We start from the raw sequence: 52,374 nt of genomic DNA on the forward strand, positions 1-52,374 counted from the left end.
ACCGGATTCCCTCCATTTACAGAAAAGGGAATAGTATTCTTCGTTGCTTACGTTTTTCATCCTGCAACATTATACAGTCAGGAGGCCTTTAGCAATATGGGGTTGATCGGATGGATACACTTAAACTTCGGTACAATAGTAGTAGGACAGACGAAGACCATCCTCGCAGACAATACTGTTGAAGTATCATCTGGTTCAAAAATTGGAACTACTAACCGGGGTAGATTTAGTTTGGAAGCCCAAGTTGGATCTAATGTGACTCTTACATTCGTTTTACCAGAGAACCTAACCACAACCGAAGGAGCTCTACTCCCTATTGAATTTGATTGGGCAGGTGCATCTGAAGGGCCTATTGCTTATGAAGATGGTGATGGTGCTCTTTATAAAATTATTCCTGGTACTTCTTATCAAATTCTTGGTTTTAACTCTGGTTCCGAAATGCCCACATCTAATGTTTTAGTAGGGGGTCGAGTAAATGCGACTGGCGTTACACCCGGTACTTATTCAGGGACTATTACATTGAGCGCTATTTACAACTAAAACCAATTTAAAAAGTACCGATGGAAGAAATTCGTTCTGTCGGTATTTTTTGGATTTAGCTACTTCAATTTATTTTCCGCTCATGTGTGGACTTTTGTGCCAATCATGAATCTCCGGGATGGATTGATTGAAAAAACAGAGAAAGTAAAAAAAACAGTTTTATAATTAATTCAAACAAATCAAACCATGAAAAAAACAGTTAAAATTTTAATCGCTGCGGTATTCGCATTAGGCTTTGTATCCTTGGCCAAGGCACAATCTGCCTCGATTTCTGCCAATGCCACTGTGATCAGTGAGCTCTCAGTTACTAAAGGTAAAGACCTTAACTTCGGTACCATAGTGGTGGGACAGACCAAGTCTATCGATGCGTATGACAATATTTCTGTATCCGATGGACCTGAGCTTGGGAGCGCTACTGCAGGTACATTCACTGTAAATGCTCAAAAAGGCTCCAATGTGAAAGTCTCTTTCATTTTGCCAACTAATCTAACAAGCTCAACAAGTAATTTACTTCCTATTTCTTTTAATTATGGTGATACACAAGTTGCTGCTGTGATGGATGATGAAGGTAATTATACAGAATTTTATCCTACGTCTGATTTTCAAATCAATGGTTTTAATCAGAGCGTCGTTGACCCATTAGCCTCTTCCGTTAAATTTTATATCGGAGGTCAGGTAGATGCTACCGGTGTTACTGCTGGCACATATACAGGGACTATTACGCTAAGTGCTACATACAACTAAAACCAATTCAAAAGTACCGATGGAAGAAATTCGTTCTGTCGGTATTTTTTAGGTTTAGCTACTTCAATTTATTTTCCGCTCATGGGTGGACTTTTGTGCCAATCATGAATCTCCGGGATGGACTGATTGAAAAAACAGAGAAAGCAAAAAAAATAGTTTTATAATTAATTCAAACAAATCAAACCATGAAAAAAACAGTTAAAATTCTAATCGCTGCGGTATTCGCAGTAGCCTTCGGATCCTTGGCCAACGCACAATCTGCCTCTATTTCTGCCAATGCCACCGTGATCAGTGAGATTTCAGTGACGACTCAGGCAAACCTTGAATTTGGTACCGTAGTGGTAGGACAGACTAAATCTATCGATGGGCTGGGCTCCATTGATGTATCCTCGGGGCCTACGCTTGGCAGTTCACAACTTGGTAGGTTTTTAATAGAGGCCCAGAAAGGCTCAAATGTGCAGCTTACATTCGCTTTGCCAACCAACTTGAGTACTACCGGAGGAGCCTTACTCCCTATTTCTTTTGGTCCCGGTGTGTCAGCTAAGTCTGCAATTGTGGAGCTTAGACCAGGATATCAAACCGAATTTACTCCTAGTGTTCCTTATCAAATCAGTGGTTTTTTAAATTCTGCTGAGCCAACGGATAGATATATTCAGGTTAGTATAGGCGGTAAGGTAGATGCTACTTCCGCTACTGCTGGTTCTTATACTGGGATTATCACGTTGAGCGCTATTTACAACTAAAACCAAATCGAGAAATAGCGATGGAAAAGTTTATTTCATTGCTACTTTTTTATGTTTATCAACCTTGAAATCGAGCATGACTCAGAACGTCACACACTGGGATGATTAAGTGCTGCGAGATTCCTCCCGATGGTTATCGGGATGACAGTTAAAAAACAAATTATAATCACATGAAATCGAGCATGACTAAAAAGTCACACACTGGGATGATTAAATGCTGCGAGATTCCATATGGCCATTAAGAAGAAATTATAATCATATGAAAATTATACTCTTGTCTTTCGCACTTGCTTTAATAGGTTGGTCCGCCTCAGCTCAGGTATCCCTGGCACCCACGACCGTATTTGCTGATGCCAATGGATTCGGTACCATGTACGTCTCCAATGGATCAGAAAAGGCGCAAGAAGTCAACATCAGTTTTCTATTTGGCTATCCTGGCAATGACCCGGAGGGAAATATGGTAATGGTGTATGATGATTCTCTCCGAGCAGCGCAATCCGGATTGGGAGATCGAATTCGTACCTTTCCGAGGTCTTTTATTCTTGCACCAGGAGAGCAGCAGACGGTACGCTTCCAGATCCGTCCAGATCGAAGCAAGCCTGCAGGTACTTATTTTACCCGTGTTAAGGTCTTTTCTAGCGAACAGACCGCAGCAGTGGAAGATCAATCTACTGAAGGTATCAGTGCCCAAGTTAGCTTTAAGTTGGAACAGATTATTTCGGCTTTTTACCAGTACGGAGAGACGAGCACTGGGTTGAATTTCAGTAAGTTGGAGGCTGGCAAAAAAGAGAATTCCATTGTAATTTACTCGGAATTTGCCGTTCTGGGCAATTCCCCTTACTTGGGAAGTCTTCAGGCGATCGTACGCTCAGCAGATGGAAAAGAGGTTGGTAGACAAGAGCAAACTCTGGCATTATACTACGGTGGAATAAGAACCTATAGTATACCCATTCCGGAAGATTTAGCATCAGGCACTTATGAGGTAGAACTCACTTTCCAAACATCGAGAGCTGATATTTCGACTTCCGATTTGGTTATTGCCGAGCCGATCATTAAAAAGCTGACTTTTAGTTTTTGATCTTTTGTTCTTTCAAAATACAATACCAAAATAGTTAAACGAGGAGGGCCAAGTGCATCTATCGAAGGTCCGTGCTTTGCGGTTTATCTCTGTTCTAGTTCCCTTACTTTTGTTTTTGGCTATACCTCATCGCGGCTACAGTCAGCGGCAGCCGGATGAGGAGGCTTTTCTGACATTTTCTCATCCCTCAATCGGGCAGTATTACGTTGGTGTACTGTTTTTTGGGGATGTCGCTTACCTTCCACTTGGAGAGATCCTCAGCTTGACGGAGATCCCATCCGCACCATCTACAAATATGTTTGGGCTGCAGGGATTCTACCCGAGTCCAAAGGAAACATGGAAAATAGATCCCGTGGCTGGAATGATCACACTTCAGGATAAGTCAGAGATACTCCCAGCGGATGACTACTACTTGGGAGAGCAGGAGCTGTATCTCCATCCAAGCTATTTCATCAAAATTTTTGGGTTGGATTTTTTGGTAAATGCTTCCAATTTATCGATGACGATGAAGTCTGCCTATGCACTGCCCATCGAAGAAAAAAAGAAACGGGAAATTCTTCGAAAACAAATCCGATCCAAGGGAGGTGGGCGGGAAGAGGTGGTCATGCGCTACCCATCGGAGCGGAAAATGCTGGGTGTGGGGGTTTTGGATTATAATCTAAACGTTGATAACTCTTCTGCAAGAACCAGTCTGGCGCTTCAAATGAGAGCTGGAGCAGAGATTTTAGGGGGTGACTTTCAAGTCAATCTAAACAGTACCAAGAATGCTGAAAATCTGAGCACAAGTTTATCAGGGATGAGATGGCGGTATGTGTTACCAGGGGGATTAACCCCTGAAAAAAATGTCTTGCTTAGCAGTATTACCTTAGGTCAGATCAGCACCTCAAGCCAGACTTCCAGTGCCTCACTGACGGGTTTTGCGATCAGTAATAACCCATTAATCCCCCGTCGGGAATTGGACGTATTTGTAGTGGATGGCTATACTGAAAAGGATTCAGAGGTAGAACTGCTGATCGGCGGCCAATTGGTGGATTTCATACGTGCTGATGAAGTGGGCTATTACCGCTTCAATGCACCTGTGACCTATGGCACCGTCCGACTTACCCTGAGAATCTACACTCCTCAAGGCGAAATCCTCATCCAGGAGCGACAGCTACAGATTCCATTTTCCTTTCTTCCAAAAGGATTCGTGTCGTATAATATTCAAGGCGGAAGCCTGATGAATGCCCCTGATAGCCTGGCTTCAGATCTGTTAGGTCATGTTGGTTTATCCGTGGGTGTAAGTAATGCAATCACGGTCCGAGCTGGCATAGACTATAGGGATTATTTAGAATCCGATAAGACGGCAACCTCTTTTGGTATGTCCACAAGACTTTTTCAGCAGTACTTATTGGATGTGGATTACTTACCCTCACAATACTACCGAGTCACTGCAAGTGTGTTCTATGCAAATAATATTACTATCAGCGCCAAGACAACAGATTATTTTGACCAGCCAGAGGAATCAGGTAGAGATACTAGGCCCCTTCGAGATGCTAATTTGAATATTTTTGTCCCCTTCAAGTTGTTTGGAAAGTTTTCGGGAATCCGCCTTGGAGGAGAAAATTTATGGTTGCCAAACAGCTATAAAGGTAATTTGCAGGCGGATTACAATGCCCAATTCGGCCGAGTGGCAGCTAGGTTCAATTATCGTGCGCAGTTGTTGGGTTCACAGGGCACAGATAATTTAGCCCCAGAGTTTGCCCCAGGGACACTGACCAGTTCCGTGACTTATTCCCTTCCCAGAAGTCCGAGTTTGCCAGTTTTTATAAAGGGGATGTTTTTGCGTGCGCAGGCGGGGTACAATACCGAAACTTCTCAGCTGTCCACGATCAATGTTCAGATTTCGCAGACACTTTTAAAGAAAGGGAGATTCTCTCTCACGTATGATCGAAATATATTAAATAAGAGTGGCGCGATCCAGGTAGGATTTTTATATGATTTTAATTTTATACGTTCTGCTTCTCAGTTCTCTGGACGTAAAGGAGATTACTCTTTGAGTCAAAGCTTAAGTGGTTCGTTGGCCATGGATAACCAGTCAGGCAAATTATTGCCATCAAATAGAGATCAGGTGACTCGATCGGGGGTTTCGGTTCGGATGTTTGTAGATCAGAACGAAAATGGTGCCTTTGATGAGGGCGAAGAAGTCATCCCTGCTAAGTCAGTTCGTCTGGACAAGTCTGCTAATATGCTTTTGGGATCAGATGGGATTCTGAGGATTACCCAACTTCAGAGCTATTGGACCTATAGACTGGAAGTGGACATAAATTCTCTTCCAGATCCTACTTTGTCCCCCAAGGAGAAAGTATTTGGATTTATGGCAGATCCCAATCGGTTTAAATCCATCGATATTCCACTCTACCGAACAGGGATGATAGAAGGAAGCATTTTAAGGGAAACCCCCGAGGGGATACAAGGAGTAGGAGGATTACGAATTAGCTTGCAGCGGATCGGAGATGCAGAACCTCTGGAGACGATTCGAACATTCTCTGATGGAGGCTATTATGCTTTTGGGTTGTTACCGGGGAAATATATCCTTGAAGTAGATCCAACGCAACTGGAGTTTATGAAGGTAAGTGCAACACCCGCCAAGTTGGAGTTTGAAATAGAAGCCCTTGCAGAAGGAGATTATTTAGAAAAGTTAGATTTTATGTTAAAACCTAAGGAGTGAGAAACTCTGTAAGGCTTCAGGACTATGATGGTTTTTTAATGAGAAAAATCGGGAGAGTTGAGTTGGTTGAAAATGGTAAACTTACACCATGGAATGGCAAAAAAAGTGAACTTATAAAGCATACAGCTTTTGCTTCAAGTCTGCCTATACCTGAATACAATTCTCATGTAACTTTTTTAAAAGGAGAAAAACCCTTTTTTATGTCTGCCTGACATCAAAATTCCTCTTGAAGAGCCGTTGAAGCAATTCCCAGTTTCCTAGGGTATTGACAAGACTCCTAAGTTTTGGCTGGATGATAAAAACTCGTAATAATCAATTTCAATTGTAACGGCTCCTACTTTAGGGGATAAGGCAAAACTACTTTTCCCGATTGGCTTTGGGTAAGGGCTGCTAAATTATATTCTGCTGAGTACTTTAAATGGCTTTTAAAACCAGTATAGTTATTCAATTATTTTTGGGTGATTGTTAATCAGTTTTATTCGTTTACTGTCTATTGAATTAAAACCTCCTGACTACGTTCATATATTAGTTCCACTCCATAATTTTTAGAGGTTAGATATATCCTAATATAGACGCAACCTTGAGAATTATCAGATTTAAGCTCCATCCATTAAAAAGGCATTCACATCTTCAAAATCTTTGTAAAAGCATCTTTGATCAGAAACATTTATTTGATTGTTCCATATTTTAGCTGATTCTGAGACATTTATTTTCAAGTTAGTGATTATCATTGCTATTTTATTTTTGCTCCTCCTTAAGCGCACCAAATCCCAAGCTGTAGACAATCTTTTTTCACGACAATAACGAAATAGTTTAGCAACTTTAATAAAATCGCTGGTACACTTCTCACCAGCAGAATCATTATCCAAATAGAGGTCAACAGATTTTCCTTCTGTTAGAATATCCAACATTAAGCGGAATGAGAGATTAGCGGTACTGTTCAAAATAATGGCTTTGAAATCCGTGGCTCCGGAAAGCTTCAGGTAACTGAGAAAGTCAAACCAGCCCTCAAAAATCTTTGTTTTTCCTGGTTTCCCCAGAACCTGGATTGATATGCCTCCTCCCAAAATATTTCCTTTGAAAATGGAAGATCTAAGCACCCATCCGCCAGACTTGTTGGGAAAACCAACAGCGAAGTATCGCTTGCCTCTATTTCGCCAATGCACCTCCTTGGCAAACTGGGAGATTTCATCCGGTTCTAAGCCCCTTTTCCGAATATAATTTACCAAAGCATCATGGGAGATTTCTAACACTTTTTCAACCACGATCCTTGGGGTGATCTCTGATTTTTGCCTCGGAATAAAACTTCTTACCGGAAGCGAACCAGAAAGCCGCTTTACAGATTGGAAAAATGTCCTGTTCTCAAATACCTGTACCGCCTCTAGTATATCCCCTCCCTTTCCGGCAGCATGATCATACCAAACATTGGTCTTATCGTCAACAGCGATCGAACCCGTACGCTGATCCAGAAACCCAAAGAAATGTTCTTTTCCCTGGACTCCTTCATATTTAAGATACCCAGAACCAACCAGATTTTGGAAATATTCTAAAATCGAATAATCCTTCTTGATTCGCTCTGCTTGTTCTTTTATTTTTGAATAGTTCAAAATATTTACGTTTTTATATATATACATCTATACATAAATCAATAATTATTTTCCTTTAAAGGTCCTTTTGACTTTTTCTCTTTTGCTGTAGTTTTTCCGGAGGACATCAAAAAGGAAAAGAAGGGGGTAAGAGGATTTTGAATTCGTACGATTCGCACGCCTCGTACCCCTCGTACTGTTCGAATAGTTCGAGGTAGCTTATTCGTCTACCTCAATTTGCTTCAACCACTTTCGAACTGCTCCTTCGGAAACGCCAAGCTCTTGAGCTATTTTCACATTGGATTGACCTTCCTTTTTTAACTCAAATGCTTTAGTTTTCATTTGAGACCTATCCGCTGGATTCAATTGTTTCAAATGGTCCGACTCTTTCCCGCATTCCAAGAATTTAAAGGAGCTGAAGTTTGTCTCCTTCCCAATTCTGCAGACCAGCACGTTCTCGGATGGAAATTGAAAAGCCCCATACCGCACTTTGATCTGCTTCAGATATTTGACAGAAGGATCTTTTTGGCTTTCTCCCACAGCAAAACAAGAATCGATTAAGTTGATGAAGCTTTTGCTTCCCTGGATATCATTTCTACTAATCGGAGCGAACAGATTCCGTTTAGGGGTATGGGCAATTAATAGGATTGACCATCCATACATTTTCTTCAGATTGTTCAGCCTGATCAAAAACGGTGTGGTATTTCTGGCTTTTTCATTATCAGAAATGACACAGGACAAATTGTCGATAACCAAAATTTTTGCTCCTGATTTAGACGTTTGACTTTCAATCTCTTTAAATAAAAAGGTCTCGTATTCTTCGATGGATTCGTCGAACCCAAAGGGATTGATTTCTGCTCTCAAAAAAAGCTCACTGAATTCAAAATGATCAAATAAAACATCCTTGCCCTTGTCATATTGAGCGTATCTCATTTCAAATTGCTTTGCTGTCAATTCCAGGTCAAAATAGATCACCTTGGAAGCTTTGAGCTCCATTTCCAATCCAAGGGTTGGAATTCCTTTGGATACACTATCAATGATTTGAACAGCCAATAGAGACTTTCCCTGGTTGGTATCCGCGAAGAGAATACAAAGCTCTTCTTCATACCAAAATGGTCCAAATATCTTCTTCGGAATTGGTTTACTTTGGGCTTCATTGATCCATTCATTAGCTGATTTGATGATTAAAAAATCACCGGAATGAGGATCATTGGACTTTATATATTGATTTGTTGAGGTCATATTTCTGCATGTAAGAGTTTGATTAAGAATGCAGAAACAGTATCTTTAAGTCGTCAAACAGGATACTGAATCCACAAAACAATTGAGCGAATTCGAAAGGATTCGCTTTATTTTTTTCTGGGGTTCCGCTGACGGCCAGCATTGAGGACTTCCGATTTCTTAAAATAGACGCTGCTGTTTATCATGTGTTCCTTTAAGAATCCCTCCTTTCTCCAATTATTAATTGTGGTACGGGATCTACCGAGAAGCTTCATCACTTCGGGGATTTTGATGAATTCATCCTCCGGTGTTGATGGGTTGGAAACCTTGGATAATCTGTTGATGATAGCTTCTGCTATTTCATTGATGAGTTGCCCTTTGTCGATGGGACTTAAGATTACATTGTTCATGATCGGTTGAATTTTTGTTCTGGCCGAATCTGCTAAAAAATGGGTTTGGATAGTTAGTGGGATACTATCCAAAAAAGTAATTGGGGTTACAAATTTGATCTTTCTTGGATAAAATCGTCAATTGAGACCGCTTTTTCCCTTAGTCCTGCGTTGTTGAAAATCTCTTTCACTTTAAACAGTTGTTCTTTTCGCTTCGGACTTAGGTTACTAGAATCAGCAATCTCTGGTGAGATTTTTGAAAAATAATCGCGGATCCCCCTGTCTGTTCCACCCACAACATTTGATACCACCTTATCAAATGCTCCACTTTTAATACTGTGATCGTTATGGAGCAGCCTTTGCTTAAGGTCGTTGAGAACTCCCAATTCTCCAAGCATCAATTCAATGGCGAGAAGCGAAACCGTTTTATCATATTCTGCTACTTCAATTTGCTCTTCCTGGTAATCATTACCTTTCCTTAAATTGGAATAAAACGTCTCTGCACCCTCGAAGTCATTGAGCTCTAGATCTAGGAACACCTTGTGATTTTCCGGTTTCTGGATTGGATCTATAAAATTGAAAAATCGCTTTGTCTCACGTAAATTTTTTCTGGCTTTCCCTCCTATAACAATGAAAGTCATAAGTGATCCTGCCAAGACAAAAATCCCAAATGCATATTTCAAAACGGATGGGTGAACCATGATGATGAAAAAGACAGCTGCAAAAAGTGTAAGAGCTATGAGATATCCTAGGCTCTGCAGCAGGTATCCCTTTCTTTTATGGAAGGCGGAGAAATCGGCAAAAAACATTTTATTCTGATCAAAAATCTGCCAACCTAATCTGTAGGCTAAAATTCTATCCTCTTCAGAGAGTTCATCAAAATACCAGAATGATTCTTTTGCTTTGTATTGACCAAGTGAAAGGTTTGCGCCAAATTGCTTCATACTTAGATTGGTTTAGTCCCACGCCAGGCTCATCGCATCTCTTTTTCTGTCTTCATCTACCTCAACGTATCGTTTAAAACTTTTATAGTCTGAGTGTCCGGTAATCTTCATTACCACTTCAGCTGGAATTCCTTTACCCAGGGATAGTGTAACAAATGTTTTTCTACCGGTATGTGCACTTATGAGATCATGTTTAGGATAAATTTTGGAATCCCTAACCGCTCCCCTATACCTCACAATCTCGACTGGATCTTTAATTTCTGCTAATTCGCATAGTTCTTTGACGTATTTATTAAACTTCTGGTTTGAGATCATTGGCAGCGGCAAGATTCTTTCCTCATACTTTTCCAATATTTCTCGGGATATCCGTGTAAGTGGAACTACAGACGGCTCTTTAGTTTTTGTGATGGTAAGCCTAATTTCATTTTGCTTGATATGTTCTCTCTTAAGCTGAAGTAAATCTGAAAACCTGTAACCAGTAACGCAGCTAAAAAGAAAAATATCTTTCACTTGACTTAATCTTGGATTTGAACTCACATCAAATGCATACAATAAATCAAATTCCTTTTGGGTAAGTGCGATTACTTCAAGTCTGTCTTTTTTAACGGAATATTCCTTATACCCCTCATGGATCTTTATACCTCTTCTTCTTGCATATCCCAGAAAGGTCTTAAGAGTGCTAATCTGCTTTGCTATAGAGATGTTATTTAAAGATTTAACAGAACCCGTAGTTGGGTGTACTTCCTTCCATTCAACCAGAAAATTTTGAAACTTCAACATAAACGAATAGTCCATATTTTCGAAGCGTAAATTAGTCCTCGATTTTTCCTGAAAGTTTTTGAGATGTTTTTTCAAGGATTTATAGACTACCAAACTACCCTTAACCCTAGTTAATCCATTTTCTTCGATGTATTGATCAATGAAATCATAAACCAACTCAGTTGGCTCAGATTTTTTTATTCTAGGTTGTTTGGATTCCTTTATTTTGGACATCAACATTTCCAGATCATAAGGCTGGTTTTTTGCCCGGAATGCTTCTTCGATTTGCCTGACTTTATTTCTGATCTCGATCAATTCATCTTGATGTTGGAGGAGATTGCTTTTTGTAGGTATGGCGGAACCAAATTTCTTTTCCAGCTGTGTTTTTTGTTTTGCTGTCATATCCACGATTTCTTGCTTTTCAGCAGACCACAGATCAGGTATTAATCTTATTCCAGTTGAAATCAGTTTCCTTTGTCCTCCCAAGTGAACGACCATCATCAAGGGTTGCTCACCTTTCTTATTTTCCAAATCGTGTCTTAATAAAAATCTTATAGTAGCTTCCATCATTGATTCAAGTAGATGAGAAAGATACTAAATGAAATTATCAGTAGCGAATTCAGTAGCGAAAAAGTCATGCAAAAGTGGTCAAACCTTGACAAAAACAACTTATCGACATGAACAAAAGGCTTAAATTGATCGAATAGAGATGTTTTTGGTCAATCATGTAAAAAAGGTTCGAATCCCCCACTCTCTGCAAAACAGGCCTCCAAAGCCTTCAAAGGACGTTTTTCTTCGGAAGACGTCCTTTTTTTTGAGCTCCTCAGATCAACATTTTTTAGAAGTGCATTTTTCGAACTCTTTTGAGCATTCTTATTTATACTTGAGAAATCCCATAAACTATGAAGGTCATCGGGTATTTTTTCAAAAAAATTGGCTACTCAAGATTTCTATTCAGAAAACTTTTTTCTCCCCAAACTTACATAAGTAATTGATTTATAATTTTTTAAATTAAATAAAGCTTGGATTTATTTTTATTTTTTTAAAAATGTTTCAAGATTTTAAAATCTTGAATTGATCTACAGACAATTTTATTTATGTTTGCACTCCCTTAAGGGGAAAAGATACCGTTCGGGGTGTAGCGTAGCCCGGTATCGCGCCTCGTTTGGGACGAGGAGGTCGTAGGTTCGAATCCTGCCACCCCGACTTTAAAACTCTTAGATTAATTTCTAAGAGTTTTTTTATTTTAAACCTAAAAGAGGTCGTAGGTTCTCCCGATGGTGATCGGGACTGCCACCCCGACTTAAAACTCTTAGATTAATTTCTAAGAGTTTTTTTATTTCAAAACCATCAGAACTAGAATATCCTACCAACCTATTCCACTTCCAATCTTATATTTTAACAATCCTAAAACTGGATTTCAACCAAAGTTTATTTTTCAGGTTTCCATCCATCAAAAAGCCAAGAATCATCAATTTTATCATCATCTAGATCTAATACCTTTTCCCAAAAAACAAGTGATAATCCAGATTCTTTAGAAAAATAGATTTCCATATCGCGAACCTCTTCATATTTTGGAAAGTCCCAACGTCTTCCCTCCCACTCCCCCAACAAAAACTCATCTTCTTCTTCAGCTCGCAGATAAAGGGATCTTTTATTGTCAGCTCCCATTATTTCAGTTAAGCCGTTGATTAAGACCTCAAGTCTACTCCATTGAGAAATATCAAATTCCGGAGCTTTAAAACCGAAATTCTTTTGTGAGCAAAATGCGGATCTGATGACTTCAACTTCGGTGAAAATTCCAGCTACAGGGTTATCAAATTCCTTGATGTAAAAAAATGTTGGAATATTGCTTTTGCTCGCTATGATCTTATCAGGCAAATATTCTGAGGAAGGAAATTCACTAAAAGAAAACGCCAAAAACTTCTCAATACGATCTTTATAATTCATAGTCCGGAAAATTTAAATTAAGAATTAGTTGAATTTAAGCATTCTTAAATATGAAACTGAAATCTTACTCCATTTTTCCAACCATCTTTAACCAGATTGAAGACCCTATGCCTTTGTTTTTTTGAGTTTGAACTTAGGGCAGTTGAGCCGTTTGTATGATTGTATTAAGTTTTCTGCCTTATTTTTCTTTTCTTTCCAGCTAAATCGATTCAAGACATTTGAATTATCTCTTACCTAAGTAAGGAAATTAAACCAACATGAAAGAAATAATTGAGGCGATCAACGCCGTAATTTGGAGTGATGCATTGATTTTTTTATGCCTGGCAGCAGGTGTTTATTTTTCTATAGCCACTCGATTTTTGCAAGTAACATATCTGAAGGAAATGGTCACCCTTCTTTTCAAAGGAGAATCTTCTGAGAAAGGGGTTTCTTCTTTTCAGGCTTTTGCAATAGCGATTTCCGGAAGAGTAGGAACAGGTAATATTGCCGGGGTAGCTACAGCCATCGCGATGGGAGGTCCTGGCGCTATTTTCTGGATGTGGGTAATCGCTTTTTTAGGAGCATCATCTGCATTTGTCGAAGCCACTTTAGGACAGATTTATAAGGAAGTAAACAATGGCCAATATCGAGGTGGTCCAGCTTATTACATAGAAAAAGGTCTTGGAGTGAAGTGGTATGCAATTGTATTTGCATTCGCTACGATTCTAGCAACAGCCCTATTTATGCCTGGTGTACAAAGCAACAGCATTGCCCTGAGCGCAGAAAATGCCTTTGGAATACCGGTAATCTATACTGCAACCATCATTACTGGCCTGCTCGCATTGATCATTTTGGGTGGAGTAAAGCGAATCAGCAAAGTGGCCGAAGTGGTGATCCCAATTATGGCAGCAGCATATATTTCTATGGCAGTGATCATTATTGCCATGAATATCGCAGAAGTCCCATCAATTTTTGCTTTAATTATCAAATCCGCATTCAATTTAGAGGCTGCATTTAGCGGAGTATTCGGAATGGCTATTGCATGGGGCGTCAAGAGAGGGATTTATTCCAATGAGGCAGGTCAGGGAACGGCCCCACATGCTGCTGCAGCGGCTGAGGTTTCTCATCCGGTTAAGCAAGGTTTAGTGCAATCTTTCTCTGTTTACATTGACACACTATTTGTTTGTACCGCAACAGCTTTGATGATCCTCTTTACTGGACAATACAATGTGTTAAATCCAGAAGGAGGGTTTATCGTAGAGAACTTACCTGGAGTTGCATTTGGACCAGAATACACCCAATATGCCGTAGCAACACAATTCCCCGCTTTGGGAAAAGGGTTTATCGCGATCTCCCTACTCTTTTTTGCCTTCACCACCATTATGGCCTACTACTATATCGCTGAGACCAACTTGAGTTACCTCACCAGACATATGTCTTCCAAATGGAGTTTACCGGCGCTAAGAATTTTAATTCTAGGAGCTACTTTTTATGGTTCAATAAAAACTGCTGAAGTTGCTTGGATGATGGGAGATATTGGTGTCGGCTTGATGGCTTGGCTCAATGTCATCGCAATACTATTGCTTCGGAAACCTGCTTTTAAAGCCCTTGCAGATTATAAAAAACAGCGAAAAGCTGGGAAGGATCCTGTATTTAAATCAAAAGAAGTTGGAATCGAAAACGCTGACTTTTGGAAATAAAGAAAAAGAGCAACTTAAGAGTTGCTCTTTTTCTTTGCAATTTTTCTCCTAAAAGCCTTCCAATAATTCTCATTCTTCTCCGAGATAGGGACATCATCACCAAGCAAATATGCAAAGGCTGACATGTCTGAGGACTTCTCTAGACTAATCTTCAAAACACCAACTAAGGGGATAAATAAAATCATTCCAGATATTCCCCATAGCCACCCTCCCATCAATATTGCAAGCAAAACTGCTAAAGCATTAACCTTTACCTGAGAGCCAACTACCAAGGGAGTAATAATATTATTTTCCAGCAATTGAATGCCCCACAAGACTCCAATTGAGATGATCGGATACGTAATTGAGTCAGTGGTTAGGAAAATATAAAGCACCGCAAAAAACGAACTGATAAATACTCCGACATAGGGTATCAAATTCATAATGGCTATGAACGCAGCAAATAAAATAAAGTATTCCACTCCGATAAGAAAGAAAAACAAACCTGAGAGTATAGACACGATAAATGTGACTTTAAGCATACCAGAAAGATAGTTTTGAATCACCCTCCCAGAATCAGTGGCCCAAGTCAAGACGGCATCATTGCTATCTGCGTAAAGTTTAAGAATAAATTCTGCGAAAAAGTCTTTGTAGTAAATCAACAAAAAAGTGTAGAGCGGAATTATTCCAGCTAAAGTCAAGGATTTCCCTGTTTGAAAAATAGTAGTATTGATGTTTTCAATATCCAAAAGATTGGATAAGCTTAAACTCTCAAGATCAATTGCATCTGTCCCAATCAGTTGGTTTAGTTCTGTAATTGAGATTTTAAGCTTTTCTTCTAAGGTATTTTGAATTTGTGGAATTTCATCTAAAAGTCCTATAACCTGATTAACTAAAAGGTAGAAGATCCCAACGGCGACCATCGTGACTAACAAAATGCTGATTGCAATTGCTATACCTCTCGGAATCCGTTTTACCTCAAACCAATTGGCAATCGGGTTAAGCGCAAAAGCAAAGAAAGATCCCCAAACCAATGGCACAATTAGAAAGGCTCCTTCCTTCAAGAGGATTGCTCCAAAAACGATTGTGATCAAGAAATAGGCTATTTTTTGAATTCGTGAACTTTCCATGAATTTTGATTAAAATGAAAACTCCTCCCAGCTAAGTCCATCTGACTGGAAGATACGCCATATGCTCTCAAAAACCCATAATTATGTCTATTTTAGAGTTTAATAATAACCCAAACACATCCCTGGAAATAAGCTAATTGCAAGAAATTGAGCCTGTTTCAGCTCCGTATGGTTTCCAGCCAATTAAAAATATCCCAAAACCTCATTACAATAATTCATGCGAAAATTACTTCTACTACTCTTTTTTATCCCTTCTCTAAACTTTGCCCAGGCAAAAGTAGATACCATTCAAGTCTATAGTCCCTCTATGAAGAAAAGCCTGAAAGTAGCGGTGACTTTTCCAACTAGCTATCAACAGGGTGAAAAGCGATATCCAACATTATATTTATTGCATGGTGGAACAGGATCTTTTTCAGATTGGCTGACCAAAGTGACCGAGCCCGGATTAGTCAATCGAATGGCAGAAGAATACGACATGATTATTGTCAATCCTGGAGTAGGTCCGACAAGCTATTATTTCGATAGCCCCCTACTCGATTCTGTACAATACGAAACCTACATTACCGCTGAATTAATCCCGGAAATTGACAAAAAATACAGAACATTGGATCAGAAGGAATCGAGGGCGATCACTGGTTTGTCCATGGGAGGTCATGGGGCGATCACCCTTAGCGCAAAGCATCCGGAGTTATTCGCTGTAGCGGGAAGCATGAGTGGAGTGATGAATATAGACACCAGAATGTGGGAAGTCGGCGATGCATTAAAAAACATGAGAACCGAAAACCAAAAACAAATGCTTGGGGACATTGATTATGAATTCCCTTTTTCCACTTATACAGCGGTAGGGCTTGTCGATCAAATAAAGGCCAACGGCATTCCATTGATCATCGATTGTGGAACAGAGGACTTTTTAATTTCCACCAATCGTCAAATGCATCAGCTTTTGCTGGCAAACAAAACGCCACATGAATACACTGAGCGACCAGGGGCACATACTTGGCAGTATTGGACTGACGCACTACCTGTCCACATGCATTTCATCAACAAGCATCTCAAACGATAAAAGAACCCAAAAAATTTTCTTCACCTTTTGATCTTAAATTTGCTTTTTGCAGAATAATTAATCCTAGCTATGTCCCAATTCGATTCCATTAGGCCTTTTTATGAGACAGAGGCAAATGCTGCCATTCGTCAGATCATAGATGATCCTATGCTAGAAGCTATTATGGGTTTTACATTTCCAGATGACCATTCTAAAAACTGGAAAAATTTAATGCTTCACACGCACTCTCTAAGAGACTTCCAGGTTAATTTCATTTACCCAGGTGTAAAAAAAGTACTGGAGAAAAGTTCAAATGGTTTGAGTACTGGGGGTTTTGAGCAACTTGAGCCAAACACAGCTTATTTATTTATCTCCAATCACCGCGATATCATCTTAGACACTTCGCTACTCAACGCTTGCCTTTATGAACATGGTTTGGTGCTTACTACTTCTGCAATCGGAGACAACTTAATACAAAAGCCTTTTTTGCACATCTTATCCCGATTGAATCGGAATTTCGCCATAAAAAGAGGGCTACAAGGACGTGCATTACTTGAAAGCTCACAGTTGGCTTCAGCTTTTATCCGAAAAAGTTTGCTCAATGAAAATCGTTCGGTATGGACTGCACAACGAGAAGGCCGAACCAAAGACGGAAATGATGCCACGCATAAAGGAGTTTTAAAAATGCTCACATTGGCTGAAGAAGGAAAAGATCAATTTTCCTTTTTTGAAAAGGTAAAAGTGGTTCCGATTTCCATATCCTATGAATATGATCCTACGGATGTATTGAAAATGCCCGAGCTCTTGGCAAAATCCAAGGATGAAAAGTATGTGAAAAGTGAAAATGAAGATTTCCAGAACCTCCTAAGAGGCCTCATCGGAACTAAAAAAAGAATCCACCTTCAAGTAAATGGGATAATAACTGAAGAAATTAAAGAAATTTCCAAATCCGGATTAGGTTCTGGAGAAAAGCTTAGTCAACTGGCAAATGTAATTGATCAGAAAATTTGGGCAGGATATAAACTTTGGCCTAGCAACTACATTGCTCACGACTTACTCTATGGGGATGAAGAATTTAAGAATGAATATACCATTGAGGAAAAAGAGGCTTTTGAAAAGCGGCTTCGTGAAAAAGTAGATGTGCAGAATGATTTCCTGGTAAAAAGCTTTCTCTCCATGTATGCAAATCCTGTAAACAATCAGATTAAGGCACTTTCTTTATACAAAGTATGAAACAAGGACTCTATCTAATCGTATTTTTTTTAATCCCGATTTTTGTGTTTTCTCAAGAGAAAACTCCTATTGGGAAAATCGCGACGCCATACGGTGAGATTTTTATTCAACTGGATGACCGGACCCCAAACCATAAACAAAGTTTTATTGAATTGGCGGAAGCAGGATATTGGGATTCCCTGACTTTTAATAGAGTAATTCCTGATTTTGTGGCGCAAGGCGGCTGCCCGGATACGGAGGAAGGATTCAATGATCCTGAATACCTTTTAGCCCCTGAGTTTGTACCTGAATTAAAGCATATTTATGGGGCAGTGGGAGCAGGAAGAGACGGGAATCCAGATAAATTATCCGCCAGATGTCAGTTTTACATTGTGCAAAATCCAGCCGGTATCCCCAGATTAGATGGAGATTACACGATTTTTGGCCAAGTGATTAAAGGAATGGATATCGTCGAGCGAATCGTACGTGTGAAACGAGATAGCAAGGATGAACCCTTAAAACCAATCACGTTAGCGGTTTCGGTTGTATATCTATCAGAAGCTGAAGTCGCTTTACTGAAAAATTAAAACTATGAGCAAACCTATTAAAATCCTAATAGTAGGCTGTGGAAATATGGGCGCATCTCATGCGACTGCCTATCATCACATGCCTGAATTTGAAATCTGCGGATTAGTCTCAAGAGGAGAAAGCAAGGTCAAACTCAACCAATCACTGAATTCAAATTACCCGCTTTTTGAGGATTTTGAAACAGCCTTGAGGGAATCTAAACCTGACGCGGTTTGTATTTCAACCTATCCAGACACCCACGAAGAGTTTGCCGTAAAAGCACTTGATGCCGGCTGTCATATTTTCATCGAAAAGCCACTGGCTGATACGATTATAGGTTGTGAGAGAATCATTTCCAAGGCTAAAGAAACAGAAAAAAAAGTAGTCGTGGGTTACATCTTGCGTCATCATCCATCATGGATTCGATTCATCGAGGAAGCTCAAAAAATGGGGAAACCATTGGTGATGCGAATGAATCTAAATCAGCAAAGCCATGGCTACATGTGGGATGTTCATCGAAATTTAATGAAAAGTCTCAGCCCCATCGTAGACTGCGGAGTTCACTACATTGATGTAATGTGCCAAATGACTAGATCAAAGCCAATTTCTGTTTCGGCAATTGGAGCAAGACTTTCTCCGGACATTGCTGCTGACAACTACAATTATGGCCAGCTGCAGATTCGATTTGAAGATGGATCAGTAGGCTGGTACGAAGCTGCCTGGGGTCCAATGGTCTCAGAAACTGCATTCTTTGTCAAGGATGTCTTTGGCCCAAAAGGTTCAGTATCAATTACTGCAAAAGACGCTGCATCATCAGGTAAATCAGATCATGTGGACAGTCATACCAAAACTGAATCCATCCGGGTACACCATGCCGATATAGATTCTAAAAATGAGTTTACTAAAGCTGATGAGTGGATTGATATGAAGGACGAACCTGGACATCAAGAACTCTGTGATCGTGAACAAGCTTATTTTCTGAAAGCCATTCTGGAAGATATAGACTTAAGCAATCATTTAGATGATGCTATCAACAGCTTAAAGATCGCTTTCGCCTGTGATGAATCTGTAAAAACCGGTGAAATCGTTAAGCTCTAGACTTATCCCATTCTCTTTTGCTAACTTGAAAGAGTTCGGTATATTTCTTTTTTACCCAAGCTATGAAAAACAAAACAGTAGTAATCACAGGTGGTGCAAGCGGAATTGGCTTGGCAATGGTCAATAAATTCGCCACAGAGAAGTGGAAAGTATTTTTTATAGACAACAATCAAGCTGAGGGGGGAAAAGTAGAGAAAGAGTTAAAAGAAAAAGGCTACTCAGTCACATTCCTAAACTGTAATATTACCCAAGCAGAATCTGTCAAATCTACATTTGAGGCCATACCCGGTAAAATTGATACCCTCATTAACAATGCTGGAATATCTCATATCGGAAAAGTTGAAAACACAACAGAGGCCGATTTTGAGCGACTTTTTCAAGTTAATGTCAAAGGCTCTTTCCTTTGCATACAGGCGGCATTACCGAAGCTAAAACAAGACGGCGGTGGTTCCATTCTCAATATGGCTTCGGTTGCGGCCACGATTGGAATTCCTGATCGCTTCGCATACAGTATGACCAAAGGTGCAATGCTCACGATGACGCTGAGTATCGCCAGAGATTATGTAGTAGATGGCATACGCTGCAACTGTCTATCTCCCGGTAGAGTACACACTCCATTTGTAGATGGATTTATTGCTAAGACCTATCCCGGGCAGGAAAAGGAAATGTTTGACAAATTAGCGGCCACTCAACCAATCGGAAGAATGGGCTCACCAGAAGAAATCGCCGAACTAGCCTATTTCATCAGCTCAGATACCGGAGGATTTATTACCGGGAGCAATTATAATATTGATGGAGGATTTATGGGATTGAAAATGTGAGGTGGGGATTGGAAAATTGAAAGATTAGGATCACATTAAATAATTGTCAGATTAATAAACTTGACCCAAGATTATTGGCCCTAAATCTTGATACTAATGTATTGTTACTTGATACTTAAAAACTAACCTATGAAACTAATACGATTTGGCGAAGCCGGAAAAGAAAAAGCAGGGATTCAAGATGCTGAAGGAATAAATCTGGACTGTTCCAGTTTTGGAGAAGATTGGAATGAAGCTTTTTTCTCTTCGGGTGGATTAAAAAGATTGGAAGAATGGCTTTCAAAAAATCGAAATCCCTTAGCTGAAATTCCTGCCAATGCTCGAATTGGATCTCCAGTAGCAAGACCTTCTAAAATCATCTGCGTAGGTCTGAATTATAGAAAGCATGCAGAGGAAGCAGGAATGGCGGTACCCGAAGTTCCCATCATTTTTATGAAAGCTACTTCATCTCTTTCCGGACCATTTGACCCAATTCTTATCCCAAAGAATTCAGTTCAAACGGACTGGGAGGTAGAACTCGCAATCGTAATCGGGAAGCGTGCCAAATATGTCTCTGTGGAAAATGCGATGGATTATGTAGCTGGCTACTGCCTCCACAATGATGTGAGCGAGCGAGACTTTCAACTTCGTCATGGTGGACAGTGGGTTAAAGGGAAAAGTGCAGATAACTTTGCTCCTCTAGGCCCAGTGTTAGTAACAAAAGATGAAATCGAAGATCCTCATAACCTCCGTCTTTGGTTGAAACTGAATGGGAAGATCCTTCAGGATAGTAACACCTCAGATTTGATCTTTGATCTGCCAACAATTGTCTCTCATATAAGCCAATACATGACGCTACTTCCGGGAGATGTTATTTCCACAGGTACGCCTGCAGGTGTAGGAATGGGATTAAAACCTGAGCCAAAGTATCTACAGCCAGGGGATATTGTAGAATTGGGCATCGATGGGCTTGGCTCCTCTCGGCAAGTAGTGATGAATGACCCTGAAGCATGAGGATAGATTCACATCAGCATTTCTGGAAATATGATCCAAAGCGACAGCCTTGGATAGATGAAGAAATGAAAGTGATTCGAAAAAATTTTCTTCCTGATGATCTCTGGCCAGTTTTGGAACAGGTTAAGATTGATGGTTGCATAGCAGTGCAAGCAGACGAAAGCATTCGGGAAACAGCATTTCTATGTGATCTGGCCTTAGAATATGAGTTTATCAAAGCAGTGGTCGGCTGGGTAGATCTTGGTGCAGATAAGCTCGATCAAGAATTAGATCAGTTCGCAAACCAAACCAAACTCAAAGGCTACCGAGAAGTACTCCAATCGAAAAATGTAGACTATATGCTCCGACCGGAGTTTATCAGAGGAATCAGCAAAATTGGAAAGCGAGGCTACACGTATGATATTTTGATTTTTGCAAATCAATTGGAGGCAACTTATCATTTTATCAAAAAAGCTCCTGAACAACCCTTTGTGATCGATCACTTAGCAAAACCTAACATAAAACTGGGTATCTGGCGGGAATGGAAAAAAGAGCTGAGTCTCTTAGCTGAGCGGGATTACATCTATTGTAAACTCTCAGGAATGATCACAGAAGCAAATTGGAAATCTTGGAAAAAAGAGGAGCTAAAAGTCTATCTTGATACCGCACTTGAACTCTTTGGACCGAAGCGTTTGATGTTTGGTAGTGACTGGCCTGTTTGCCTTGTTGCTGGGCAATATGAGCAGGTATTGGAGATTATAGAGCAGTTTATTCAACCCCTTTCTCAAAGTGAGAAAGCGCAAATCATGGGTGAAACGGCCATAGAATTTTATGGAATAAAGGCTTAACTTATAACTCGATCTAGACCGAATCTGCATGAATTTGAATCTCAAAGACAAAGTTTTTTTAATCAGCGGAGGAGCAAAAGGAATTGGAGGAGCTGTAGCAAGTGAACTTTTAGCCGAAGGCGCAATTCCAGTAATCATAGATCCGGATGAAAAAGCAGGATCCCAGCTACTGAAAGATGGACCTGGCCTTCAAATCCCAACATTACTTTCTTCGGAAAAAGACGCTGAAGACGCTGTTAAACAAGCATTTCAGACTTTTGGTAGAATCGATGGAATCGTAAATAATGCTGGAGTCAATGATGGTGTCGGCCTGGAAAAAGGAAACCCTAAAGCATTTATAGATTCAGTAGCAAAAAATCTAAATCACTATTATGATTTAGCACATTTTGCTTTACCTCACCTTAGAGCAAGTAAAGGAAGTATTGTCAATATAAGTAGCAAAACAGCATTGACTGGACAAGGGAATACTTCTGGTTATACTGCGGCTAAAGGTGCAATTCTTTCCCTCACCCGGGAATGGGCAGTCGAGCTTCTCCCCTATCAGATTCGGGTAAATGCTGTGATTCCTGCTGAAGTGCTAACTCCAATGTATGAAAGTTGGATTCAAAAATTTGAAGACCCTGCTGCAAAATTGGAATCAATCAACTCTAAAATCCCACTGGGAAACCGAATGACCAAACCTGAAGAAATTGCAGCTATGGTGATATTCTTACTCTCTGACAAAGCCATGCACATCACTGGTCAGTATCTCCATGTAGATGGTGGCTATACCCATCTTGACCGCGCCCTATGAGCAAAAAGCCAGCATTAGTCCCAAAGGAATTACTCCTTCCGTTTATTCTGATCACTTCCTTATTTGCACTCTGGGGCTTCGCCAATGACATCACCAATCCCATGGTCGCAGCCTTCAAACGGGTTTTGGAATTGAATAATACCCAAGCCTCATTTGTCCAACTTGCCTTCTATGGTGGATATTTTACAATGGCTTTGCCTGCTGCATTTTTCATTAAAAAGTATTCCTACAAAACAGGGATTCTACTTGGATTAGGCCTCTATTTCTTAGGAGCAATGCTTTTCTACCCTGCGGCAGCTTGGGAAAGCTATGGTTTCTTCTTGGCTTCCCTATATATCTTGACCTTTGGCTTAGCCTTTTTGGAGACGACTGCCAATCCCTACATCCTATCCATGGGGCCAGAATCTACAGCAACCCAACGCTTGAATTTGGCTCAAGCCTTCAACCCAATGGGCGCTCTTGCAGGACTTTTTGTAGCAAAAGAATTTATCCTCAATTCACTTCAGTCTAATAATACCGATGCAGATGGAAAAATCATCTTTGAGTCTTTGGATGAATCTGCAAAAGCAGTCATTCGAACCGCAGACCTAATGGTCATCCGAGATCCATATGTGATTCTTGGATTAGTGGTTTTGGGTATTTTGCTAGTGATAGCGATGGCTAAAATGCCTGAAAACAAAGATTCAAATTCCAAAGTAGACTTCAGGAATACGATGCGGCGACTTTTGAAGAATCGGAATTTTGTGGAGGGAACTCTTGCACAGATGTTTTATGTCGGTGCACAGATTATGGTTTGGACCTACATCTACCAATATGCCGAAGTACTCGGAATCAGTAATGCTGAGGCAGTTAATTTTGGCTATGCCGCTTTACTGGTATTTCTGGCAGGCCGATGGATTTGTACACTTCTACTTCGTTTTATTCAGCCAAGTAAACTGCTCAGTATTTTCTCTATTCTAGCGATTATTTTCACTGCAGGAGCGATATTCTTACCGGGAATGGTTGGCCTTTACAGCCTTGTCGCGATCTCTTTTGCAATGTCACTCATGTTTCCTACCATCTATGGGATAGCACTTGAAGGCCTGGGAGAAGACTCAAAATTTGCTGCTGCATATCTCGTCATGGCAATTGTGGGTGGAGCAATCATGCCGACTCTTCAAGGAATTTTGCTCGACCTAGGTGGATCGAATTACGACGATATGCTAATTCTCGGCGTACCGGAGGTGAATTTTTCATTTATATTGCCTTTAGCCTGTTTTGTGATGGTTCTTTTATTCAGCATCCGAGCAAAAACTTTAGCCTCAACCTAATTCAAAATCCCATGAAATCACTATTTATTCTTTTGGTACTAGCAATGATCTTTCCTTCCATTCAAGCACAACAAGTTACTTTACCTTTATGGGAAGGAACTCCTCCACTTCAAAAGGCTATGGACCTCAAAGAGGAAGTGGTCTCAGAAGGAATCGTCAGAATTGGGAATGTTCAAATCCCAACTATTGAAGTTTATCTCCCTGCAAAGCAAATTGCTACTGGACAAGCTGTAGTTATTTTCCCGGGAGGAGGCTATAGCATTTTGGCCTATGATTGGGAAGGGACAGACTTTGCAAAATGGCTCAATTCGCAAGGAATCGCAGGAATCGTAGTAAAATACCGACTTCCAAAATCCGCTTCACTCACTGATCCAAAGGAAGTGCCCCTGATGGATGCGCAGCGCGCTATTCGTATGGTTCGCCAAAATGCTCCATCATGGAATATTGATCCTACTAAAGTCGGGATTATGGGTTTCTCGGCGGGCGGACATTTGGCTTCTACACTTAGCACGCAATACGATCATGTGGTAGATCGTCCAATGGATTCCATTGATCAACTTTCTGCAAGACCTGATTTTTCAATTTTAGTATACCCAGTGATCACTTTTGTGAATCCAGCCATCCATTCAGGATCTATGAAAGCACTTTTGGGAGAAAATCAGTCTGAAGAACTAAAGAAACGATTCTCTGCAGAGTTGAATGTAACAGCCGAAACTCCACCCACTTTTTTGGTACATGCGGGAGATGATACCGCCGTGCCTGTAGAGAATTCCTTGCTTTATTATGCTGCACTTAGGGAAAAAGCCGTTCCTGCCTCACTGCATGTTTATCCAAAAGGTGGACATGGATTTGCTTTCGGGTTAGGCAAAGGACCGGTTGAAAATTGGAGAGGAGTCTTATTGGACTGGATGAAAAACTTGTAGAAACCCCGAACTAAACTTTGGATTGACTATGGCAATTAAAGTAATCGCCTTCGATGCAGATGATACCCTTTGGGTGAATGAACCTTTTTTCCGCGAAGCAGAAGAAAAATTCGCTGAACTGCTTGAGGATTTTATGCCTCGCCACAGTTCACTCAAAGAACTTTATCGAACCGAAATCGAAAACCTCCACATGTACGGTTACGGGATCAAGGGTTTTATGCTCTCTATGATTGAGACGGCGATGCGGATTTCTGATCAAAAGATTTCTATGGAAATGGTAGAGAAAATCCTCCAAATTGGCAGAGAAATGCTGGAAAAACCGGTGGATTTGATACCGGGTGTAGCAGAAGTTTTGAAAGAATTAAATGGTGATTATCGAATCGTACTCGCTACGAAAGGTGATCTACTGGATCAAGAGCGAAAGTTGAAAAAGTCAGGATTGGAACGACACTTCCATCATATTGAGATCATGAGTGACAAGAAAGAATCTGACTTCAAAAAACTAATTAAGCATTTAGACATAAAAGCTGATGAATTCATGATGCTGGGAAATAGCCTCAAATCTGATATTTTACCTGTTTTGGATCTTGGGGGCTTTGCAATCCACATTCCATTTCACATTACTTGGGAACATGAAACCATAGCGCATGAGGTTTCGCATAAACAATTTTTCCAAGTAGCACATATCTCCGAAGTGGTGAGAATCATTCGAGAATTGGAAAATTAAAATTCATTCTAATATACCTAGACCCCAATTCCAAGATCCATTCTAATGAATATCCCAACAGCTTATCAAAAGGTTCCCGGTATACTTATGGCAGTAGCTTCGGCTATTTTCTGGGGTATTTCAGGTACTTGCGCACAATTTCTCTTCGAGGAAAAAAATCTTGACCCAGGTTGGCTGGTCTGTTGGAGATTATTACTGGGAGGTATCTTATTATTGATGTTTTCCCTTTCCCAAAAGAAGAGAGACACTTTTCAAGTTTGGAAAAAACCAACCGATGCCTTTCAAGTCATTCTTTTTGGAATTCTTGGAATGGTCGCTGTACAGTTTACCTATTTCTACAGCATTTCACTATCCAATGCTGCTACTGCGACGATCTTACAATATTTGGGACCTTTGATTGTAGTTGCATTTTATGCGGTCAAAAACCGAAGATGGCCAATACTAGCCGAATATGCCGCGCTTGTTTTGGCTTTAAGCGGAACCTTTCTTTTGGTTACCCATGGGAGTTTTGACACCTTGGTGATCAGTGATGAAGCGCTTCTTTGGGGAATACTTTCAGCAGTTGCTTTGGCATTTTACACCATACATCCGGTGGGATTATTACGAAAATTCTCTCCAGCAACGGTCACTGGCTGGGGAATGCTATTGGGCGGAATAGTTATGGTGCCAATAATGAGACCTTGGGAAATTCAAGGTGTTTGGGATTTGGAAACACTTTTCGCTTTTGGATACATTATCCTTTTTGGTAGTGTGTTAGCGTTTTACTTCTTCCTTACTTCGGTCACGATTATTGGCGCAACCTATGCAAGTTTGCTTTGTAGCGTGGAACCCTTAGCTGCAGCAGGCACTGCAGTGGTTTGGCTAGGGGTTTATTTTGGGGGAATGGATTGGATAGGGACACTTTTTATCTTGCTAACGGTCATATTATTAACCCTAAAGACTAAGGAAAAAAAGGAGGAAGTAATACAGCAATCAACCAGTCTCCCTTAAATGATCCATAGCTAGAAATAAACAGCTTGATCTTCTTCTGATAAAATGGAGTAGTTGAACTTTTAGAATTGTTTTCTGAAAGCTCAGATGAAATTAAATTCTCGATTGATAGGTGAAAAGCTGGTAATATCTGCCTTGCAAAGCAATCAATTCATCATGCCTACCTCGTTCTACTATTTCCCCTTGCTCTACGACCAAAATCTGATCTGCCTGACGAATTGTACTCAATCGGTGAGCAATAACAAATGTTGTCCGGCCTTTCATTAATTCTTTCAAACTCGCTTGAATCAAAGTCTCAGATTCCGTATCCAAGTTGGAAGTAGCCTCGTCTAAAATCAAAATCTTTGGATCGGCTAATATTGCTCTAGCAATGGCAATTCTTTGGCGCTGTCCACCTGATAGCTTTACGCCACGCTCTCCAATCAGCGTATCCAACCCTAATTCAAAGCGATCTGTGAATTCTTGCACATGGGCAGCCTGAACTGCTTCAAGAAGCTTAGCTTCAGAAGCATCAGGTCTTGGGAAAAGAATGTTTTCCCGAATAGTCCCTTCAAAAAGAAAATCATCTTGAAGCACGACACCAAGTCTGGAACGGAATGATTCCAAGGTAATAGTCTGAAGATCGTTTCCATCCAAGGTGATTTTTCCTGAATCAGGATTTAGAAAAGTAGCAGCTAAACCAGCAATAGTTGTTTTCCCCGAGCCTGATGTTCCCACTAAAGCAGTCACTGAACCCGCAGGAGCAGAAAAGCTCACTCCTTTGATCACGTCTTTTTCTTCTTCGTAGGCAAAAGCTACGTTTTCAAAGACGATGTCACCACGGAAATCTTTGATTTCTAAAGTTCGCTTTCGATCATCAGCCTCCAGTGGTGTGTTCATGATTTCCTCTGTTCGATCCAATCCGGCAAAAGCCTCTGTAAGTTGGCTACCAATATTGGACATCTGCACTATCGGGGCAATCATGAATCCTAAGTAGAGCGTAAAGGCTAGGAAGTCTCCGAAGGTCATTTCCCCTTCCATAATCATATAACCACCCATTCCCATGATTCCCGCAGAAGCCAAGCCTAACAATAAGGCTCCAGCTGAGGTGACAAAACTAGTAGCAGTAAGACTGGCTTTTACATTTTGAAACAATTCATCTACTCCTTTGGCGAAAGTATTGATTTCTTGTTCTTCGGCATTGAATCCTTTGATCACTCGGATTCCTCCGAGCGTTTCTGTAAGTCTTCCGGTAACTTGTGCATTTATTTTCCCGCGTTCTCGAAATATGGGGCGGATTTTTCCAAAGGCTTTCAACGAGACCAAACCAAAGACGACCACTGGTAAAAGCACATAAAGTGTCATCATCGGGCTGATACTGATCAACAGAAAAAGTGAAATAAATGCTGTAAGAATTCCACCAATCATTTGTGCGAAACCAGTTCCCACTAAATTCCGAACTCCTTCTACATCCGTCATGATTCTAGAAACGAGTTCACCGGTTTTGGTATTATCAAAAAAGCGAATCGGAAGTTTGATGATATGGGCCTGAACTTGCGATCTGAGTTTAGAGATAAGATTCTGAGCTTCTACACTTAGAATCTGAGTGAGTGCATAGGAAGTAGTGGATTGGACCACAATAGCTCCAACGACCCCAGCAATCAGCCACTTGAGCATTGTTAAATCATTGCTAGGGATGACATCATCGATAAGAATCTTAGAAGCTCCTGGCAAAACCAGACTAGCTAGTCTACTAATAATAATCAGAAAGAGTCCTAAAAATAAATGCTTTCGGCGAGGCCAGATTATGGTCTTAAATACCGAGCTCATTGTGACTCTTTTTTCTTTCGGGGTGGGGATTGATTTTTTCATATAACTTGATGGCAACACAAAAAGCTACTGGATAAGTTCTTTGAATAAAAAAAGCCCGGACTAAACCGGGCTTTAGGAATTGGTATTAGAATTTAAAACCAAATAATTTAATTGGTTTTAGGCAATACATTTGAGATTAAAGAAACTTTCTCGATTGGCTCAGAGGCATTGGAATAAATCCGGACCACCGAATTCTGTTTGCCCATTTTACCAGCTGAATTGAAGGAAACTTTGATTTCAGCAGATTTTCCTGGCGCGATTGGCTCTTTTGGCCAAACAGGAACAGTACATCCACAAGTTGCTGCTACATTCGAAATAATCAATGGAGTGGTACCTGAATTTGTCAGTTCGAAGGTATGAGAAACTTTATCTCCCTGAACGATGTCTCCAAAATCAATGGATTTTTCTTTGAAAGTGATGGCCGCTCCGGATGTTGCTTCCTGAGCGCTTGCATTAAAAGCAAACACTAAGGCAAGAAGTGTAAATAAAATTCCTACTTTTTTCATGGTTATGTTTATTTGATTCAGAAGTTCAATTTTGGACTATTAAAGAAACGATAATTGTTCTTTATAGATTCAAATTTAGAAAAAATGGTGCCAATAATGTTTATTTAAGCCAATATCTACACAAATCCCTAATCAGATTCTTGGTCATTTTTCGCCTTGAAAAAAAATGATTGATCAAAGTTCACAAGGTAAAGTTCTTCCGTTGCTCTCGTGATCGCCGTGTAAAGCCATCTTGTAAAATCCCGATCTATTTGCTCCTCGGGTAAGTATCCCTGATCTACAAATACAGCTTTCCATTGCCCTCCTTGAGCTTTGTGACAAGTTAATGCATAGGCAAATTTGATTTGTAATGCATTCAAAAATGGGTCTTTTTTGATCAGTTCCATTCGTTCTGCCTTACTGGCTACATCTGCGTAATCCTCCGAAACTTGGCGGTAAAGTTCTCGGTATTGATCTCTAGTCAAAGATGGGCTCGGTGAATGAAGTGTATCTAGAATAACTTTCGCCTCAAAATGAGGCTCATCCGGATAATCCAGGAGTCTTAACTCTAGCGTTGCGAACCGAAACCCATAAAATTCCTCGAAATTTCGAATTTTCATCACTTCTGCCATATCTCCATTTGCAAGAAAATTCACTCGATCCGACTTAGCCATGTAGGTGTAATTGTTTTTGACAATCATGAGCAAATCGCCCGAGCTGATCTCATCCTCAAAGAAATGGATTACCCTTCGGATGTACTGATTGTATTGGACAGCATTTTTATTTGACCGAGTCACAATTGTGGTATTCTCAGTTCCATATTTATCATAGGCATATCGCAAACCATCTTCCAGCCTCTCTCCGGTCATCTTAAATGTATCTTTGAATGCTTTCGTAGAGATTTTTATTTCTGGCTTTTCCTGTTTCAATTGTTCTCGGAGAGCAGTGGCATTAAATAAAATACCAGATTCCAATTTCTGGCGCATTACCTCTGTCAGTTCGATCTGATCTGCTTCCAAGCGGAAATGCCTTAAAAGATATCCTGCTTCCAAAGCTGGACTGTAATCGCTACCTACGGGTGGAAGCTGTGCGGTGTCGCCAACTAAGATGAGTCGGTTTCTTTCGCCATAGAAAACAAACTGGATCAAATCTCCCAATAGATTTCCTGACATTCCTCCATCATCAGCTAGCATGGATGATTCATCTATGATAAAGATGGTGTCTTTGTAATAATTCTTCTGAAGAATAAAACCTCCTGAAAGGCTCCCGTCCTCCCCTTTGGGCTTATAAATGATTTTGTGGATAGTATAAGCCGCTTTCCCGCTGTAATTGCTCATGACCTTCGCTGCTCTTCCTGTGGGCGCCAACAGCAATGAGCGCATTCCCAATCGGGGGAGAGTTTTGACCAAAGCTGAAATCACAGAGGTTTTTCCTGTACCTGCGTATCCACGAAGTACAAAAGTTGCCTTACTTTCGGGAGGCAAACTGAGAAAGCGATCCATTTTTAAAAAAAATGCGGCTTGACCCGAAGTTGGAGCAAAGGGAAAATTTGAAGAAAGTAATATGGAAGGCTTGAGAGAAGGCTCCTTATCTTTGGACATAGGACGAAAGTAAATGGCAAACGATAAAATCAGCAAAGAAATCGAATCTAAATTCGGAAATCATTTACGAATGAGGGTAAACGGTATTTTGATCGAGGATAATAAAATATTGATGATCAAGCATAAAATGGGAAATGGCAGGATTCTCTGGTCAGTTCCTGGTGGAGGGATGAATTTCGGACAATCTGCAAGAGAAAATTTGATTAGAGAGTTTTCTGAAGAAACAGGTCTCTCCATAGAAATCGATGAATATCTCTTTGTTCATGAGTACTTAAAGGTACCTCTTCATGGTATGGAACATTTTTTTTCTGTCAAAGCAAAGTCTGGCGATTTAAAACTTGGGACAGATCCAGAGCTGCTTCCTGACCAACAAATCATTGAGGAGATGCGCTGGATGACCTTCGAAGACATCCAATCATTGCCCAAAGAGACCCTTCATCAAATCTTTTGGAGAATTAATTCTCTTCAGGACCTAGTATTGTTGCGAGGATATTTTAATTTTGAAAATAATTCTCTAAAATAGCACGTTTTAAAAACCTTCAACCATACCCAGATTTTAAAATTTAAGCAAAATGAATTTATCAAAAGTACTATCACTAGTTTTCTTCGTAGTAGCAATTGGTCTAGGATACCTTCTTTGGAAGGGTGTAGATGATGTAGTGGAAGAGGAGAAAAAAATTGCTCTGATTGAAGCTGCAATTATCGAAAAGCTTCAAATGCTAAGAGATGCAGAGTTAGCTTATCAGGCTGCCAATGGTGCTTATGCTAACAATTGGAATGACCTTAAGAAATTTATTGAAGAAGGGAAAATCTGGATCGTTCAGCGAACTGAAACAACCAAGCTTCTTGAATACGGTAAAGAAGAAATCACTGTAGAATTTGACACTCTTGGTTCTGTGAATGTGATTGATTCTTTGTTCAATGACAGAAAGTATCCTGATTTCAATCTGGAGGCATTAGCTGTTGTTCCTGGTTCAGGAGGAAAAATGTTTGAATTCTTTGCAGACAAAGTTGAGAGAAATCAGTACGATGTAAACGTATTTGAAATCAGAGACCCTGCGCCGATCAATCCAGAAAGAAGATTAAACAACAATGAAAAAGCTCTTAAAGTAGGTTCTAGAACAGACGCTTCTACAGAAGGTAACTGGAAATAACACCAGATTTTGGAAACCGACCTTAAAGTATTTAAAAGTGATAGATTTGATATTCAAGAAGTATCGGGTCTATCACTTTTTTTGTATCCTCATTCCATCCATATTTTTGCCAAAGATGCAAATGGGTCCAATAGCTGTATCCATTCGTACAACTTTTTTTCGGAGGGTGATTTAGACAAACTGATTCGTTCGGATCAATTTTTGAAAATTGATCTTCCGATCAACGTTTATATTCATCAGTCCTATTTTGTATTGGTACCAGGTGTGCTTTTTCAGCCTGAAAATGAAGCTGTTTATCTTGAATTTGCAGGTAAACCCAAAGGCAATCTATCTTATTTTAATTCTGCTTTAGATAGCAATAATCTACAAATCATCTCGGCAATTCCAGAAAAAGTCAAAAGATCACTTGATGCTAGGTTTTCAGAAATAAATTTATTTCACGGATCGGTTTCGATTCTTTCTTATCTATTTAAAGAACGATTCAACCTCATCGGTCAAGAAATTTTAATCTATTCTTTCGAGGGTCATATGTATGCTACAGCTTTTACAGACCAAGAGTTGGCAGTATTCAATATGTTTGAAATAGATTCCAAGGATGATATTTTAAAATATATTCTGATTCTTATCGAACAATTAAAATATGATCGAATTCACGTGAGAGTCACAATTCTAGGTTTCGATTCAGCATTAAAGATTACAGAACATTGGGGAAAAATCTATTTTCAAAACTTTAGAATTATAAGTCCGACATCCAATCAAAACTATACTCAAGGCTTCAAGAATTTAAAGTCGCTCAATCTCTTTGAAGTAAACTGGCAATTTTCCTGAAACATGAAAAAGATAGCAATATTTCCTGGCTCATTTGACCCCTATACCCTTGGGCACCACGATATTGTAATCAGGAGTTTGAGTCTTTTTGACGAGGTAATTATCGGAATAGGTTATAATTCTACTAAGAAAAATCGGTATTTCGACATCCAAATGATGGTGGAGCAAATTGAGCAGGTATATCAGGATACTGATCGAGTAAAAGTGGTCATATACAATGAATTAACTTCTACCCTTGCAAAAAAATATGGCGCCCAATTTCTGCTCAGAGGACTTAGAAACACCACTGATTTTGAATATGAAAATACCATCAGCCAGATGAACCGCTATTTAAATGAAGAATTAGAAACAGTATTTCTTATAACTTCTCCTAAGTATGCAGCTATTAGTTCTACGATTATCCGAGAAGTTCACCGCTTTGGAGGAGAAGTCAATGAATTTTTGCCCTATAAGCTCTGAGTCTTGAGGTGAGTTTTTAAAAAGTTCTTAAACAGGAACCGCATGGAAGGGTAAGAATTGACCAATGCTATTTTTGCATCGCCCTCATAAAACCATCTAATATCCTCGATTCCCTCTTCTGCTTGAGGCGTCATCTTTTCATCACTGATACAGTCCATCTGAAACCAATATGTTTTTTTGAGAATACTTTTGCGATCCTGAGTATAAGTATGCCAAGTTGTGATGATGGGTTTACCTGCTTTCACCTTTATTGCACACTCTTCTTCTACCTCACGCAATGCACATTGTATTGGAGTTTCTCCTTTATCAAATTTTCCTTTTGGGAAATCCCATTTACCTAAACGATAGATTAACAAGATTTTATCCTTCTTGGTAACAACACCTCCTGCAGCTTTGATCGTCAAGAAACGACTTTTTATAAATTTCTTTAAACCAGATTTATCTTTGGTAACCAAGGTAATAGAATCAAGTTTTTTTAATTTTCGTGTTCGCAATGTGTAAAGTAAACCAATAATCAAATCATGTGAAGGTTCATGAATTAACACATCGTCTTCCCAAAAAATCTCTGAAGGAGGGCTATCTGAAGGGAAATACTCGGATTCAAAGTTCTTCGAAGAGTCTAATTCTTCGTAGCTTATTAGATCCAATGGTTTGTCATTGACGAAGATTCTCATTTTTGAATCGTTATTGCTTGAGTAAGTTCAAAAATGCATAAATTTTCACGTTGCAACAACCTTCACCAAACTTAATATCTTATTTTTGAGTCATGGAAATTTTAGATCAAAATGTAGCCGCAGAAATAGCTGACAAGCTATTAGAAATTCAAGCCATTCAGCTTCAACCTTCTAAGCCTTTTACTTGGGCTTCTGGTTGGAAATCTCCAATTTATTGTGACAATCGCCTCGCCCTATCATTTCCAAAGGTCCGAACTATGATCAAGGAACAATTGGTACGAAGTATCCAACATTACTTTCCCTCTGTAGAAGCTATCGCTGGAGTAGCAACTGCAGGAATCCCACAGGGTGCACTTTTGGCAAACGATCTGGATTTACCATTTATCTACGTTAGGTCTAAAGCCAAAGGTCATGGTATGGAAAATATGATCGAAGGTAAAGTTGTTCCAGGGCAAAAGGTAGTGGTTGTAGAAGATTTGGTCTCGACAGGTGGAAGCTCTTTAAAAGCTACACAGGACCTAAAAGATGCAGGGTTTGAGGTTTTAGGAATGGTTGCAATATTTACTTATGGTTTTGATATAGCCGCTAAGAACTTTGAGGATGCCGGTGTAAGATTAATCTGTTTGAGTCACTACGAAGCTTTGCTTCCAAGAGCAGTACATCGTAAGTACATTCAGGATGACACACTCAAATCACTATCAGAATGGAGAAAGGATCCTGCCAGATGGAATCCATAAAAAAAAGAGCGCTTATATAAAAGCGCTCTTTTTTTATTTCTCAAACAGTCCAATTGACCCTCCTACCCAATCTTTATCCTTATTGAATTTGACGCCGATCATTTCCCCTTTACTGAGTCTGACAAGGTTGCATACAAAGGTCGGTTTGATGTCTTCTTCAGGCCAAAGTGCTAAAATCCGAACTTCCACTTTTACATTCCCGTCGGGCGAATGGATAACAGGTTCATAATGAACCTTCTTTTGAAGAATATAGAGATCTTTTTGAGTAACTTTTGCAATATCCTCTGGAGTAACATTAAAAACCACACCGGAACCTGAGAATGAAAAAAGAGGCTTCAGAACGTAATTTTCGAGATCATCAGGAATTTGCTCCAGCTCACTTAGCAGTATCGTCTCAATAAAATATTTTCCTTCAAGATATGGGAGAATGTATTTAGAAATTCTTGTGTACCAGTTTGGATGACCAGCCCATTCCACTTCGAGTTCATCCTGAAAACTGAATTGGAGTTTAAGATCCTTTCTTAAGTTCAATTCGTCAAAAATAACCCGGTTATATATTCGCTTCACTTGAATTTTTTCACCTTTTTCATCTAAATAAAAAAGTTTCTTTTCTTCCTTTATCAGTTCAGTCACACAGACTAAAGGGATACCTAAATCTTTTCTACAGTAGTAAAAATCGATTTTCGTATTCTGCTTTTCGGGTTCAATTTCCAAAAGGATCACTTCAGAAGGATGGTGTCCCATAAGAATTACTTTTCTAAGCAGATCAAGGTAGTTTTCTTCAGTTATTCCTTCAAAAAAGGGCGTCATATCCTCCAAAAAAGGATAATGCGCTTTTAATTTTTTGAAAAGATTTTCCTGAAAATTGAAAATAGATGGAAACCCTTGAACCTCGATAAGTTTAGGAATGAGTTCACCATTTTCAGAACAAATCCCAAAATCGATTGCCAAAAATTGGGTATGTCCATCCTCATCGGGAACGTTGGTATTCAAATCAATAGCCCGCTGGGTTATTGATTTAAAGTCCTTCCTTCTAATAAAATCAACAACTTGATGGCTAGCCTCAATTAATTGATCTCTAAGCTCGGAAGGAATAAAAAAAGGGGTTTCTGCGATTCTAAAAGTGGGCAAATAATCAAAATCAGATGCGATATCCTTTAGAAGGGATTGATACCTTTCATTGGTAAACTCACTGTTGAATTTATCTCTTCTTGCGCTGATCATACTAGATTCAAAAGTTGAGACTTTTTGACCCTCTGGATAGAATTTTCCAGAAAATTAGGTATCAGGGTTTCATTGGTTTTGAAAATCTTATCCTCATCAACCAAGTGCTCTATCATCGCTCTAAATTTTGCTTTTCCCTTGGAAGCAATAATTTTCTCCTTTACCTCAGTCTTTTTCAAATGATTTAAAAAACTTATTGGGTCTGCCTCTGGATGAAATTGAGTACCTACCATCTCATCTGAAAATCGAATAGCCATAATCGCCCGCTCGTATTGAACATGGTCTCGGATTTTCTCGAGAGCTAAGATTTTTGCACCAAGCACCTTAAACTTTTTATGGTCAGGTTGAACCACTTGATAATCTCTGGAATCTACCGCCCAGAAAGGATTATCTAGATTTTGAAGCATACGGTCTTGCTTTCCTTCAGCTGTTTTGTGAACAGACATTACTCCGAAAGATGTGGATTTCCGCTTGGTCAATTGCCCTAAACCAAAATGCTTGCAGGCCATTTGAAAAGAATGACAGATTAAAAGGATGTACTTTTTATGATTATGGTTTTGATTCCAAATCCAAATTTGATCTAAAAAATCAAAATACTTCAAATCCCAATTCCCATCACCTTCCAAAGGATTGCCTGGACCTCCAGTCGAAATATAAATATCAAAATCTTGAACATCAGGAAGTTCTGACTTCCCTCTTACATCAAATACTTTATAATTAAGTTGACTTTCAAATCTACCGATAATATCCTTTATACAGCGCATACCTTGATTCGGCTCGCCATCATACATATCTAATATCGCCAGATTTAATTTCTTCTTTCCCACTTCGCTTGTTGGTTTATTTTTGTACAAAAGTAATATCTGGGATTATATCCCCTGAGTAAACTTTGAAGTAATTAAGTCTACCACTTTTGTCAAATCTCCAGTTTCTTCAAAAACAGCCAGCTGTTGATCAGCACCGGTCCCATTTTTCAAAATTTGATGGACATAGTCGATTTCGTTTCTACTTCCCAACTCATCCACCACATCATCAATGAAATCAAGAAGTTCGAAGATTAACTCAGGAGTAGGCACTTCTATTTTTTTTCCAAAGTCAATCAATTTTCCTTCAATGCCATTACGGGCAGCTCTAAACTTATTTTCTCGAATCAAGGCAATTCGATAGATATTAAAACTAGTATTACTCATCAGCAACTTGTAGAGTTTAGCCACAACTGCCTGAATGATAGCTACGATACAAATAGTCTCATCAACCGTAAGGCACATATCACAAATACGAAATTCGATCGTACTGAAGAACGGGTGAATTCTTAAGTCCCACCAGATTTTTTTTGGATTATCGATGCAATTGGTCTTAACCAAGGTCTCCAAATAATTATCATAAGACTGGACTGAATCGAAATATTCAGGTAAGCCTGTTCTAGGAAATTTCGCAAAGATTTTGGCCCTAAATGCTTTAAAGCCAGTATTTCTACCTTCCCAAAAGGGTGAATTGGTCGTCAACGCATAAATATGAGGAAGAAAATAGCAAGCCTGGTTCATCAACTGAAGGGCAGTATCTCTATTATCTATTCCCACGTGGACATGCAGACCAAAAATCAGGTTTGACCTCGCAATGTCTTTCAATTCGTCAACAATATTATGATAACGAGGGTCATCAGTAATCTCCTGGTCTTGCCATCTCGAGAATGGATGTGTGCTTGCAGCTCCTACCAAAAGACCCTGGTTACCGGCCAATTCTGAGATCTTATTTCTCAGAAAAGACACTTCTTTCCGCGCTTCTGCAACATTTTGGCAAATATTAGTCCCTACTTCAACGACAGATTGATGCATTTCTGCCTTGACTTGCTCATGCAAGGAAATCTTTCCACCTTCCACGATCTTTGACATGTGAGATCTAAGATCTCTGGTAACAGGATCAATAATTTGATACTCTTCCTCCACTCCAAGGGTAAATTGCGGAAGTTTCTTCAAAAGTGCAGTCATGGTTTCTTAAGGGATAAGATTAGAATCTTTTGGAATCAGCGATTGAGTCACGCATGAAGGTTCCCCAAGTTAAATTCGTTTTTCCGGGTTTCTGAGCCTTGGCGTAGCTTATTGCCATTTTTGCCGCTTCTTCTACTACCCAATCAAAATTTTCCTGTCCTACAGAATTCACATCTGCATCTGGTGCTGGATTTCCAAAATCAATAGCGTAAGGAATTCCATCTTTCACCGCAAATTCAACGGTATTGAAATCATATCCTAATCCCTTGCATAGACGAATGGTATAATCTTTAATAGTGGCAAGAAGCTTTTTAGAGGAAGGTGGACGATCTACCACATAGCGAAGGTGATGTGGATTTCGAGGTTCATAAGGCATAATTTTGACAGCCTTGCCTCCTAAACAATACACTCTAAAATACTCCTCAAAAACAATTTCTTCCTGCAGTAACATCACCAACTGCCCAGTTTGGGGATGAGTCTTAAAAAACTCTTCTTTGTCTTCCAGTCGATAAACATTCTTCCAGCCTCCACCTGCATAAGGCTTCATGTAGGCTGGAAAACCTACATATTCAAAAATCCCTTCCCAATCCAAAGGAGCCTTTAAATTTCTAAATGATTTAGAAGTCGTATCATCGGGGTGTTTTGCAGAAGGCAAAATCACAGTTTTTGGAAGGGGAACCCCAAGTTGATCAGCTAACGCATTATTAAAAAATTTATCATCTGCACTCCACCAAAATGGATTATTGATAACTGCAGTACCAGTCAATGCGGCATTTTTTAAATACGCTCTGTAGAACGGTACATCTTGAGAGATCCGATCGATAATTACAGCATATTCAGAAAGTTTATTCTGGATAACCTTATCTATCTGTACAGCTTCGGCAATTATTCCCTTTTCAGCCTTTTGATTAACTCTATCTATAAATGCTTGGGGAAATGTATCCTCCATGCCGAAAAGTATTCCAATTTTTTTCATAACAAACTGATATTTTAAGAATTAATTAAATTTTATTCTACTCAAATAGTGGGGAAACATTTCTTTCCAAACCGGCCAATCATGATTTTGATTTTGCCGTACATCCAGCCAATGTCTCACTCCTTTCGATTTGAGAGTTTCGTGTAATTTTAAGTTCGCATCGAAACAGATATCCCAGTTGGAAGTTCCCAAAACGATATCCATTTTCCAAAGCTCCTGATCATTTAATCCAGGAAGATATTCCAAAGGACTGTTGTAATAAATATCATCATGCTGATAGCCGTCCATAAAATCACGAATATCAAATGCTCCTGACATACTGAAGCAATGGCTTACATAACCTGGATGTCTAAAAGCAAAATTCACGGCATGATACCCTCCAAAACTACATCCTGCCACTACCACTTTTGCAACTGAGGTATTCAGTCGAATTCGCTCTACAATCTCATGACAAATCATTTTATCATATGCGACATGGTTCTGAATTCGCTGATGAGGATGAATATTTTTGTTGTAAAAACTATCCGCATCGTTACTTTCAGGACAATATATCTGGATTAAACCCTGCTCAATATACCATCTGGCTGATTCAATTAATCCCATATCACGGTTCTCATGAAAAGAGCCCTTTGAGGTGGGGAAAACCACTACGGGATAACCAGCATGGCCAAAACGAAGCATTTGGACATCCCGCTGAAGATGAGGGGAAAACCATTTAAAATACTCCTCTTTCATAAGACTATAGGGTGTAGTTATTTTAACCGTTGAATTAGGCCTCAAAGGTCTTACTATTTTGCTTTAAAGCCAAAGAAGATAAGAAATACCTCCAATGATTCAATGGCTTTCCTAAAGCAAGCCCTGCCTTTCATGCGAAAAAATCTTTTTCAAAGCTCCTATCAGACTTAAGGCGACCATAATTCCCACAAATACCCATTTTGTACTCGTGAAAAAAGAGGCGCCAAATCCTAAAAAGGGAGAATAGTCAGGGAAAATTTGAATCATACTGTAAATCATCAAATTCTCAAAAAAATCAAAAACTAATACACCAACGCAAACTAGTCGAACTTGAGAACCTTTCCATAAAAAATTAAATAGCTGAATAAACAGAAGGGTGTATATCAACATATAAGGAATATCAAAAATCAAAAGACATTTTAGATAATCCTTCCTCATCTCTTCTCCCATAATATCAAGTGCTTGATAAGCATCGGAAGCAGAATAGGCAAATTTCAAATCCAATACTAAACTTGGAGGCATAGTTTGCTTCAACATCATATTGAAAAAAACAAAAAGGCAAACTAATAGAACAATACTTCGCCCACTTAAATTTAAACTAGAATTCTTAGCCATGATTTTACTTAAAAAATTATATAAAAAATTAAAATATTATTATTCCAAAGTTACTCGAAAAATCCTTTAATAAAAATGAAATACGATAAAAAGACTACATTAAACAAAAAACATAATTCAAAAATGATTTTTTTGTATTTTACTCAAACCAGGCAGCATACATCGGATAGTTTGTTGCAGTTCGAGAAATCACTTCCTCCATCTCTGGGCTGATTTCCTTCACCCTTTTTGCCGGCATCCCTGCATAAATAGAATTCGATTCAACTACAGTATTAGCAAGCACAACCGCTCCTGCCGCTATTATGGAGTTGGAATGAATTATAGCACCATCCATCACGATTGCACCCATCCCGATTAAAACCCGATCATGTATGGTGCAGCCATGGACTACCGCATTGTGGGCTATAGAAACCTGATTACCAATAAATGTTCCGGCTTTTTTATAAGTGCAATGAATCACTACCCCATCCTGAATATTTGTTTCATTCCCAATTCGGATTTCATTTACATCGCCCCGGATGACGGCATTAAACCACACAGTACAATTCTCTCCTAACTGAACGTCTCCTACTATGGTAGCATTAGGCGCAATCCAACAGGAAGATGGGATTAATGGACTTATCCCATTTACAGGAAGTATACAGCTCATATGTTCATTTTTTTAAGAGGTTTAAAAGGATTTATTCGAAATTAATTTTTTTCTTAATCAGGTGAACTTTTATTTTTGATTTCAGTTGTATGTCTATACATCTAATGTTCAAACCAATAAAAGCACAATGAAACTAGTAAAATTATCAGGATTATTCCTTGCAACTGCACTGATCACTTTCGCATGTAGCCAACCTTCAACTGTAGAAACATCTGAAGCTCAAGAAGTAGCCGCCACTGAAGGGAAAACTTTAACAATTGATCAAACTTCAACACAAATTGGCTGGAGAGGATACAAGCCAGCTGGACAGCACTTTGGAAAAATTCCCGCGACAGAAGGAATGCTTGCTGTAAATGGTGGTGATATTACAGGTGGAAAATTCACTTTTGACATCACCGGTTTGAAGATCGAAGACATGCAAGAAACTGAAGAGAACTACGGTAAACTTTGGGGGCATTTACAATCTGCAGATTTCTTTGATGCTGCAAATCACCCTACTGCTTCTTTCGAAATTACCAGTGTAGAAACTTTCGGTACAACTGACGTGATTTCTGACCAAGAAGAATTTTCTACAGATAACACACCTAAGTCTGCAACTTCACTCAGCCCTGAAAACCCTACTCATTGGATCAGTGGTAATCTGACTATGAGAGGTGTGACTAAAAACATCAAATTCCCAGCTTCTGTAAAAATGGAGAACGGAGCCGTACTAGCTAAAGCAGGATTCAACATTGACAGAACAGCTTGGGGTCTAGCTTACGGAGACGAGGCAACTGCTGTTGATAAAGCGAAGGATCAATTTATCTACAACACAGTATCATTAGAGCTTGACTTAAAAGCTTCTGAATAATAAATTCAAATATTCTTAATGAAAGAGGGATTCAAATGAATCCCTCTTTTTTTTGATTCAAAATGCTTTTTAAAATTATGATGGAGATTTACTTAGATTTGATTTAGCTCAAATCAACCATTTTAAGCACTGATGCAAAGTCTTGACCAAGCTTCTTCTAATCCAATCATTCACTCAATCAAGAAAATCATCCATGTAGATATGGATGCTTTTTATGCCTCAGTGGAACAACTGGATCATCCTCAATGGCGAGGTAAGCCACTTGCGGTAGGTGGAAGTGAAGTCAGAGGAGTTATCGCTGCGGCAAGTTATGAGGCCAGAAAATTTGGAGTTTATTCAGCTATGTCCTCCGTACTCGCAGTCAAAAAATGTCCACAGTTGATTTTTGCAAAACCAAGATTTGACAGGTATAAGGAAATCAGTCTTCAGATACGTGAGATTTTTTATGAATATACCGATCTGGTTGAGCCTCTTTCCCTTGATGAAGCATTTCTCGATGTAACTGAAAATAAAAAAGAACTTAGATCTGCTATTTTAATTGCAAGGCAGATTCGAGAAAAAATTAAAGAAAAAACAGGTTTAAACGCATCTGCGGGAGTTTCTTACAATAAATTCTTAGCTAAAACCGCCTCTGATCTCAATAAGCCAAACGGGCAAGCCGTGATCTTGCCGGAAGATGCAGAGGACTTTTTGGAAAAGCTTCCAATTGGTAAATTCTTTGGAATTGGAAAAGTGACAGCTGAAAAGATGAAATCCCTAGGAATTCATAACGGGGCAGACCTAAAGCAATTTTCACTGCAGTTTCTTATTAAAAAGTTTGGCAAATCAGGCCTTCACTATTTCAATATCGTCCGGGGAATTCATCTCTCGGAAGTACAACCACATCGAATTCGTAAATCAATTAGCGCAGAAAACACTTTTAATCAAGATTTGATCGAGGCTGAAGATTTGAAAAAAGCTCTGGTAGAAATAGCAAATGAATTGATCCGAAGGGTGGAGAAAAGCGGAATAAAGGGTCGGACAATTACTTTGAAAATTAAATTCTCAGATTTCACCCAACAAACCAGAAGTCGTACAGTAGAGCAGTACCTACCACAAACGGAAATTCAAAACCTCGCTTTTGAACTTTTGGAACAAGAAAAGATGCCTTTAGCCGTTCGGCTTCTAGGACTTGGCCTTTCGAACCTTAACAATACAGATGATCAGCAGTTTTTCGGTGAGCAGCTAAAAATACCATTTGAACAATAGCGAAATAAAACAGAAAAACTTCTGCCATTTTGTCGCATTTTGTTAATTTCGCCACTCGAATTTGTAATTCCCCATGAATAACTTAATAAAGGATATCGATATCATCTCAGCAGAAGAAGCACAAGCCTGTAACTTCAAAACTACCGTAGATGAGAGTACCGGTAAAAACAGAAAACTTTACATCGAAAGCTATGGCTGTGCGATGAATTTCTCAGATTCTGAGATCGTCGCTTCCATCATGAAAGAAAATGGATTTGATACCACATCAGACTTCCACCAAGCAGATGTAATTTTCCTCAATACTTGCTCAATTCGAGAAAAAGCTGAGCAAACTGTCCGAAAAAGATTGACGGTCTTCAACAAAGCAAAAAAGAAAAAGCCAGAGATGACTATTGGTGTTTTGGGTTGCATGGCCGAGCGATTGAAAGAGAAATTACTTGAAGAAGAAAAGGTCGTTGATATTGTGGTAGGTCCTGATGCCTATAGAGATCTTCCCAACTTGATCAATATTGCTGAAGATGGGCAGAAAGCAGTAAATACTTTTCTTTCACGTGAAGAGACCTATGCTGATATCGCCCCTGTCAGACTCAATTCGAATGGTGTCTCCGCATTTATTTCTATCATGAGAGGATGTGACAATATGTGCTCCTTTTGTGTAGTGCCCTTTACTCGGGGAAGAGAGCGCAGTCGTGATCCGCACTCAATAGTAGCGGAGGCTCATGATCTTTTTAACAAAGGCTACAAAGAAGTGACGCTGTTAGGACAAAATGTGGATAGCTACAAATGGTCAGCGGAGGAAAACAACAAAGCAAGGTTGAATAAAAAGGAAGAGGAAATCAGTGAAGTGGTAACCTTTGCCAATCTTTTGGAAATGGTCGCACAGGTAAATCCTATGCTCAGAGTGAGGTTTTCTACTTCTCACCCTAAAGACATCACTGATGATGTGCTGTATACCATAAAAGCCTACAACAATATCTGCAAATACATTCACCTTCCAGTTCAAAGTGGTAATTCCAGGATTTTAGAGATGATGAATCGAACCTACGATCGGGAGTGGTATCTGGAGCGGGTAGCAAAAATTCGGGAAATACTTGGAGAGGAATGTGGTATCTCGTCTGATATGATCACTGGATTTTGTTCCGAGACAGAAGAGGAGCATCTGGACACGCTAAGTCTGATGGATTTGGTGAAATATGATTTCTCTTATATGTTCTACTATTCCGAGCGTCCCGGAACTTTGGCGGCCAAGAAATATGAAGATGATATCCCTTTAGAAATCAAAAAAAGAAGACTAGCTGAAGTGATCACCAAGCAAAGTCAGCTCTCCCATGAACGAAATAAACTGGACCTTGGAAAAGAGCAAGTAATTCTGCTGGAAGGCACTTCCAAAAAATCTCAGAATGAATTAAAAGGGAGAAACTCAGCCAATAAAATGGTCATTGTGCCAAATGGTAATTATCAAAAAGGAGATTATCTCAAAGTCAGAATCACAGATTGTACTACCGCTACCCTCTTCGGAGAAGTGTTGGAAATAAATCCCGCTTCAATATGATAACTCCTTCAGAAATACAAACTGTCAAGCAACGATTTGGAATCATCGGCAATAGCCCTCAACTGAATCATGCTATACAAGTAGCTATGCAGGCCGCTCCCACCGACATGACTGTATTAATCACCGGTGAAAGTGGTAGTGGTAAAGAAAGCTTTTCCAAAATCATTCATTCGCTTAGCTTGAGGAAGCATGGAAAATTCATAGCTATCAACTGTGGAGCAATTCCTGAAGGAACGATTGATTCTGAGCTTTTTGGACACGAAAAGGGTTCTTTTACCGGTGCACATGAGGCAAGAAAAGGCTATTTTGAGGTAACTGATGGAGGTTCTATCTTTTTGGATGAGGTAGGCGAAATGCCTCTAGGCACGCAAGCGCGACTTCTTCGTGTCCTTGAAAATGGTGAATTCATTAAAGTAGGTTCGTCTAAAGTTCAAAAAACCAATGTTCGTGTAATCACCGCTACTAACGTCAATTTGCTAAAAGCGGTAGAAAAAGGGAAATTCCGAGAGGATCTTTATTATAGATTGAATACGGTCCCCATTTTCGTCCCTCCACTTAGAGAGCGCGGGGAAGATATAGCATTGCTATTTCGGAAATTCACCTCTGACTTTTCTGAAAAATACCATGTCAAGCCAATCTCTTTAGATAGAGAGGCACAACGGCTTCTAATTGGATATTCTTTTCCTGGAAATATTCGACAACTGAAAAACCTTGCGGAGCAAATCTCACTTTTGGAAGAAGAGCGAGAAGTTGACGCTACTACTTTAGCTAAATATCTGCCGAGAGAAAGTTCAAAACTTCCAATGACCCTTTCAGGATTATCATCTGGGAAAGAAAGTACAGATTTTTCTGAAAGAGATATTCTCTACAGAGTACTTTTTGATATGAAGAGAGATATGAATGATTTGAAAAAGCTCGTACTTGAAACTTACAATGCAAACGGCTTAAACGCTAATATCATGCAGAAGCATCAGAGTTTGTTTGAAGATTTGGACCCGAGCTTTTCTTCAAAAGAAAATTCTGAATCTCCATCAAGTTTTTCAGTTCCGCTCGTTATTGATCCAAAGAAAAACTCTTCAGTCAATGACGAGGATTATCAGGATGGGGCTATTGAAGACATTCTTCATGAAGAAGATGACAACTCGCTCTCCTTAGAGAAAAAAGAAAAGGAAATGATCTTAAGAGCTTTGAGTAAGCATAACAATAAGCGAAAATACGCCGCTAGTGATTTAGGAATATCTGAAAGGACACTCTACCGAAAAATAAAGCAATATGAAATCGACCAGTAAATTTCTAGTTCCTTGTTTGGGGTTGGTATTTTTGCTTTTCCAAAGCTGCTCTGTCAAGTATAGCTTCACTGGGACGAATATCAATTACGAGTTGGTGAAGACCTTTTCAGTAGATAATTTTTTTAATGATTCCGGCGGGGGACCGGCCAATATGGAACAACGATTCACAGAAGCAATCAAAGAATATTATCAGCGAAACACTTCTCTTGAATTGGTGAGAACTAACGGTGACCTTCAATTCTTGGGTGCAATCAATCGATATACTCTTACCCCACAAGCAGTAGTATCTAGCGGGGACCCTAACCTACCCGATCGAGCAGGGCAAATGCGATTGACCATAGGAATAGAGGTAGAATATATCAACTTGTCTAATGAGGAAGAAAACTTAAAAAGAACCTTCTCCTTCTTTCAAGATTATGACCCTCGAACAACAACCCTTTTGGATGTAGAAAACGAGCTTGTAGATATTATTTTTGAAAATATCATTCAAGATATCTTCACCGCCACAGTAGCAAACTGGTAATTTTCCTAACTTAGAACAAAACATTACGAAGTGAACGGAGCCCAATTTTTAGAATTAATCCATCGGTCAGATACTTTAGAGAAAAATGAGGTATTGCAATTAAAAAAGGTGCAGCAAAATTTCCCATACTTTCAGATTGCACATGTTTTGGTCGCCCGATATGAATTTTTGAAACATGGGCCTGGAGGAACTCCATCTTTGTCAAATGCTGCAATTACCAGCCCAGATCGAATTTTGTTAAAATCAATTATTGAAAAAGAAATAAAAGAATCTCCAGATTCCGAAAGAAAACTAACGAAGGAGGATCTTCTTCCTGAAAGCGAAAATGAAATACCAACAGCTTCTAAACGGACCGAGACCCTAGTCAAACTAGAGGCAAGTTTAAAGGAAAAACAGCTAGAGGAACAAAAAATAGATCCACCTCAACGAACTCGCCGAAAGGCTCCAAAAGATGATTTGATTGAAACCATCAGGAGAAAAGAGAAGAAAGAAATTCTAGACGAAAAGAAGAAAGAGCAAATTGATCTGATTAAAGCTTTTAGCAAGAAGTCGATCAAAATGGCTACGATCAAAGAAATAGAAGCCAATCAGAATACTGAGAACCTAGCTGCTTCCAGTACTCAAATCAGTGACAAATTGATTTCCGAGTCTTTTGCTAAAATCCTTGCTAATCAGGGTAAGTCAAAAATGGCTAAAGAAATTTATCAGAAGTTGATATTGAAGTTTCCGGATAAAAGGACTTACTTTGCGGACTTAATTGAAAAACTGAAAGAATAACACCCAATCATATGTTTACTTTATTGATTACAATCATCCTTATTTTAGCTGTATTGCTTATTTTGGTTATCCTTGGACAAAATTCCAAAGGCGGAGTAGGTGCAGCATTTGGAGGAAGTGCATCTCAAATTATGGGAGTTACCCGGACTGGTAACGTGTTGGAAAAGGCAACTTGGGTGCTTGCTATTGCAATTCTTGCATTGTGCCTTGCAACTTCAGCTTTCTACACTGATCCACAATCTAATCAGTTCGCATCTCCAAATATTGAAAGTGCTAAACAGCAAGTAGTAGCGCCAGCTTTTGGTGAGACTGAAAATTTACTTCCTGCAACCACCGAAGAGACAATCCCGGATACTACTTCAGAAAACTAATTTATATTTATCTAAAGAAATTGAAGCCTGCCCTATTCGAGCAGGCTTTTTTTATTTATCTTCGAGATTATTGAGTTTTAGAATTTAATTAAAAAGGTCAAACCGAGATTTTGTTTATGAATGATAAACCGCTTCTTTTTGAAGATTTAGATTTAGGTCCTAATCTTATTCTTTGGGCAGCACCGATTATGTTTCTGCTCGTTTTTATAGAATGGGGGATTTCTTGGTATCAAAAAAAAGATGCCTATGACGCAAAAGACTTTTTTGCGGCTTCAACAATCGGTCTAGTCAATGCCGGTATTAGTGCTCTTATTAAAGTCACCATATTTGGCTCTGCGTTATTCTTTTATAACATTTCTCCTTTCAGAATTCCGGCAACTTGGTGGTCATTTATTCTTTGCTTTTTCGCTGTGGATTTTGCAAGGTATTGGGCACATCGAATAGCGCATGAACAGCGTTTTTGGTGGGCTACCCATATTACGCATCATAATTCCTCCAAATATAATCTGTCCGTATCATTTCGATTAAGTTGGACCCAACACATTAAGATCATCTTTTTCTTCCCAGTGATGTTTATGGGCTTTGATCCATTCGTTTTTTTCATCTGCCATCAAATCGCTGTTTTATATCAATTCTGGATTCACACTGAGTACATTACCAAGCTTCCAGCTCCGATAGAATTCTTCTTCACTACCCCATCGCACCACCGGGTTCATCATGCCAGTGATGCTCACTATTTGGATAAAAATTACGGCTCCACATTTATTATTTGGGATCGAATGTTCGGAACATTTATGCCCGAAGCAGAGCGACCTACTTATGGTATCACAAAACCTGTTACCTCATACAATCCCGTATACTTGGTATTTCACGAATGGGTAGATATTTTCAAAGATTTAGGAAAAGCGAAAAACTTTAAAGAAGGTTGGAAAATTTTATTTGGAAGACCTGGCGATGACGTAATTGCAAACAGAGAGCGCGCAACTCAACAAAAAGAATTGCAAGCCAAAATATCTAAATCTGAAGAAGTTATAGTATAATTTATCAGGAAACTGCTTTCAAAAGAAGCCTTTTACCTATTGGGATAAGTGTTTGCTCAATCGGTAAATTTTGTAAGGAATGAAGTCTCCAAGTAGCTGGATTTGGCAATTCCTTAATCTCTTTTACCAGTTCCATTTTAATTCGCTCAAAGGTATTGGTAATTGATTTTGTAAAATGTCTAATCATCCAAACAGCAACGCTTCTGAATTTCTCCCCGGCATATTGCAGAAGGTCAGATTTATACCGAAAAGCATAAATATCTGAACTACACTCTTGTGACAATAGGATAAAACCTTCCCGATTATAAATAGGCAAAATTCCGACAGGGTCAAATTCAATTTGCTCTTCTACAAAATCATAAATAGCCATACCGTCTTCAATCTGAGAAGCAAAACGCGACAAAGCAAAATCATTGATTTTACCTAATTCCTCCATCAAAGAATCTTCTTTGATTTTATTGGAATAGTTTAAGGAAAACTGCTTAAAATCAATTGAATCCAACTGCTTTGGAAAAAGCTTTGAAAGTTCCAATTTTCCCGACTTGATTTCATTTGCTACTCGGTGATGATCAATCAGATCACTTAACATCGGATAAAGCTTTATATTTTTAAATTCTTTATTTGCTTCCTTCAGATAGGCCAAAAGTTGATACTTTTTGTATTCAAAATCAATCAGACCTTCCGTCATCCAATTTTTCGGTAGTGTTTTCATTCTTTTTCAGTTTGGAATAATTTAAACATTTCTGACATTTTTTACGCCAGCAAGAGAAAAATTGGCAGATTTTATCGCTTTTTATGACTTAAGAATCTTTTAATGATTAGCTAATCTCAGCCGATTTGTCAGCATTTGATAGATATTCCCCCTTGGCACAAGAACTGCTATTAGGCACATGCATTTTAATCTAAACTTTAAACAATTTCATACTATGTCAAACGTAAAAATCAAACCTCTTGCTGACAGAGTTTTGGTACAACCAGCCGAAGCAGAAGTAAAAACAGCTTCTGGACTCTATATCCCTGATTCGGCTAAAGAAAAGCCTCAAAAAGGAACAGTAGTAGCAGTCGGTAATGGCAAAAAAGATGAGCCATTGACTGTAAAAGTTGGTGACACGGTACTTTACGGTAAGTATTCAGGCACTGAACTAAGTGTAGAAGGAAATGAATACCTGATCATGAGAGAATCCGACATTTTTGCGATTCTTTAATCAATCAAACTCAATCATTAACTAAAAAAAAATCATAAAAATGGCTAAAGAACTATTTTTCGACACAGATGCTAGAGATCGTCTTAAAAAAGGCGTTGATGCATTAGCTGATGCGGTAAAAGTAACATTAGGACCTAAGGGTAGAAATGTAATCATAGATAAGAAGTTTGGAGCTCCTACCATTACCAAAGATGGTGTTTCCGTAGCTAAGGAAATCGAATTGACAGAACCAATCGAAAACATGGGCGCACAGCTTGTGAAAGAAGTTGCTTCAAAAACAGCAGACAATGCGGGTGATGGTACAACTACTGCTACCGTTCTTGCACAATCTATCTTCAACGTAGGTATCAAAAACGTTGCTGCAGGGGCAAACCCAATGGATCTTAAGAGAGGTATTGACAAAGCTGTTGCTGCTGTTGTTGCTAGACTTAAAGAAAATTCCAAAGGAATCTCTACTTCAAAAGAAATCGCTCAAGTTGCCACAGTATCTGCTAACAACGATGAGGAAATCGGTAAAATGATTTCTGATGCGATGGATAAAGTAGGTAAAGACGGTGTAATTACTGTTGAAGAAGCGAAAGGAACTGAGACTGAAGTAAAAACTGTGGAAGGTATGCAGTTTGACAGAGGTTATCTTTCTCCATACTTCGTGACCAATACTGAGAAAATGGAGGCGGAACTTGACCAGCCATATGTATTGATCTACGACAAGAAGATTTCTTCTATGAAAGAATTGCTTCCTGTACTTGAGCCAGTTGCTCAGACTGGAAAGCCACTTTTGATTATAGCTGAAGATGTGGATGGCGAGGCTCTTGCTACCCTAGTGGTAAATAAAATCAGAGGAGCTCTCAAAGTTGCCGCTGTAAAAGCACCAGGTTTCGGAGATAGAAGAAAAGCAATGTTGGAAGACATCGCAATCTTGACTGGTGGTACAGTAATCTCTGAAGAAAGAGGATTCAAATTGGAGAACGCTACTCCTGACATGCTTGGTAGAGCTGAGAAGATCAATATTGATAAAGACAACTCTACGATTGTAAATGGTGCTGGTGATGCAGGCGCAATTAAGGGTAGAATCGCTGAGATTAAAGCTCAAATTGATAAGACTACTTCTGATTACGATAGAGAGAAACTTCAAGAAAGACTCGCAAAGCTTTCTGGTGGAGTAGCGATCCTTTACATAGGAGCTGCTACAGAAGTTGAAATGAAAGAAAAGAAAGACCGAGTTGATGATGCATTACATGCCACTAGAGCTGCTGTTCAAGAAGGTGTAGTAGTTGGAGGTGGAGTTGCTCTTGTAAGAGCTGCTGATGCTCTTGCTACACTAAAAGGTCTCAATGAAGATGAAGATACTGGTATCAACATCGTAAGGCAAGCAATAGAATCTCCATTGAGAACAATCGTATCCAATGCTGGTGGAGAGCCATCGGTAGTGATCAACAAGATCAGAGAAAACAAAGGTAACTATGGGTACAATGCAAGAACAGATGTTTACGAAGATCTATTCAAAGCCGGTGTAATTGACCCTACTAAAGTTACTCGACTAGCCTTAGAAAATGCCGCATCGATTGCTGCACTTCTATTGACTACCGAGTGCGTGGTTGCAGACAAGAAAGAAGACTCTCCTGCTATGCCTCCTATGGGCGGTGGAGGAATGGGCGGAATGATGTAATCATAGCCCTCAAGAATCAAAGGAGACTCAATGAGTCTCCTTTGTTATTTTCTAGAAAATTTATTTCTCTCATTTTTAAGCCAAAAAGCCAAATAAAATTTTCAATTCAATTAGGAATAATTGTATTTTGGCAGAACAGAAAAAACATTTTGTGAAATTTCGACTACCCAAATGATCCAATTTGATGCCATCTTTTTAGTGGATGATGATCCCATAAATAACCTTATCAATAAACGATTATTGGGAAAATTTGGAATTTCTGAGAATATTCATGAATTTTTGGAAGCTGAAGATGCATTATCAGCATTAAGTAAACTTCCAGAAAATCAATCAGTTGTTATTTTTCTAGATTTAAATATGCCTGTTTTAAACGGATGGGAATTCCTTGATAAGTACATTCAAGTGTTTCAAAACAGGAATGATAAGATTATAATTCTTTCCAGCTCCATTGATTTCTTAGATCGCCAAAAGGCAAAACTATATGAGTTGGTTTCTGGATTTTTAGAAAAACCACTTACGATGGATAAAATTTCTTTGACCTTTAAGGATTAAAAAAACAATACTTTTTTCTCAGGACATGTTTCCTTGATCTAAATTCAGAATTTCACCGCTGAAACTCGCAATGGATCACTGAAGAATCACAAATTAATATTTAATCAAATTAGCACCTCTTTTTTGTGAAAGACCAGAATCGTTTTATAAAAAAATGATTTAGTTATACTTGCTTACAAAAAGCAATATTAATAACACTTAATACAATTTTATATATATAAAATTAATATTTCGGGTTTATTCAAAATATAAAAATCAAAAAATCAAAAGTGATTTAAATAAAGTGTTAAAGAGCCTATAGTTTTTACTTTTAAATGAGCTAACTCTTTGATTTTTTTCAATAAAATAAGGTAAGTCTAATTACTTTTTTTTTAAAACCTTGAATTTAAATTTGACTAATTAGCATTACATTTGAGAACCCTTAAATAATTATCTATTATTTTGTCCAGTAGAGGTGTCCTTTTAATTGCATATATTTATAGCTTTTCAAACGCTCAAAATGGATATATTTAAAGGTCAAGGAGTCATAGAGTTCAGTAAAAGCTTCCAAACTGAACTTGACTGCAA

The 52,374-nt window shown here is 39.1% G+C and carries 54 protein-coding genes and 1 tRNA gene; 36 read left to right on the forward strand and 19 right to left on the reverse strand.

The annotated features are described in order from the left end of the window. The 6 genes from P8O16_RS07620 to P8O16_RS07645 form a co-directional block, all read left to right on the forward strand. A partial coding sequence (locus P8O16_RS07620; RefSeq protein WP_300312810.1) for a DUF4402 domain-containing protein occupies positions 1-540 on the forward strand: 540 nt, incomplete at its 5' end. 186 nt (positions 541-726) lie between these two features. Further along, complete coding sequence (locus P8O16_RS07625) at positions 727-1,284, forward strand: DUF4402 domain-containing protein (RefSeq protein WP_300312812.1); 558 nt, start codon at positions 727-729, stop codon at positions 1,282-1,284. Between the two features lie 185 nt (positions 1,285-1,469). Then, positions 1,470-2,027 (forward strand): hypothetical protein, encoded by a 558-nt coding sequence (locus P8O16_RS07630; RefSeq protein WP_300312815.1) that lies wholly within the window; start codon positions 1,470-1,472, stop codon positions 2,025-2,027. A gap of 259 nt (positions 2,028-2,286) precedes the next feature. Continuing rightward, positions 2,287-3,105, forward strand: coding sequence for a hypothetical protein (locus tag P8O16_RS07635; protein WP_300312818.1), 819 nt, complete (start codon positions 2,287-2,289; stop codon positions 3,103-3,105). A gap of 52 nt (positions 3,106-3,157) precedes the next feature. Beyond that, positions 3,158-5,815 carry a hypothetical protein gene (locus tag P8O16_RS07640; protein WP_300312821.1) on the forward strand — a complete coding sequence of 886 codons (2,658 nt, stop codon included), beginning with the start codon at positions 3,158-3,160 and terminating at the stop codon, positions 5,813-5,815. Next, complete coding sequence (locus P8O16_RS07645; protein WP_300312823.1) at positions 5,812-6,027, forward strand: hypothetical protein; 216 nt, start codon at positions 5,812-5,814, stop codon at positions 6,025-6,027. Before P8O16_RS07640 ends, P8O16_RS07645 begins: the two co-directional genes overlap by 4 nt. Before the next feature lie 384 nt (positions 6,028-6,411). On the opposite strand, the gene P8O16_RS07650 is transcribed toward P8O16_RS07645, so the two are convergent. The 5 genes from P8O16_RS07650 to P8O16_RS07670 form a co-directional block, all read right to left on the reverse strand. Continuing rightward, complete coding sequence (locus P8O16_RS07650) at positions 6,412-7,422, reverse strand: toprim domain-containing protein (RefSeq protein WP_300312826.1); 1,011 nt, start codon at positions 7,420-7,422, stop codon at positions 6,412-6,414. A gap of 198 nt (positions 7,423-7,620) precedes the next feature. Further along, entirely contained in the window at positions 7,621-8,643 is a 1,023-nt protein-coding gene (locus P8O16_RS07655) for an AAA family ATPase (protein ID WP_300312829.1), read from the reverse strand. A gap of 107 nt (positions 8,644-8,750) precedes the next feature. Next, complete coding sequence (locus P8O16_RS07660; RefSeq protein WP_300312834.1) at positions 8,751-9,032, reverse strand: helix-turn-helix domain-containing protein; 282 nt, start codon at positions 9,030-9,032, stop codon at positions 8,751-8,753. Between the two features lie 86 nt (positions 9,033-9,118). Beyond that, positions 9,119-9,955 carry a hypothetical protein gene (locus P8O16_RS07665; RefSeq protein WP_300312837.1) on the reverse strand — a complete coding sequence of 279 codons (837 nt, stop codon included), beginning with the start codon at positions 9,953-9,955 and terminating at the stop codon, positions 9,119-9,121. Between the two features lie 12 nt (positions 9,956-9,967). Beyond that, positions 9,968-11,284 (reverse strand): site-specific integrase, encoded by a 1,317-nt coding sequence (locus P8O16_RS07670; RefSeq protein WP_300312840.1) that lies wholly within the window; start codon positions 11,282-11,284, stop codon positions 9,968-9,970. Positions 11,285-11,846: 562 nt separating this feature from the next. On the opposite strand from P8O16_RS07670, the gene P8O16_RS07675 reads away from it, so the two are divergent. Beyond that, positions 11,847-11,920 (forward strand) — tRNA-Pro (locus P8O16_RS07675). A 225-nt stretch (positions 11,921-12,145) separates the two neighbouring features. Here P8O16_RS07675 and P8O16_RS07680 read toward each other — a convergent pair. Beyond that, entirely contained in the window at positions 12,146-12,664 is a 519-nt protein-coding gene (locus P8O16_RS07680; RefSeq protein ID WP_300312843.1) for a hypothetical protein, read from the reverse strand. Between the two features lie 257 nt (positions 12,665-12,921). Between P8O16_RS07680 and P8O16_RS07685 the strand changes: the two genes are divergently transcribed. Then, positions 12,922-14,343 (forward strand): sodium:alanine symporter family protein, encoded by a 1,422-nt coding sequence (locus P8O16_RS07685; protein ID WP_300312846.1) that lies wholly within the window; start codon positions 12,922-12,924, stop codon positions 14,341-14,343. A gap of 14 nt (positions 14,344-14,357) precedes the next feature. Here P8O16_RS07685 and P8O16_RS07690 read toward each other — a convergent pair whose 3' ends face one another. Then, positions 14,358-15,452, reverse strand: coding sequence for an AI-2E family transporter (locus P8O16_RS07690; protein WP_300312849.1), 1,095 nt, complete (start codon positions 15,450-15,452; stop codon positions 14,358-14,360). Between the two features lie 217 nt (positions 15,453-15,669). Here P8O16_RS07690 and P8O16_RS07695 point away from each other — a divergent pair, with 217 nt between their 5' ends. The 12 genes from P8O16_RS07695 (at position 15,670) to P8O16_RS07750 (ending at position 26,755) form a co-directional block, all read left to right on the forward strand. After that, positions 15,670-16,515 carry an alpha/beta hydrolase family protein gene (locus P8O16_RS07695; RefSeq protein ID WP_300312851.1) on the forward strand — a complete coding sequence of 282 codons (846 nt, stop codon included), beginning with the start codon at positions 15,670-15,672 and terminating at the stop codon, positions 16,513-16,515. Positions 16,516-16,584: 69 nt separating this feature from the next. Beyond that, a complete protein-coding gene (locus P8O16_RS07700; protein ID WP_300312853.1) occupies positions 16,585-17,727 on the forward strand; it encodes a 1-acyl-sn-glycerol-3-phosphate acyltransferase in 1,143 nt (380 codons plus the stop codon). Continuing rightward, positions 17,724-18,293 carry a peptidylprolyl isomerase gene (locus tag P8O16_RS07705; RefSeq protein WP_300312856.1) on the forward strand — a complete coding sequence of 190 codons (570 nt, stop codon included), beginning with the start codon at positions 17,724-17,726 and terminating at the stop codon, positions 18,291-18,293. The genes P8O16_RS07700 and P8O16_RS07705 overlap by 4 nt, the downstream gene beginning before the upstream one ends. 4 nt (positions 18,294-18,297) lie before the next feature. Then, the gene (locus P8O16_RS07710) at positions 18,298-19,371 is read left to right on the forward strand and encodes a Gfo/Idh/MocA family oxidoreductase (protein ID WP_300312859.1); all 1,074 of its coding nucleotides are present in this window, start codon (positions 18,298-18,300) and stop codon (positions 19,369-19,371) included. A 62-nt stretch (positions 19,372-19,433) separates the two neighbouring features. Then, complete coding sequence (locus P8O16_RS07715; RefSeq protein WP_300312862.1) at positions 19,434-20,192, forward strand: SDR family NAD(P)-dependent oxidoreductase; 759 nt, start codon at positions 19,434-19,436, stop codon at positions 20,190-20,192. 129 nt (positions 20,193-20,321) lie between these two features. Further along, a complete protein-coding gene (locus tag P8O16_RS07720) occupies positions 20,322-21,185 on the forward strand; it encodes a fumarylacetoacetate hydrolase family protein (protein WP_300312864.1) in 864 nt (287 codons plus the stop codon). Then, a complete protein-coding gene (locus P8O16_RS07725; protein ID WP_300312867.1) occupies positions 21,182-22,012 on the forward strand; it encodes an amidohydrolase in 831 nt (276 codons plus the stop codon). The genes P8O16_RS07720 and P8O16_RS07725 overlap by 4 nt, the downstream gene beginning before the upstream one ends. A gap of 28 nt (positions 22,013-22,040) precedes the next feature. Beyond that, positions 22,041-22,805: an SDR family oxidoreductase gene (locus P8O16_RS07730; protein ID WP_300312870.1), complete on the forward strand. Its 765-nt coding sequence runs from the start codon at positions 22,041-22,043 to the stop codon at positions 22,803-22,805. Beyond that, the gene (gene fucP, locus P8O16_RS07735; protein WP_300312873.1) at positions 22,802-24,115 is read left to right on the forward strand and encodes an L-fucose:H+ symporter permease; all 1,314 of its coding nucleotides are present in this window, start codon (positions 22,802-22,804) and stop codon (positions 24,113-24,115) included. The genes P8O16_RS07730 and fucP overlap by 4 nt, the downstream gene beginning before the upstream one ends. Before the next feature lie 11 nt (positions 24,116-24,126). Next, complete coding sequence (locus P8O16_RS07740) at positions 24,127-25,038, forward strand: alpha/beta hydrolase (RefSeq protein WP_300312877.1); 912 nt, start codon at positions 24,127-24,129, stop codon at positions 25,036-25,038. A gap of 28 nt (positions 25,039-25,066) precedes the next feature. Then, positions 25,067-25,765 carry an HAD family hydrolase gene (locus tag P8O16_RS07745; protein WP_300312879.1) on the forward strand — a complete coding sequence of 233 codons (699 nt, stop codon included), beginning with the start codon at positions 25,067-25,069 and terminating at the stop codon, positions 25,763-25,765. A gap of 45 nt (positions 25,766-25,810) precedes the next feature. Beyond that, complete coding sequence (locus P8O16_RS07750) at positions 25,811-26,755, forward strand: EamA family transporter (RefSeq protein WP_300312882.1); 945 nt, start codon at positions 25,811-25,813, stop codon at positions 26,753-26,755. Positions 26,756-26,848: 93 nt separating this feature from the next. Here P8O16_RS07750 and P8O16_RS07755 read toward each other — a convergent pair whose 3' ends face one another. From P8O16_RS07755 to P8O16_RS07765, 3 genes are all read right to left on the reverse strand, one after another. After that, the gene (locus tag P8O16_RS07755; protein ID WP_300312884.1) at positions 26,849-28,564 is read right to left on the reverse strand and encodes an ABC transporter ATP-binding protein; all 1,716 of its coding nucleotides are present in this window, start codon (positions 28,562-28,564) and stop codon (positions 26,849-26,851) included. Between the two features lie 149 nt (positions 28,565-28,713). Next, a complete protein-coding gene (locus P8O16_RS07760; RefSeq protein WP_300312886.1) occupies positions 28,714-29,112 on the reverse strand; it encodes a DUF1573 domain-containing protein in 399 nt (132 codons plus the stop codon). Positions 29,113-29,240: 128 nt separating this feature from the next. After that, positions 29,241-30,692, reverse strand: coding sequence for an AAA family ATPase (locus P8O16_RS07765; RefSeq protein ID WP_300312888.1), 1,452 nt, complete (start codon positions 30,690-30,692; stop codon positions 29,241-29,243). Positions 30,693-30,705: 13 nt separating this feature from the next. Here P8O16_RS07765 and P8O16_RS07770 point away from each other — a divergent pair, with 13 nt between their 5' ends. The 4 genes from P8O16_RS07770 to coaD are packed head-to-tail and all read left to right on the forward strand — an operon-like array spanning position 30,706 to position 33,133. After that, entirely contained in the window at positions 30,706-31,215 is a 510-nt protein-coding gene (locus P8O16_RS07770; RefSeq protein ID WP_300312891.1) for an NUDIX hydrolase, read from the forward strand. Positions 31,216-31,264: 49 nt separating this feature from the next. After that, a complete protein-coding gene (locus P8O16_RS07775) occupies positions 31,265-31,846 on the forward strand; it encodes a hypothetical protein (protein ID WP_300312894.1) in 582 nt (193 codons plus the stop codon). A 9-nt stretch (positions 31,847-31,855) separates the two neighbouring features. Next, positions 31,856-32,674 (forward strand): DUF3822 family protein, encoded by an 819-nt coding sequence (locus tag P8O16_RS07780; RefSeq protein WP_300312897.1) that lies wholly within the window; start codon positions 31,856-31,858, stop codon positions 32,672-32,674. Between the two features lie 3 nt (positions 32,675-32,677). Continuing rightward, positions 32,678-33,133, forward strand: a complete 456-nt coding sequence (coaD, locus tag P8O16_RS07785) for a pantetheine-phosphate adenylyltransferase (protein ID WP_075352062.1) — start codon at positions 32,678-32,680, stop codon at positions 33,131-33,133. Here the strand turns inward: coaD and P8O16_RS07790 are convergent. Continuing rightward, entirely contained in the window at positions 33,121-33,807 is a 687-nt protein-coding gene (locus P8O16_RS07790; RefSeq protein ID WP_300312900.1) for an NUDIX hydrolase, read from the reverse strand. The two genes, coaD and P8O16_RS07790, sit on opposite strands and share 13 nt — an antisense overlap. Positions 33,808-33,899: 92 nt before the next feature. Between P8O16_RS07790 and pyrE the strand changes: the two genes are divergently transcribed. Further along, positions 33,900-34,544 (forward strand): orotate phosphoribosyltransferase, encoded by a 645-nt coding sequence (gene pyrE, locus P8O16_RS07795; protein WP_300312903.1) that lies wholly within the window; start codon positions 33,900-33,902, stop codon positions 34,542-34,544. Between the two features lie 33 nt (positions 34,545-34,577). Here the strand turns inward: pyrE and P8O16_RS07800 are convergent, their stop codons facing one another. The 7 genes from P8O16_RS07800 to P8O16_RS07830 all read right to left on the reverse strand — a co-directional run bounded on the left by P8O16_RS07800 (position 34,578) and on the right by P8O16_RS07830 (position 40,731). Continuing rightward, positions 34,578-35,768, reverse strand: a complete 1,191-nt coding sequence (locus P8O16_RS07800) for a hypothetical protein (RefSeq protein ID WP_300312906.1) — start codon at positions 35,766-35,768, stop codon at positions 34,578-34,580. Next, positions 35,765-36,595, reverse strand: a complete 831-nt coding sequence (locus P8O16_RS07805) for a type 1 glutamine amidotransferase (protein ID WP_367182803.1) — start codon at positions 36,593-36,595, stop codon at positions 35,765-35,767. The genes P8O16_RS07800 and P8O16_RS07805 overlap by 4 nt, the downstream gene beginning before the upstream one ends. Before the next feature lie 42 nt (positions 36,596-36,637). Then, positions 36,638-37,756: a carboxylate-amine ligase gene (locus P8O16_RS07810; RefSeq protein WP_300312908.1), complete on the reverse strand. Its 1,119-nt coding sequence runs from the start codon at positions 37,754-37,756 to the stop codon at positions 36,638-36,640. Positions 37,757-37,775: 19 nt separating this feature from the next. Further along, complete coding sequence (locus tag P8O16_RS07815; RefSeq protein WP_075352058.1) at positions 37,776-38,732, reverse strand: RimK family alpha-L-glutamate ligase; 957 nt, start codon at positions 38,730-38,732, stop codon at positions 37,776-37,778. Positions 38,733-38,753: 21 nt separating this feature from the next. Continuing rightward, positions 38,754-39,467 (reverse strand): alpha/beta hydrolase-fold protein, encoded by a 714-nt coding sequence (locus P8O16_RS07820; RefSeq protein WP_300312911.1) that lies wholly within the window; start codon positions 39,465-39,467, stop codon positions 38,754-38,756. A 111-nt stretch (positions 39,468-39,578) separates the two neighbouring features. Further along, positions 39,579-39,989 (reverse strand): hypothetical protein, encoded by a 411-nt coding sequence (locus P8O16_RS07825; RefSeq protein ID WP_300312913.1) that lies wholly within the window; start codon positions 39,987-39,989, stop codon positions 39,579-39,581. Positions 39,990-40,221: 232 nt separating this feature from the next. After that, positions 40,222-40,731 (reverse strand): gamma carbonic anhydrase family protein, encoded by a 510-nt coding sequence (locus tag P8O16_RS07830; RefSeq protein WP_300312916.1) that lies wholly within the window; start codon positions 40,729-40,731, stop codon positions 40,222-40,224. A 127-nt stretch (positions 40,732-40,858) separates the two neighbouring features. Here P8O16_RS07830 and P8O16_RS07835 point away from each other — a divergent pair, with 127 nt between their 5' ends. From P8O16_RS07835 to P8O16_RS07870, 8 genes are all read left to right on the forward strand, one after another. After that, on the forward strand, positions 40,859-41,581 hold the full coding sequence (locus P8O16_RS07835; RefSeq protein WP_300312918.1) for a YceI family protein: 723 nt from the start codon (positions 40,859-40,861) through the stop codon (positions 41,579-41,581). A gap of 132 nt (positions 41,582-41,713) precedes the next feature. Beyond that, positions 41,714-42,829 (forward strand): DNA polymerase IV, encoded by a 1,116-nt coding sequence (dinB, locus tag P8O16_RS07840; RefSeq protein WP_300312921.1) that lies wholly within the window; start codon positions 41,714-41,716, stop codon positions 42,827-42,829. Between the two features lie 73 nt (positions 42,830-42,902). Continuing rightward, on the forward strand, positions 42,903-44,381 hold the full coding sequence (gene miaB, locus P8O16_RS07845; RefSeq protein WP_300312924.1) for a tRNA (N6-isopentenyl adenosine(37)-C2)-methylthiotransferase MiaB: 1,479 nt from the start codon (positions 42,903-42,905) through the stop codon (positions 44,379-44,381). Continuing rightward, the gene (locus P8O16_RS07850; protein WP_300312926.1) at positions 44,378-45,670 is read left to right on the forward strand and encodes a sigma-54-dependent Fis family transcriptional regulator; all 1,293 of its coding nucleotides are present in this window, start codon (positions 44,378-44,380) and stop codon (positions 45,668-45,670) included. The genes miaB and P8O16_RS07850 overlap by 4 nt, the downstream gene beginning before the upstream one ends. Next, a complete protein-coding gene (gene lptE, locus P8O16_RS07855) occupies positions 45,654-46,193 on the forward strand; it encodes an LPS assembly lipoprotein LptE (protein ID WP_300312928.1) in 540 nt (179 codons plus the stop codon). Before P8O16_RS07850 ends, lptE begins: the two co-directional genes overlap by 17 nt. 30 nt (positions 46,194-46,223) lie before the next feature. Then, a complete protein-coding gene (locus P8O16_RS07860) occupies positions 46,224-46,970 on the forward strand; it encodes a hypothetical protein (RefSeq protein WP_300312931.1) in 747 nt (248 codons plus the stop codon). Between the two features lie 11 nt (positions 46,971-46,981). Continuing rightward, entirely contained in the window at positions 46,982-47,341 is a 360-nt protein-coding gene (secG, locus tag P8O16_RS07865; protein WP_300312934.1) for a preprotein translocase subunit SecG, read from the forward strand. A gap of 116 nt (positions 47,342-47,457) precedes the next feature. Continuing rightward, on the forward strand, positions 47,458-48,381 hold the full coding sequence (locus tag P8O16_RS07870; protein WP_300312937.1) for a sterol desaturase family protein: 924 nt from the start codon (positions 47,458-47,460) through the stop codon (positions 48,379-48,381). Between the two features lie 4 nt (positions 48,382-48,385). Here P8O16_RS07870 and P8O16_RS07875 read toward each other — a convergent pair whose 3' ends face one another. Beyond that, positions 48,386-49,093, reverse strand: a complete 708-nt coding sequence (locus P8O16_RS07875) for a hypothetical protein (protein ID WP_300312940.1) — start codon at positions 49,091-49,093, stop codon at positions 48,386-48,388. Between the two features lie 214 nt (positions 49,094-49,307). Here P8O16_RS07875 and groES point away from each other — a divergent pair, with 214 nt between their 5' ends. The 3 genes from groES (at position 49,308) to P8O16_RS07890 (ending at position 51,807) form a co-directional block, all read left to right on the forward strand. Next, complete coding sequence (gene groES, locus P8O16_RS07880; protein WP_075352046.1) at positions 49,308-49,586, forward strand: co-chaperone GroES; 279 nt, start codon at positions 49,308-49,310, stop codon at positions 49,584-49,586. Positions 49,587-49,626: 40 nt separating this feature from the next. Beyond that, positions 49,627-51,255 carry a chaperonin GroEL gene (gene groL / locus P8O16_RS07885; protein WP_300312946.1) on the forward strand — a complete coding sequence of 543 codons (1,629 nt, stop codon included), beginning with the start codon at positions 49,627-49,629 and terminating at the stop codon, positions 51,253-51,255. Positions 51,256-51,426: 171 nt separating this feature from the next. Continuing rightward, entirely contained in the window at positions 51,427-51,807 is a 381-nt protein-coding gene (locus tag P8O16_RS07890; protein WP_300312949.1) for a response regulator, read from the forward strand. Positions 51,808-52,374 lie beyond the last annotated feature (567 nt).

The organism is Algoriphagus sp. (genome assembly GCF_029254265.1).
Lineage (GTDB): Bacteria > Bacteroidota > Bacteroidia > Cytophagales > Cyclobacteriaceae > Algoriphagus.

Bases quoted from the DNA above. Each gene is read 5' to 3' on its own strand.
- P8O16_RS07625 (WP_300312812.1), top strand. From the start codon at position 727: ATGAAAAAAACAGTTAAAATTTTAATCGCTGCGGTATTCGCATTAGGC.
- P8O16_RS07630 (WP_300312815.1), top strand. From the start codon at position 1,470: ATGAAAAAAACAGTTAAAATTCTAATCGCTGCGGTATTCGCAGTAGCC.
- P8O16_RS07635 (WP_300312818.1), top strand. From the start codon at position 2,287: ATGAAAATTATACTCTTGTCTTTCGCACTTGCTTTAATAGGTTGGTCC.
- P8O16_RS07655 (WP_300312829.1), bottom strand. From the start codon at position 8,643: ATGACCTCAACAAATCAATATATAAAGTCCAATGATCCTCATTCCGGT.
- P8O16_RS07660 (WP_300312834.1), bottom strand. From the start codon at position 9,032: ATGAACAATGTAATCTTAAGTCCCATCGACAAAGGGCAACTCATCAAT.
- P8O16_RS07665 (WP_300312837.1), bottom strand. From the start codon at position 9,955: ATGAAGCAATTTGGCGCAAACCTTTCACTTGGTCAATACAAAGCAAAA.
- P8O16_RS07670 (WP_300312840.1), bottom strand. From the start codon at position 11,284: ATGATGGAAGCTACTATAAGATTTTTATTAAGACACGATTTGGAAAAT.
- P8O16_RS07680 (WP_300312843.1), bottom strand. From the start codon at position 12,664: ATGAATTATAAAGATCGTATTGAGAAGTTTTTGGCGTTTTCTTTTAGT.
- P8O16_RS07685 (WP_300312846.1), top strand. From the start codon at position 12,922: ATGAAAGAAATAATTGAGGCGATCAACGCCGTAATTTGGAGTGATGCA.
- P8O16_RS07690 (WP_300312849.1), bottom strand. From the start codon at position 15,452: ATGGAAAGTTCACGAATTCAAAAAATAGCCTATTTCTTGATCACAATC.
- P8O16_RS07695 (WP_300312851.1), top strand. From the start codon at position 15,670: ATGCGAAAATTACTTCTACTACTCTTTTTTATCCCTTCTCTAAACTTT.
- P8O16_RS07700 (WP_300312853.1), top strand. From the start codon at position 16,585: ATGTCCCAATTCGATTCCATTAGGCCTTTTTATGAGACAGAGGCAAAT.
- P8O16_RS07705 (WP_300312856.1), top strand. From the start codon at position 17,724: ATGAAACAAGGACTCTATCTAATCGTATTTTTTTTAATCCCGATTTTT.
- P8O16_RS07710 (WP_300312859.1), top strand. From the start codon at position 18,298: ATGAGCAAACCTATTAAAATCCTAATAGTAGGCTGTGGAAATATGGGC.
- P8O16_RS07715 (WP_300312862.1), top strand. From the start codon at position 19,434: ATGAAAAACAAAACAGTAGTAATCACAGGTGGTGCAAGCGGAATTGGC.
- P8O16_RS07720 (WP_300312864.1), top strand. From the start codon at position 20,322: ATGAAACTAATACGATTTGGCGAAGCCGGAAAAGAAAAAGCAGGGATT.
- P8O16_RS07725 (WP_300312867.1), top strand. From the start codon at position 21,182: ATGAGGATAGATTCACATCAGCATTTCTGGAAATATGATCCAAAGCGA.
- P8O16_RS07730 (WP_300312870.1), top strand. From the start codon at position 22,041: ATGAATTTGAATCTCAAAGACAAAGTTTTTTTAATCAGCGGAGGAGCA.
- fucP (WP_300312873.1), top strand. From the start codon at position 22,802: ATGAGCAAAAAGCCAGCATTAGTCCCAAAGGAATTACTCCTTCCGTTT.
- P8O16_RS07740 (WP_300312877.1), top strand. From the start codon at position 24,127: ATGAAATCACTATTTATTCTTTTGGTACTAGCAATGATCTTTCCTTCC.
- P8O16_RS07745 (WP_300312879.1), top strand. From the start codon at position 25,067: ATGGCAATTAAAGTAATCGCCTTCGATGCAGATGATACCCTTTGGGTG.
- P8O16_RS07750 (WP_300312882.1), top strand. From the start codon at position 25,811: ATGAATATCCCAACAGCTTATCAAAAGGTTCCCGGTATACTTATGGCA.
- P8O16_RS07755 (WP_300312884.1), bottom strand. From the start codon at position 28,564: ATGAGCTCGGTATTTAAGACCATAATCTGGCCTCGCCGAAAGCATTTA.
- P8O16_RS07760 (WP_300312886.1), bottom strand. From the start codon at position 29,112: ATGAAAAAAGTAGGAATTTTATTTACACTTCTTGCCTTAGTGTTTGCT.
- P8O16_RS07765 (WP_300312888.1), bottom strand. From the start codon at position 30,692: ATGTCCAAAGATAAGGAGCCTTCTCTCAAGCCTTCCATATTACTTTCT.
- P8O16_RS07770 (WP_300312891.1), top strand. From the start codon at position 30,706: ATGGCAAACGATAAAATCAGCAAAGAAATCGAATCTAAATTCGGAAAT.
- P8O16_RS07775 (WP_300312894.1), top strand. From the start codon at position 31,265: ATGAATTTATCAAAAGTACTATCACTAGTTTTCTTCGTAGTAGCAATT.
- coaD (WP_075352062.1), top strand. From the start codon at position 32,678: ATGAAAAAGATAGCAATATTTCCTGGCTCATTTGACCCCTATACCCTT.
- P8O16_RS07790 (WP_300312900.1), bottom strand. From the start codon at position 33,807: ATGAGAATCTTCGTCAATGACAAACCATTGGATCTAATAAGCTACGAA.
- pyrE (WP_300312903.1), top strand. From the start codon at position 33,900: ATGGAAATTTTAGATCAAAATGTAGCCGCAGAAATAGCTGACAAGCTA.
- P8O16_RS07800 (WP_300312906.1), bottom strand. From the start codon at position 35,768: ATGATCAGCGCAAGAAGAGATAAATTCAACAGTGAGTTTACCAATGAA.
- P8O16_RS07810 (WP_300312908.1), bottom strand. From the start codon at position 37,756: ATGACTGCACTTTTGAAGAAACTTCCGCAATTTACCCTTGGAGTGGAG.
- P8O16_RS07815 (WP_075352058.1), bottom strand. From the start codon at position 38,732: ATGAAAAAAATTGGAATACTTTTCGGCATGGAGGATACATTTCCCCAA.
- P8O16_RS07820 (WP_300312911.1), bottom strand. From the start codon at position 39,467: ATGAAAGAGGAGTATTTTAAATGGTTTTCCCCTCATCTTCAGCGGGAT.
- P8O16_RS07825 (WP_300312913.1), bottom strand. From the start codon at position 39,989: ATGCCTCCAAGTTTAGTATTGGATTTGAAATTTGCCTATTCTGCTTCC.
- P8O16_RS07830 (WP_300312916.1), bottom strand. From the start codon at position 40,731: ATGAGCTGTATACTTCCTGTAAATGGGATAAGTCCATTAATCCCATCT.
- P8O16_RS07835 (WP_300312918.1), top strand. From the start codon at position 40,859: ATGAAACTAGTAAAATTATCAGGATTATTCCTTGCAACTGCACTGATC.
- dinB (WP_300312921.1), top strand. From the start codon at position 41,714: ATGCAAAGTCTTGACCAAGCTTCTTCTAATCCAATCATTCACTCAATC.
- miaB (WP_300312924.1), top strand. From the start codon at position 42,903: ATGAATAACTTAATAAAGGATATCGATATCATCTCAGCAGAAGAAGCA.
- P8O16_RS07850 (WP_300312926.1), top strand. From the start codon at position 44,378: ATGATAACTCCTTCAGAAATACAAACTGTCAAGCAACGATTTGGAATC.
- lptE (WP_300312928.1), top strand. From the start codon at position 45,654: ATGAAATCGACCAGTAAATTTCTAGTTCCTTGTTTGGGGTTGGTATTT.
- secG (WP_300312934.1), top strand. From the start codon at position 46,982: ATGTTTACTTTATTGATTACAATCATCCTTATTTTAGCTGTATTGCTT.
- P8O16_RS07870 (WP_300312937.1), top strand. From the start codon at position 47,458: ATGAATGATAAACCGCTTCTTTTTGAAGATTTAGATTTAGGTCCTAAT.
- P8O16_RS07875 (WP_300312940.1), bottom strand. From the start codon at position 49,093: ATGAAAACACTACCGAAAAATTGGATGACGGAAGGTCTGATTGATTTT.
- groES (WP_075352046.1), top strand. From the start codon at position 49,308: ATGTCAAACGTAAAAATCAAACCTCTTGCTGACAGAGTTTTGGTACAA.
- groL (WP_300312946.1), top strand. From the start codon at position 49,627: ATGGCTAAAGAACTATTTTTCGACACAGATGCTAGAGATCGTCTTAAA.
- P8O16_RS07890 (WP_300312949.1), top strand. From the start codon at position 51,427: ATGATCCAATTTGATGCCATCTTTTTAGTGGATGATGATCCCATAAAT.